Raw genomic sequence first — 57,671 nt, forward strand, 5'->3', positions numbered from 1 at the left:
CGCTGTGATCGACGGTAATCGGTGTGCTGATCGCCGCGACCACGGGGTACGCCGTCTCACGCTTGCGTTTTCCTGGCTATCGGATGTTAATGTGGGTGCTGCTCGCCGGCGGCACCACCGGCCATCTGGTGGGCCGCGGCTGGGACGCGGCCCGGCTGACCATGACCGTCCTCGGCGCGGTCGTGCTGCTCGCCGCCGGGGCCGTCGCCCTGGTCGTGGCCCGCGCGCGCCCGGCCGTCAGCCCGACCGTGGCGATCGCCGAGGAGTCCGCGCCCGATCTGTACCGCATGGTCCGCGACCTCGCCGACCGGCTGGACGTCCCGGCGCCCTCCGCGATAGCGCTCACCCCGGACTGCGACAGCTGGCTGGAGGACCGCACCCACCCGGCCCACGGCCCACCCCCGCAGGAGGGCCGCTACGACGAGATCGCGGGCGTACGCGGCTCCCACCGCCGGGTGCCCGCCGCGCCGGTGCTGGTGATTGGCTCGCCCTTCCTGTGGTGGATGCGCGTCGGAGAGCTGCGCGCGGTGCTGGCCCCGGTCGTCGCCGGTACGGGACCGTCGGCGCACCCGGACATAGCCGCGGCCCGGCGTTTCGTGCGCGGGCTGGACGCTGCGGTGGCCGTGGGCTCGACCTCGGGCCGCTGCCCGGGCTCCCGGCTGGTGTGCCGGGGGCTGGCCGCGGTGGCCAGGGTGCTGCTGCGCAGCTGCAGGGTGCACGCGGAGCAGATGGAGCGCGGGGTGGCCGCCGCGGCCGCCGAGCGTGCACAGGCTGTGGACTACGGCCTGCGGATCGTCGCCCAGGAGCAGGTCGGCCTCGCGTACGCGGGCTGGGACCGGCTGCTGACCCGGGTCGCGCTGCCCGCGTGGCGGATGGGCCGCTGGCCTTCTCGCCTGGACGCGGGCGTGGTGGCCGCCCTCACCGAACTGTCCCGCCGGGACCGGCTGGCCGAGGGCTTCGCCTCCCGGCTGGGCGAGCGCCCGGCGTGCGACCTCCTGGAGGAGCCCGGCGCGGTCGACGAGGCCGCGTCCCTCCTCGCCGCCCGCCTCTTCCACGGCGGCCCCGCGGAGTCCGGTCCCGACTGGGCGCCGGTGGACTGGCAGGAGTACCCGGAGGAGGTCGTCGACCGGAAGTGGCGCGTCGAGGCGGCCCGCCTGCACCGCGTCCTCACGGCCCACGAGACCGACCACACCACGAACGCGACACCCCCGGACCCGGACACCCCCACCCTCTCCCGAATCCTCGACCACCTGACAACGACGGACCCCTGGCGGGCGACAGCGGAATACGCGGAGGAGCCGACAGCGAGCGACCAGCCCGCAGGCGTCGACGGAGGCAGCGGCGGACCCGCAGTGGTCTCTGGTGACGGCGACAGCCCTGCGGTCTTCGACGGGGGTGGCGGCGGACCCGCAGGCGTCGACGGAGGCAGCGGCGGCCCCGCAGTGGTCTCTGGTGACGGCGACAACCGCGCGGTCTTCGACGGAAGCAGCGGCGAATCCGCAGGCGTCGACGGAGGCAGCGGCGGCCCCGCAGTGGTCTCTGGTGACGGCGACGGCCCCGCAGTCTTCGACGGGCACAACGGCGGCCCCGCAGTCGCCGACGCAGAGGGCAACGAACCCGCCGTCGGCACCGGCACCGGCACCAGCCGCGGACCCGCAGTCGCCGACGGCGATGTCGCCCCACAGGGGCCACCCGCACTCGACTACGAAAGCCGCACGGGTGGTGCGGGTGGGAACAACAGGGTGGGCGAAGGCGCAGCCGAGCAGTTGGCCGCCGCCCTCGCCGCCGAGCTGGCCCGCGAGGAAGCCGCGGCCCCTCGCCCCGGCGCCACCCCCTCCGGGACCGTCCCGTGGGACGACAGCACCCTCCCCCTCTTCCCGCTGCAACCCCCGCGCACCACCCGGGAGTTGCTCACGGACCACGTCACCGCGATGGTCTGCTGCGCGGCGATCGACACGGCCGGTGCCACCCCGGGGCTCGACTGGCTCGACGGCCCCACACTCGTCGTCAACGGCGAACGCGCCACGGACCTGACCCCCCGCGTCCTCAGCCTCGTCGAGGACGGCGACCCCGCCCCCCTCCGCGCCTGGCTGATCAAGTCCGGCATACGCCCGGAGAAGCCGGTCCGCCTGTTCTGACGGCGCGCGACCACGCACCGCACCCGACCACGCACCGCACCCCCAGCCAACCGCCCTCCCACCACCCACCGTTGCGGAGCACACCGTTCCACTTTCGGCCAATTCGCAACGACCAGTGACAGTCCGCGTGCGGAATGTGATGTGCTGGGACCGATCGCGCACATGGCAAGGGCTTAAGCCACTGACAAACCACCGCGCACCACTCGCACCGCACCGCACCACCACGGGGCTCAAGGGAGGGGAGCGACCATGGGACGAGGACCGGAACAGATCCGCCGTTGGGAGTCGGGCGCCCTCGCGCACGCCGTGACGGACCCCTTCGGCCAGGGCCCCGTCCCCTGGCTGCGCGGCAGCGAGACCTACTTCGACGACACGGGCAGACTGGTCCCCTGGTACGTGGACCCGGACCCGCCCCACCCCCCGAAAGCGGGCACCCGCGTCCCCTCCCCCCGCTCGGCCCCCGGCACCATCCGCTCCGCCGACGACGTCCGCCGCCAGATCAAGGGCTTCGTCTCCACCGGCGCGGTCGCCCCCGGCGAGGCCGTCGACTTCCACATCACGGTCGACCCGCCCCAGGAGTTCGGCGTCGACATCTACCGCATCGGCCACTACGGCGGCGACGGCGCCAAGAAGATCACCACCAGCCCCCGCCTGTCCGGGATCGTCCAGCCCCCGCCGCTCGCCGCCGACCGCACGGTCTCCTGCCACCACTGGTGGCTCAGCTGGCGGCTCCAGATCCCGTCGTACTGGAGCATCGGCGCCTATGTCGCCGTCCTGACCACCGCCGACGGCTACCGTTCGCACATCCCCTTCACGGTCCGCGACAACCACCCCGCCGACCTGCTCCTGCTGCTGCCCGACGTCACCTGGCAGGCCTACAACCTCTACCCCGAGGACGGCCGCACCGGCGCCAGCCTCTACCACGCCTGGGACGAGGACGGCCGGCTGCTCGGCGAGTCCGACGCGGCGACCACGGTCTCCTTCGACCGGCCGTACGCGGGCGCGGGCCTGCCCCTGCACGTCGGCCATGCCTACGACTTCATCCGCTGGGCCGAGCGCTACGGCTACGACCTCGCCTACGCCGACGCCCGCGACCTGCACGGCGGCCGTCTCGACCCCACCCGCTACCGCGGCCTGGTCTTCCCGGGCCACGACGAGTACTGGTCGACCGCCATGCGCCGTACGGTCGAGCGGGCCAGGGACAGCGGCACCTCCCTCGTCTTCCTGTCCGCCAACACCATGTACTGGCAGGTCGAGTTGGGCCCGTCCCCGTCCGGCGTCCCGGACCGCCTGCTGACCTGCCGCAAACGTCGGGGGCCGGGCAGGCCGGTGCTGTGGCGGGAGATCGACCGGCCCGAGCAGCAGGTGGTCGGCATCCAGTACGCCGGCCGGGTGCCCGAGGCCCACCCCCTGATCGTCCGCAACGCCGGGCACTGGCTGTGGGAGGCGACCGGGGCCCATGACGGCGACGAGATCGGCGGTCTGGTCGCGGGCGAGGCGGACCGCTACTTCCCGCGCACCCCGCTGCCCGAGCACGACGACCGCATCCTGCTCGCGCACTCGCCGTACACCGACGCCGAGGGCGCCCCCCGCCACCAGGAGACCTCCCTCTACCGCGCCCCCTCCGGCGCCCTGGTCTTCGCGTCCGGCACCTTCGCCTGGTCCCCGGCGCTGGACCGCCCCGGCCATGTCGATCCCCGTGTCCAGCGCGCCACGGCCAACCTCCTGGACCGCATCTGTAAGCGTGACTGACCCGCACAACTCACCCGCAGTCCAAGGTCAGACCCTGATAAGGGACAATCGACCCGTTGGAGAGACCCACGGGGAGGAACCGTGTCCGGATTCGTAGAAAAGCCCGAGCCGATCCAGGTTCCGGGTCTGGTGCACCTGCACACCGGAAAGGTGCGCGAGCTGTACCAGAACGAGGCGGGCGACCTCGTGATGGTCGCCAGCGACCGCCTGTCCGCGTACGACTGGGTGCTGCCGTCGGAGATCCCCGACAAGGGCCGCGTCCTCACCCAGTTGTCCCTGTGGTGGTTCGACCAGCTCGCCGACCTGATGCCGAACCACGTGATCAGCACCGACGTGCCCGAGGGCGCCCCCGCCGACTGGGCCGGCCGCACCCTGGTCTGCAAGTCGCTCCAGATGGTCCCGGTGGAGGCGGTCGCCCGCGGCTATCTCACCGGCTCGGGACTCGTCGAGTACGAGGCCTCCCGTACGGTGTGCGGCCTCGCGCTCCCCGAGGGCCTCACCGACGGCAGCGAACTGCCCGCCCCGATCTTCACCCCCGCCACCAAGGCGGCCGTCGGCGAGCACGACGAGAACGTCTCCTACGAGGAGGTCGCCCGCCAGGTCGGCGCGGAGACCGCCGCCCAGCTGCGCCAGGCGACCCTCGCCGTCTACAGCCGGGGCCGGGACATCGCCCGGGACCGCGGGATCATCCTCGCGGACACGAAGTTCGAGTTCGGTTTCGACGAGGAGACCCTCGTCATCGCCGACGAGGTCCTCACCCCGGACTCCTCCCGCTTCTGGCCGGCCGAGCAGTGGGAGCCGGGGCGCGCGCAGCCGTCGTACGACAAGCAGTTCGTGCGCGACTGGCTGACCTCGTCGGCCTCCGGCTGGGACCGCAGGAGCGAGCAGCCCCCGCCGCCGCTGCCGCAGGACGTCGTCGACCGCACCCGCGCCAAGTACATCGAGGCGTACGAGCGGCTGACGGGCACGAGCTGGTCGTAGCACAAGAAGAAGCCCCCGGTGAGCACCGGGGGCTTCCTGCTGTGGAGCGAACGACGAGGTTCGAACTCGCGACCTCAACCTTGGCAAGGTTGCGCTCTACCAACTGAGCTACGTTCGCACTGCGCCGAAGCGCGATGCCCACTATACCCAACCTCGCTCGCGGGCGAGACGGACGGCCGCGTGACGGTTCTCGGCGCCGAGCTTGGAGACGGCCGAGGAGAGGTAGTTCCGTACGGTCCCCTGGGAGAGCGCGGCCCGTTCGGCGATCTCCGCGACCGGCGCCCCGTCGGCGGCCAGCTCCAGCACCTCGGCCTCCCGCGCGGTCAGCGGCGAGTCCCCGGCGGAGATCGCGTCGGCGGCCAACTCGGGGTCGACGTAACGGTTTCCGGCGTGCACCGTGCGGATGATCTCCGCGAGCTTCCGGGCGCTGACGGTCTTGGGCACGAACCCGCGCACCCCGGCGGCGAGGGCCCGCTTGAGGTGTCCGGGCCGCCCGTGACTGGTCACGATCAGCACCTGGCACTCGGGCAGCTCGGCGCGCAGGGATGTGGCGACCTTCACACCGTCCGCGCCGGGCATCTGAAGATCGAGTACGGCGACGTCGGGGCCGTGGGCCCGGGCCATCGCCAGCGCCTCGGGCCCGGTCGCCGCCTCCGCGACGATCACGAGATCGTCCTCCAGCGAGAGCAGCGCGGCGAGCGCACCCCGGATGAGGTGCTCGTCATCGGCGAGCAGCACGCGCACGGTCACGAGACCCCGCTCTCCGACACCTTGAGGGGAACCCGGGCCACCAGCCGGAACACCCCTTCGCCGGCGGGTCCCGCCTCCAGCGTCCCGCCGACGGCCGCGAGCCGCTCCCGCAGCCCGGTGAGCCCGGAACCGCCGGTGCCGGGCGAGTTCAGCGCCTCGTCGTTCTCCACGGTCAGCACCACGCGTTCCTCCTCCGTGAGCACGGCCACGGTGCACCGTTTGGCGTCCCCGTGCCGCAACACGTTCGTCGTGGCCTCCCGCACCACCCACCCCAGCGCCGACTGCACCTCGGCGGGCAGTCCGTCCGGCTCCCCGGTGACCTCGCAGTCGATGCCTGCCGCGGTCAACACCCCGCGCGCTCCGGCGAGTTCGGCCCCGAGGTCGGCCTCGCGATATCCCCGTACGACCTCCCGCACCTCGCGCTGCGTGTCGTGCGCGATCCGCTGCACCTCGGTCATCTGGGCCACCGCCTCCGGCCGCCCGCGCCGCGCCAACTGCACCGCCAGCTCGCTCTTGAGCGCGATCACGGCGAGGTTGCGGCCCACGACGTCGTGCAGATCCCGCCCGAACCGCAGCCGTTCCTCGGCGACGGCGAGCCGGGCCCGGGTCTCGCGGGCCGCGTCGAGTTCGTAGACGGTGTCGAGGAGCCAGAGGGAGATGACGGAGGTGAAGGCGAGCAGCGCGGAGCCCAGCAGGACAGCCATGCCGGCGAGCAGCGCGACGTGCGCGGCCGAACCCAGCAGAAGGGACACGGCCACGGAGCCGACCGTGAAGGACGCGACGAGCGTGAGCAGCTTGCGCGGCCCGCGCACCCCGAGCGCGAGGGTGCCGACGCCGAAGATGAGGACGACCCCGTAGAACCCGCCGACCACACGGTCGACGGCGTCACCGCCCGGCCCGTACTCCGCGACAGCGAGCGCCCCGAGGGCCACCGCGGCGGTGACCGCGCCGAGCACCCACAGCAACCGCCGCGGCCGGGCCCGCCGCCCCCGCGTCCAGTCCAGCGTCCGCGACGCGGTCACGGCACACAACGCGGCATGCGCACACGTCGTGACCATCACGAGAACACCGAGCCCGATCCCCCCGTCGGCGAACCCCGGCAGCCCGACCGACACGACCTCCATCCCCGCGAAGAAGTGATACGACCACCGCGTATAGGTCTCAACCTTCGCAGGCGTACTCTTCCGCCCCCACCAACCGTCGCGCATCCACTCACCCCTGTCCCCATACCCCGGCCCCGAGGCAGCGAGGACGAAGTCCGTAGCTGCCAAGGGGCGCGGGGAACTGCGCGACCAGCCACGACGGCGCCGCACCCAGCCACCGACCGCCACCGCGCCCCACCGCACCCGGCCAAAGCCCAGCGCTCAGCGGCGCGGCTCCCACCGAAACCACCGCCGTACAGCAAACACGGCCACCACGCTCCAGGCCAACGCCGTAAGAACCGGCCCCACCGTCTCGTACACCGACAACTCCCCGCTCCACCCACCTCGAACGAGCGTGATCACAGGGGACATCGGAAGAAGTTCGAGGAAGGAAGCCACCCGATCCGGCAACAACTCCAGCGGAACGGTGATCCCGGAGCCCACGAACGAGATCAACATCAACGGCATCCCAGTGACCTGCGCACTCTCCACGGTCCGAGTGAAGCCCGCCGTCACCGCGCCCAGCGCCGCACACATGAACAGCCCCAACCCCAGCCCGATCACCGCGAGTTGGGGCGCCTTCGGAGCCGGCATGTCGAGCAGAACCGCACACCCCACCGCCAGCAGCACCGACTGCACGAGCCCGGTGACGACGGCCGGCAGCGCGGACCCCGCGAGGATCTCCCGGTCCCGCAGCTCCCCGGTCCGCAGCCGCTTGAGCACCAACTCCTCCCGCCGCCCGACGAAGACGCCGATCAGCGACGCGTACACGGCGAACAGCAGCGAGAACCCGACGGCACCCGGCAGCAGCACCAGCCCGGCGTTCAGCCCGCTGCCCGCGAGGTCCATGTCCTCGACCGCGGCCCGCACGCTGAACGGCAGCACCAGCGGCACGAACACCGCCGATACGATCATGCCCTTGCTCCGCCCGAACAACGTCAGCTCGGCCCGCGCGAGCGCACCGACCCGCCCCGCGGGGGTGGTGCTCACCACGCTCACAACGCCCTCGGCACTCATCCCGCAAACTCCGTTTCCTGAGAACTCTCCCGGGAAGCGGCAGCGTCCCGCGCGATCCCCAGAAACGCCTCCTCCAGCGAAGCCGACCGCACGTCCAGCCGCCGCAGCTCCACCCCGGCCCGCTCGGCCCAGGTCAGCAGCCCGGTCGCCGCCCGCTGCAGCTCATGGGTGCGCAGCCGTACGACCCTCCCGTCCACCTCGTGCCCGCCGACCCCCAGCTCACCGAGGGGCGGAAGGTCGCCCAGGAAGTACCCGTCGGGCAGCTCGAAGGAGATCCGGGACGGCTGCGCCGCGGTCACCTCGGCCGGCGTGCCGGTGGCCGCGATCCGCCCCCGGTGCAGGATCGCGAGCCGGTCGGCGAGATCCTCGGCCTCCTCCAGGTAGTGCGTGGTCAGCAGCACGGTCGTACCGCCGTCCCGCAGCGCCCGCACCAACTCCCAGGTCTCGCGCCGCCCTTCGGCGTCCAGCCCGGTCGTCGGCTCGTCGAGGAACAGCACCTCGGGCCGCCCGAGCAGCGCGAGCGCCAGATCGAGCCGCCGCCGTTCCCCACCGGACAACTGCTTCACCCGTACGTCGGCCCGGTGCTCGAGGCCGACGAGCGCCAGCGCCTCCCGCGGCGGCCGCGCCCCGCTGACGCATCCCGCCCACATCCGCGCGGTCTCCGTCACGGTCAGCTCGGACGGAAAGCCGCCCTCCTGCAACATCACCCCGGTCCGCGGGCGTACGGCGGCCCGCTCGGTGTGCGGATCGTGGCCGAGGACGCGCACCCGGCCGCCGGAGGGCGGGGCGAGCCCCTCAAGGAGTTCGACCGTGGAGGTCTTGCCCGCCCCGTTGGTGCCCAGGAGTGCGAAGACCTCGCCGCGGGCCACCGAGAAGGTGATTCCGCACACGGCCTCGAACCCGCCCCCGTAGACGCGCCGCAGGTCGGTGACCTCGATCACGTGCTCGTGTTCGTCGGTGTTCATGAGGTCAGCGTCCCGGCGGTCCGGACCGGTCGGCAGTGCGCGCTGTCACCACTCCGTATGACAAATGTCAGACGCGGAGGAGTCGTGACGACAGAAAACCCCGGTCCACTGGACCGGGGTCTTGAAGAGAGCGGACGACGAGGCTCGAACTCGCGACCTCAACCTTGGCAAGGTTGCGCTCTACCAACTGAGCTACGTCCGCATTGCCTCCGACCAGCTCTCACTGATCGGCGCGAGCACCAGCCTACCTGATCGACAAGAGCGATCCGGCCGGCGGTGCAGAGCGGGTGACAGGAATTGCACACTGCGCCTACCCTCTGGAAGAGGGTTGTTCTACTACTGAACTACACCCGCACAACTCCGTGAGCTGGGCCTCTCGGCCTCGCCCCTCGGCGTGCTCCAGACTCTAGCCGACCGCATGGGGTGCAGCGCAAGTCGGTTGTCCCGAGGGGCCGATGACCGGGCGTCGACCGTGGCTCACTGCGCCTCGGCGAACGCCTCGTAGACCTTCTTGGGGATGCGCCCGCGGGCCGGGACGTCCATCTTGTTGGCCTGTGCCCAGGCCCGGACGGCCGCCGGGTCGGGTGCGACCTCCGTCTGCTTGTAGGCCTTACCGGAGCGCGAGCGCTTGCGGCCGGCCTCCACGTACGGCGCGAGCGCCTTACGCAGTTGCTTGGCATTGGCTTGATTCAGGTCGATCTCGTACGACTTGCCGTCGAGTCCGAAGGCGATCGTTTCCGCCGCTTCCGAGCCGTCGATGTCGTCAAAGAGAGTGACCACGACCTTCTGCGCCACGAATATCGGTCCCTTCGTACGGCACGGTGACAATTCATTTGTACAGTGCCCGACAATGCAATGTGAAGCCCGACTAAATCCTTCCGCGTGTCCGAGCGCAATAGGTATCGGGTGTTCGACTGCGGATCTTTCCCGGAAATTTTCGTGAACGCGGTCGTCGATGCCGGATCGTGACAGGGCTCACGTAGTTTCCTACAAGTCGACGCGCGTAGAAATTTTGTGCGGGTAGTCTGAAACCCAACTGCAGGGACCTGCTCAGCACCACACCACCGGGAGTGCCAGTGGCACGCGTCGTAGTCGACGTCATGCTCAAGCCGGAGATCCTCGACCCCCAGGGCCAGGCGGTGCAGCGCGCACTGCCGCGACTGGGTTTCGACGGCATCTCCGACGTACGTCAGGGAAAGCGATTCGAGCTGGAAGTCGAGGGTCCGGTCGACGAGGCCGCGCTCGCCCGCATCCATGATCTTGCGGAATCCTTCCTCGCCAACACCGTGATCGAGGACTTCACCGTTCGCGTGGACGAAGTCGCGGAGGCCGCGAAGTGACCGCTCGTATTGGCGTCGTCACTTTCCCCGGCAGCCTCGACGACCGGGACACCCAGCGCGCGATCCGCCTCGCTGGCGCCGAACCGGTCGCCCTCTGGCACAAGGACAAGGACCTCCACCAGGTCGACGCGGTCGTGCTCCCCGGTGGTTTCTCCTACGGCGACTATCTGCGGGCCGGCGCCATCTCCCGCTTCTCGCCCGTGATGGAGACGGTCATCGAGCAGGCCAAGGCGGGCCTCCCGGTCCTCGGCATCTGCAACGGCTTCCAGATCCTCACCGAGGCCCACCTCCTCCCGGGCGGGATGCTCGGCAACGACCACCTCCACTTCATCTGCCGCGACCAGAAGCTGCGGGTGGAGAACGCGGACACCGCCTGGACCGTCGACTACGCGTCCGGCCAGGAGATCCACATCCCGCTGAAGAACATGGACGGCCGGTACGTCGCCGACGAGTACACGCTGGACAAGCTGGAGGCCGAGGGGCGGGTCGTCTTCCGGTACCTCGACTTCAACCCCAACGGCTCGCTCCGGGACATCGCCGGCATCACCAACGAGGCCGGGAACGTCGTAGGCCTCATGCCGCACCCGGAGCACGCCGTCGAGCCGCTCATCGGCTCCGGCCGCACCGACGGCCTCCCCTTCTTCACCTCGATCCTCAAGAAGCTGGTCAACGCATGAGCCGGACGCCTCTGGACACGGTCGAGCACGCGGCCGCGACCCCCGACGTCGAGCTGCCCTGGGCCGAACTCGGCCTGAAGAAGGACGAGTACGAGCGGGTCGTCGAGATCCTCGGCCGCCGGCCCACCGGCGCCGAGCTCGCCATGTACTCCGTCATGTGGTCCGAGCACTGCTCGTACAAGTCGTCGAAGGTGCACCTGCGCCAGTTCGGCGAGAAGGCCCCGCAGAGCGATGCCCTCCTCGTCGGCATCGGCGAGAACGCCGGTGTCGTGGACGTCGGCCAGGGTTACGCGGTCACCTTCAAGGTCGAGTCGCACAACCACCCCTCCTACGTCGAGCCCTACCAGGGCGCGGCCACCGGCGTGGGCGGCATCGTGCGCGACATCATCGCGATGGGCGCGCGGCCGGTCGCCGTGGTCGACCCCCTGCGCTTCGGCGCGGCCGACCACCCGGACACCAAGCGCGTCCTGCCGGGTGTCGTCGCCGGCATCGGCGGCTACGGCAACTGCCTGGGCCTGCCCAACATCGGCGGCGAGGTCGTCTTCGACGCCTGCTACCAGGGCAACCCGCTGGTCAACGCGGGCGCCATCGGCGTCATGCGGCACGAGGACATCCACCTCGCGAAGGCGTCCGGCGCGGGCAACAAGGTCATCCTGTACGGGGCCCGGACCGGCGGCGACGGCATCGGCGGCGCCTCGATCCTGGCCTCCGAGACCTTCGACGACGCTAAGCCATCGAAGCGTCCCGCCGTCCAGGTCGGCGACCCCTTCCAGGAGAAGCTCCTCATCGAGTGCACCCTGGAGGCGTTCAAGGAGAAGCTGGTCGTCGGCATCCAGGACCTGGGTGCGGCCGGACTCTCCTGCGCCACCAGTGAGTTGGCGTCCAACGGCTCCGGCGGCATGCGCGTGACGCTGGACGACGTACCCCTGCGTGACTCGACCCTCTCGCCCGAGGAAATCCTCATGAGCGAGTCGCAGGAACGCATGTGCGCGGTCGTGGAGCCGGAGAAGGTCGACCGGTTCCTGGAGATCTGCGACAAGTGGGACGTCATCGCGACCGTCATCGGTGAGGTCACCGACGGCGACCGGCTGGAGATCTTCTGGCACGGCGGCAAGATCGTCGACGTCGACCCGCGCACGGTCGCGCACGACGGTCCGGTCTACGAGCGCCCGTACGCCCGCCCGTCCTGGCAGGACGAGCTGCAGGCGGACGACGCGAACAGGCTGCCGCGCCCTTCGTCCAGCGAAGAGCTGAAGGACCAGGTCCTCAAGCTGGTCGGCTCTCCCAACCAGGCCTCCAAGAAGTGGATCACCTCGCAGTACGACCACTTCGTGCAGGGCAACACCGTGCTGGCGCAGCCCGAGGACTCGGGCATGATCCGCATCGACGAGGAGACCGGTCTCGGCGTCGCCATCGCGACGGACGGCAACGGCCGGTACGCGAAGCTGGACCCGTACCACGGTGCCCAGTTGGCGCTGTCGGAGGCGTACCGCAATGTCGCCACGACGGGTGCCAAGCCCCTCGCGGTGTCGGACTGCCTGAACTTCGGCTCGCCCGAAGACCCCGCTGTCATGTGGCAGTTCGCGGAGGCCATCCGTGGACTGGCCGACGCCTGCCAGCAGTTGGGCACGCCGGTGACGGGCGGCAACGTCTCCCTGTACAACCAGACGGGCGAGGCGGCCATCCACCCGACCCCGGTCGTGGCCGTCCTCGGCGTCATCGACGACGTGGCCCGCCGTACGCCGGTCGCCTTCCAGGAGGAGGGGCAGCTGCTCTACCTCCTCGGCGACACGCGTGAGGAGTTCGGCGGCTCGGCCTGGTCCCAGGTCGTCCACGACCACCTCGGCGGCCTGCCGCCCAAGGTCGACCTGGAGCGCGAGCGGCTGCTGGCGGAGATCCTGATCTCGGCCTCCCGCGACGGCATGATCGACTCCGCGCACGACCTCTCCGACGGCGGTCTGATCCAGGCGGTCGTGGAGTCGGCGCTGCTCGGCGGCAAGGGCGCGCGTCTGGTCGTACCGGACGGGCTCGACGCGTTCACGTTCCTCTTCTCCGAGTCGGCGGGCCGCGCGGTCGTGGCGGTGCCCCGCTCCGAGGAGGTCCGCTTCAACGACATGTGCGGCGCGCGGGGCCTGCCCGTCACCCGCATCGGTGTCGTGGACGGCGAATCCGTAGACCTCCAGGGCGAGTTCGACCTCTCCCTGGCCGAACTCCGCGAGGCCCACGAGGGCACGATCGAGGCGCTGCTCGCCTGAGCGCTTCGCTGGACATGCGGCGCCGGGCCGTCGGTCGGCTGCGGCGCCGTCGTGGCCGGTCGCGCCCCGCGGCGGAGCCGCACATGGATGCAGCCCCGCGCCCCTTGAGGGCGTTGCCGAACCGCGGTGGAGTTCACCAGGCCCACTCGGTCGCCGTACGCATACGAAGGCCCCGCCCGTCACCCACGGGTGGGGCCTTCGCGTCGGGGGCTCGGTGTGTGTGTCAGTGGGTCGCTCTAGGCTGATCTCATGCCACCGGCCAAGAAGCGCGCCCGCACCTACGATCCCGGCAAAATCCGCACCGCCGTACAGGCCCAGTTCGGGAACATCAGGGCGGCCGTGCGCACGCTCACCCCGGAGCAACTCGCGCTCGGCACGCGGCTCGGGGAGTGGACCGTGCGGGAGTTGGTCGCACACATCGGGATGGCGGTCACCGCGGTGCACCGGGCCCTGGACCGGCCGGAGCCCGCGCGACAGGACGCCGTGCTCCTCGACTGGCCCTTCGCCACCGCCACCAACTCCGCGGCCATCGACGACTTCACCCGCGGCCTCGCCGCAAACCACCCCGACCTCGACACCTACCTCGCCGACATCGACCGGACCTTCACCGAACTGCTCGACGCGCACCCCGGCACCCGCCTCCTGGAGACCAACGCCGGCGCGCTGCCCCTCGCCGACTACCTGGTCACCCGTACCGTCGAACTCGTCGTCCACACCGACGACCTCGCCGCCGCCGTCCCGGGCCTCGAGATCCCGTACGACCGCCAGGCGCTCGCCGCCTGCACCCGGCTGCTCGCCGACGCGCTCGCCGTGAAGGCGCCCGGCGGCTCCACCGAGGTGCGGATCCCGCCGTACGCCGTCGTGCAGTGCGTCGAGGGGCCGAAGCACACCCGCGGCACCCCGCCGAACGTCGTCGAGACCGACCCGCTGACCTGGATCCGGCTCGCCACCGGCCGCCAGACCTGGTCGCAGGCGCTGGACAAGGCGCAGGTCAGCGCGAGCGGCGAGCGGGCGGACCTGGCCGGACTGCTCCCCCTGATGGGCTGAATCCCGGCGGCGCGGGGCCGAACCCTTCACGCCCCTCGCGCGTCCAAGTGTCATGAAGCGGACGACACGTGTGAAATGCGCCGCCACCCTGGCCGCCGTGGGCACCACGCTGCTGGCCGCCTGCGGCGCGGAATCCGGCGCCGGAAGCGACTCGATCAGGAGTGCCGCCGACATCACGGGCATCGACTGGCTGCCGCAGAAGGTGACCGTGGACGGCAAGGAGTACGTCCTGCCGAAGGACGTCGAGACCTTCAACGACGCCCACATCACCTTCAAGCCCGACCCCGACGCCTCCCGCGAGGACGGCGGCGAGTCCGGCGGCTCGGTCGGCTGCAACAGCTTCGGCGCCGACGCGGCGATCGACGGCGACACCGTGCGGATCACCGACCTGGTCCAGACACTGATCGGCTGCCCCGACCCGCTCGGGGAGTTCGAGGAGAAGTTCGTCGGCGTCTTCCAGAACACCCTCAGGGCGACGGTCGAGGAGCGCGACGGCGCCCGGATCCTCACCCTGGCCACCCGCGACGGCGACAGCATCACCCTCCGCGAGAAGACCGCCCCGGCGCTGAAAGGCACCCGCTGGGTGATGGACAAGAAGGCGTACCTCACCCTGGGCAGGGACGACACCGTCACCGGCAGCCTCGGCTGCAACACCTTCCGTGGCGAGGCCGTCGTCAAGGACGGCACCATCGAGTTCGGCCCCCTCGCGACCACGCGCATGACCTGCGCGCCCGCCGTCATGAAGACCGAACGCGAACTCGCCGGTATTCTCTCCGGAAAGGTCTCCTACCAGCAGAAACGCGATTCTCTGATCCTCCGGGGGGCCTCCGGCGACAGCGTTACGGCCCGCGCGGAGTAAGAAAGGCCACTCTCCGCGAATTCGGACCAGTGGTCGATCTCGCCTACACTCGGAGCCGTGCCACGTGGTGACGGTCGACTCAATCATGATCTGCTCCCCGGTGAGAAAGGCCCCCAGGACGCCTGCGGCGTCTTCGGAGTCTGGGCTCCCGGTGAAGAGGTCGCCAAGCTCACTTACTTCGGGCTCTACGCCCTCCAGCATCGGGGCCAGGAATCCGCGGGTATCGCGGTCAGCAACGGCTCCCAGATCCTCGTCTTCAAGGACATGGGCCTCGTCTCCCAGGTCTTCGACGAGACCTCGCTCGGTTCGCTCCAGGGTCACATCGCGGTCGGTCACGCCCGCTACTCGACCACCGGCGCCTCCGTGTGGGAGAACGCCCAGCCGACGTTCCGCGCCACCGCGCACGGCTCGATCGCGCTCGGCCACAACGGCAACCTGGTCAACACGGCGCAGCTCGCCGAGATGGTCGCCGACCTCCCGAAGGACACCACCGGCCGCTCGACCCGGGTCGCCGCCACCAACGACACCGACCTGCTGACCGCGCTCCTCGCGGCCCAGGTCGACGAGGACGGCAAGCCGCTGACCATCGAGGAGGCGGCCCACACCGTCCTGCCCAAGGTGCGCGGCGCGTTCTCCCTCGTCTTCATGGACGAGCACACCCTCTACGCCGCCCGCGACCCGCAGGGCATCCGCCCGCTGGTCCTCGGCCGCCTGGAGCGCGGCTGGGTGGTCGCTTCCGAGTCCGCCGCCCTCGACATCTGCGGCGCCAGCTACGTCCGCGAGATCGAGCCGGGCGAGTTCGTCGCCATCGACGAGAACGGCCTGCGCACCTCCCGATTCGCGGAAGCGAAGCCCAAGGGCTGTGTCTTCGAATACGTCTATCTGGCGCGCCCCGACACCGACATCGCCGGCCGGAACGTCTACCTCTCCCGCGTGGAGATGGGCCGCAAGCTCGCCAAGGAAGCCCCGGTCGAGGCCGACCTGGTGATAGCGACCCCGGAGTCCGGCACCCCGGCCGCCGTCGGCTACGCGGAGGCCTCCGGCATCCCCTTCGGCAACGGCCTGGTCAAGAACGCCTACGTCGGCCGGACCTTCATCCAGCCCTCCCAGACCATCCGGCAGCTCGGTATCCGCCTCAAGCTGAACCCGCTGAAGGAAGTCATCAAGGGCAAGCGCCTGGTCGTCGTCGACGACTCCATCGTGCGCGGCAACACCCAGCGCGCCCTGGTCCGCATGCTCCGCGAGGCGGGCGCCGCCGAGGTCCACATCCGGATCTCCTCGCCGCCGGTCAAGTGGCCCTGCTTCTTCGGCATCGACTTCGCCACCCGCGCGGAGCTCATCGCCAACGGCATGACCATCGACGAGATCGGCACCTCGCTGGGCGCCGACTCGCTGGCGTACATCTCCATCGACGGCATGATCGAGGCGACCACCATCGCCAAGCCGAACCTCTGCCGCGCCTGCTTCGACGGCGAGTACCCGATGGAGCTCCCGGACCCCGAGCTGCTCGGCAAGCAGCTCCTGGAGACGGAGCTGGCCGCAGGGCCCGCCGCCACGGCCGCGGCCGACGCGATCCGTCGCCCGTAAGCCTCGTAGAAACCAACCCGAAAGATCCCAGGCAATGTCTGAGAGTTCCTCTACCGGTGCTTCCTACGCGGCTGCCGGCGTCGACATCGAAGCGGGCGACCGCGCCGTAGAGCTGATGAAGGAGTGGGTGAAGAAGACGCGGCGCCCCGAGGTCCTCGGCGGCCTCGGCGGTTTCGCCGGCCTCTTCGACGCCTCCGCCCTCAAGGGGTACGACCGTCCCCTGCTCGCCTCCGCGACCGACGGCGTCGGCACCAAGGTCGACATCGCGCGTCAGCTGGGCGTCTACGACACCATCGGGCACGACCTGGTCGCGATGGTCATGGACGACATCGTGGTGTGCGGCGCGGAGCCGCTGTTCATGACCGACTACATCTGCGTCGGCAAGGTCCACCCCGAGCGGGTCGCCGCGATCGTCAAGGGCATCGCCGAGGGCTGTGTGCTCGCCGGGTGCGCCCTGGTCGGCGGCGAGACGGCCGAGCACCCCGGTCTCCTCGGCCCGGACGACTTCGACGTGGCCGGCGCCGGTACCGGTGTCGTGGAGGCCGACCGGCTGCTCGGCGCGGATCGCATCCGTAAGGGTGACGCGGTCATCGCCATGGCGTCCTCGGGTCTTCACTCGAACGGGTACTCGCTCGTGCGGCATGTGCTCCTCAACGAGGCGGGCCTCGCCCTGGACGCCCGCATCGGGGAACTCGGCCGCACCCTCGGCGAGGAGCTCCTGGAGCCCACCAAGATCTACTCCCTGGACTGCCTGGCGCTCATCCGCACGGCCGAGGTGCACGCCTTCTCGCACGTCACCGGGGGCGGTCTCGCCGCCAACCTGGCGCGTGTGATCCCCGACGGACTGCACGCGATCGTCGACCGCGCCACCTGGACCCCGGACCCGATCTTCGACCTCGTCGGAAAGACGGGTCGGGTCGAGCGCCTGGAGCTGGAGAAGACCCTCAACATGGGCGTCGGCATGATCGCGATCGTCCCCGAGGAGTCGGCGGACGTGGCGCTGGCGACCCTGGCCGACCGCGGGGTCGAGGCGTGGGTCGCGGGCGAGATCACCGACCGCGGTGACCACACCACGGGTGCGGAACTGGTCGGCGACTACGCCGGCTGACGCTCACGAGGCAGCACAAAACCCGGTCCGGTGGTATGGACCACATCGGACCGGGTGAAGCGCTGCTGGAGCGTCAAGCGCCGCGGCGTTGCTGCGAAGAGGATGAGGGACCGGACTCGTCGTCCTCGTCCTCATCGTCGTCGTTGTAGAGATCCGCGTACTGGGCGTACGGGTCGTCTTCCTCGTCGTCGTCCTCGAACGGCTCGCCATTCGGCGGCTGGCTCGAAGTCGAAGCGCCCAGCTCATTGGCCAGACGCGACAGGTCTGTCCCGCCGCTGCTGTACTTCAGCTGGCGGGCGACCTTCGTCTGCTTGGCCTTTGCCCGGCCGCGCCCCATGGCTCGACCCCCTCGGATACGGGGCCCGGCGGCCCCAGAGTCTTGACACGCGTTCATGATCTGGAACGGGCTCTCCGTGGAGAGACCGGTCCGTAGGGCTTCCACGGTACCTGAGCCCGCGCCCATACGGTACGTCGCCCGCAGGACGTGCCCGGACCCAGAACCCTCGGGGAGCCCCGTCCCCGCTGGTCAACCGCGATTTTAACCACTTCTTCGCGGCCGACCCGCCGACGAACGTGAGAGTTCTCTCTAAGCGTGCGCCGACGGGTACCGGTCAAACCTCAGAGAGCCAGTTGTGTGGCCGCCTCATGCATCCGCTGCTCGGCGATCCGGTCGGCCGCGGCGGCCGGCGGAATCCCGTCCTCCTTCGCACGTGCGAAGATCGCGAGCGTGGTGTCGTAGATCCGCGCGGCCTTCGCCCGGCACCGCTCGAAGTCGAACCCGTGCAGTTCGTCGGCGACCTGGATGACCCCGCCGGCGTTCACCACGTAGTCCGGCGCGTAGAGGATCCCGCGGTCGGCGAGGTCCTTCTCGACGCCCGGGTGCGCCAGCTGGTTGTTGGCCGCCCCGCAGACGACCCGCGCGGTGAGCGCCGGCACGGAGTCGTCGTTCAGGGCGCCGCCGAGCGCGCAGGGGGCGTAGACGTCGAGGCCATCGGTGCGCACGAGTGCCTCCGTGTCGGCGACGGCGCCGACGGCCGGGTGCGCCGCGGTGATCCGCTCCACGGCCTCCTGCCGTACGTCCGTGATCAGCACCTCGGCGCCCTCGCGCAGGAGGTGCTCGACCAGGTGGTGGCCGACCTTGCCGACGCCCGCGACGCCGACCCGGCGGCCGCGCAGCGAGGGGTCGCCCCACAGGTGCCGGGCGCTCGCGCGCATGCCCTGGTAGACGCCGAAGGCGGTGAGGACGGAGGAGTCGCCGGCGCCGCCGTTCTCGGGGGAGCGGCCGGTCGTCCAGCGGCACTCGCGGGCGACGACGTCCATGTCGGCGACGTACGTGCCGACGTCGCAGGCGGTGACGTAGCGGCCGCCGAGCGAGGCCACGAACCGGCCGTAGGCCAGCAGCAGCTCCTCGCTCTTGTCCCGCTCGGGATCCCCGATGATCACGGCCTTGCCACCGCCGTGGTCGAGCCCGGCCATGGCGTTCTTGTACGACATCCCGCGGGCGAGGTTCAGCGCGTCGGCGACGGCCTCCTGCTCGCTCGCGTACGGGTAGAAGCGGGTCCCGCCGAGCGCGGGGCCCAGCGCGGTGGAATGCAGGGCGATGACGGCCTTCAGGCCGGTCTTGCGGTCCTGGCAGAGCACTACCTGCTCATGGCCGCCCTGGTCCGAGTGGAACAGGGTGTGCAGTACGTCTGCCGGGGCGCCGGTCACGTCGGTCACGGTGGTGACTCCTGGTTGTTCAGCGGCGGTTGGTGCGGGCTCCCGTACGGATGGCGGGGCCCGTGGGCATGAGATTAGAGCCTGGGGCGCCCGTCGGCCGCCCGGTGGCGTGGATCACGCACCGGGCCGACCCGCACGTGCGACGATTTCGCTTGGTTTTCCCGCTCGACGTGTGCGGGTTCCGCAGGTTTTCCCGGCAGGCGGCGGGGGAGAGAGCAGGCGTGCCCAAGGTGTCCTCGGTGATCGTTCCGTACGCGACCTATCTGCGCGTGTACGAGCCGCTGGCCGCCTTCCCCGAGCCCGAGCGCAGCCACTGGGCGCGCTACGCCCGCCGCGCCGACCGCCCCTCCTACCAGGACGAACTGCGCCGCTCCCTGGCCGACCTGCTGCCCACCCCGCCGGTGGCCGTGCCGGTGCACGAGAGCAGCGACGCCTTCGTGCTGGAGGCGGACGGCGTGGTCTGCGTCTGCCCCTGGCGGACCCGGCTGCGCGGCTGGCTGGCCCTGGAGGAGCTCGGCGACGAGCTGCCCGCGCCGGTCCTGGACGCGGTGCTGCCCGAGCTCGTAAGGCGCCAGGCCGCCCAGGACTACGAGCGCTGGCTCGCCCGCAACCCGGACGCGCGCCCCTGGATCCGCACGGCGACCTGGCAGGTGCCGCTGAACTGGTTCGTGCTCGTGGGCGACGAGGAGCGGCGCTTCGACAAGGGCTCCGGCGAGATCCCGCCCGCGCTGCGCTACCGCACGCCCATGGTGCAGGCCCGGCGCCGGGTGGCCCGGGCGCTCAGGACCCTCAAGGACGCCATCGACGAGGGGCCGCTCATCGACGGCCTGATCGACGTCGGGCGCTGGCTGGAGGAGTTCCACCCGCGCTCGCTGGTCGAGCTGGACTACGGCGGCCTGGTGCACGCGCTGCCGGCCGGCGAGCTGGAGGACGACCACTCCGCGGCGGACGTGGCCGCGGGCATCGAGGCGCTCAGGCACGGGGACGGGGCCGCGGCGGGCGAGGCCTACGGGCGGCTCGTGGAGCGCTGGCGGTCGGTCAGGGACCGGCGCTCGGCGAACTGACGTTTGACGTGACGCCCGTTTTGGGGTTTCGTCCTCGCTCAAGGTGTCACGAGGTTTCGCTGATGTCCCATCAACAAGGGGCAAGCGTGACGGACCGCACGTATCCGGCTCTTGCGCCTCTTGCCCCTCCTCATGCCAAAATAGGACAAGGGGCCCGGGGGAGGTTCCACTTTGGGGGGTCTGGTGACTCCTGATCGCCTCTGTGACTGATCGTCACAGAGGCGTGACTGTCCGCTATGGCATGGTCCATCGGCTTCCGTCGCCGATGAACGTCTGGGGGGCAAATCCATAGGTTTGGCCTACGCGGCTGGACAGATGGTGTAGTTGTAGTGCCGAGGACAAGCCGTTCGTCCTATAACCGACTCGACTCGCGTCCGCCATTTCGGGCAACGCGGGTCAAGGTGCAGAATTTAGAGGAAAGAACCGAGAACGATCGGTTCTCCCGAGGAGGCCGCTCATGACCGCTCGCACCCCTGATGCCGAGCCGCTGCTGACCCCGGCTGAGGTCGCCACGATGTTCCGCGTGGACCCGAAGACGGTCACGCGGTGGGCGAAGGCCGGAAAGCTCACGTCCATCCGTACGCTCGGCGGTCACCGCCGTTACCGCGAGGCCGAGGTCCGCGCACTGCTCGCGGGTATCCCGCAGCAGCGCAGCGAGGCCTGAACCCTTGCATAACCGGGCATAACGGCTGGTCCCCCAACTGGTCGAGACGCCCGACCCCTTGCTCCAAGCGACGCGGGTTCTGCCCCAACAGGGCCCACTCTCCACCTCGTCGTCGATCGCGCCGGACTCCGCCGAGTCCGGCGCGATCTTATTTGTGCGCGGAGTGCGTGAAGTGTGCGGTGGTCAGCGGGTCTGTGAGTGGGCTTGTCGGAGTCTGGGGAGGGGTGTCGGATCTCCTGTGAGACCGGCCGTCGTGACTGCCCGTGGCGCCCTGCGGGTACTCCCTGACGAGTCGCTGCCGAGGGTGCAATTGCACATATTAAATTGACCAGTTGTAGGAGACCGGTAAGTTCCACGGTTTCAAAAACTCATGCGGTGACTCCCGTCACATGCCAGAGTCCTTGTTGTGACTGCTCTGTGTGCGCTAGGGGAGGCGCCGGAGATCACGCGGGGGAGGGGGTCTCGTCCTCCACGGCATCGTCCTGGGCCGTGGTCGCGCGGGGTGCGGTGCGGGGTGCGGAATCCATCGCCAGCCGCAGCAGGTGATGGCAGATCGGGCAGTGCCGGGTCAGGTGCCGGTACGACGACGCGGCCGCCAGGTGCGCGCGGAGCAGGGCCCGCGTCTCATGCCTGACCGAAGCCGCCATACGCCACCTCCGGCTGCGCCGCTTGAACGAGGGCCTGGTTTCTGGGTACCGGGGGTTGGAGGTGCCGTCAAGATGGCGTGGGCGCGCTCAAGCCGCCGCCGGCGCTGCAGTGACCCCCTGGGGGCTGCCGCCCCCAGCCCCCCGCTTCGGCCCCGAAAGGGCCTCGTCCTCAAACGCCGGACGGGCTGAGAGATGTGAGCCGGCACATGAAGAAGGCCCGCTTCCCTTGCCGGGATGCGGGCCTTGCTGCTCTATGCGGTCCTGACGGGATTTGCTGTGTCTGATTGCGGCTCCGCCGCGGGCGCGGCCTCCACCTTGGCAGGGTGGCGAGCAGGGGTAAGGGAGAGCCGAAGAAGGCCCGCACCCTTGTCGGATGCGGGCCTTACTCCTTGATGCGGTCCTGACGGGATTTGAACCCGCGGCCTCCACCTTGACAGGGTGGCGAGCACTCCAAACTGCTCCACAGGACCAGGTTTCGCGGCGCTTACTGGTGCGTTGCGCTGCGAGAAGGACTGTACAGGAGCGGGCGGGTCCTGGTCGAACTCACCGTGGGTGAGGGGGCCGTCACGGCGCCAGCGTGTCGATCGTCTTCACGATCCGCTTGTCCGAGATCGGGTACGCCGTGCCGAGCGCGTGCGCGAAGTAGCTGACCCGCAGCTCCTCGATCATCCAGCGGACGTCCAGGACCTGCTGGAGGACGGGACGCCCCTGAGGGAGCTGCTCCAGCAGCCAGGCGTACTCGTCCTGCATCTCGTGGACCTTCTCCATACGGGTCGTGTCCCGCTGGACGTTCGTCGCCATCTGCTGCAGGCGCCGGTCCGCGGCCACCAAGTAGCGCATCAGGTCCGGGAGTCGGCGCAGCCCCGTCGCCGTCACGAACCCCGGCTTCACCAGCGCGTCCAACTGCGCCCGTACGTCAGCCAGGTTCGCCAGCAGTGCCGGACTCCGTACGCCCTTCAGACGCCGCTCACAGGCCTGCCAGGCGGCCAGCACCTGCTGCACCTGCCCGACCGTCCGCACCGTCGTGTCGACGATCTCCGCCCGCACCTTCTCGTACAGCTTCCGGTACGACTCCTCGTCCCACGCCGGCCCCCCGAAGTCCCCGATCAGCTTGTCCGCCGCGGCGACCGCGCAGTCGTCGAACAGGGCCTGGATGGAGCCGTGCGGGTTGGCCGAGAGCGCCAGCTTCTGCGGGTTCGTCAGGTGCTCGCTCGCGAACTTCGCCGGATTCACCGGGATGTTGCGCACGATCAGCCGCCGCGTGCCCTTCCACATCGCCTCGGCCTGCTCGGCCTCCGTGTCGAAGAGCCGGACGGAGACGGTGTCCCCGTCGTCGACCAGCGCCGGGTACGCCTTCACCGGCTGACCGGCCCGCCGCGTCTCGAAGACCCGGGTGAGCGAACCGATCGTCCAGTCCGTCAGCCCCTTGCGCTCCAGGGACTGCCCGCCCTCCCGGGACGCGGTCGCCGCGGCCGCCTGCGAGAGCGCCTGGCGCGCCTTCGGCTTCAACTGGAGCCGCAGCGCCTCCAGATCCTTGTCCTCGGCCAGCTTGCGCCGCCGTTCGTCCACGATCCGGAAGGTGATCCGCAGATGCTCGGGCACCCGGGACCAGTCGAAGTCCTCGGCGTCGAAGGGGACTCCGACCATGCGCTTCAGCTCGCGGGCCATCGTGACCGTCAAGGGCTCCTGAAGGGGGACGGCCGCGGACAGGAACCGCTTCGCGAAGTTCGGTGCCGGCACGTAGTTGCGGCGGATCGGCTTCGGGAGCGACCGGATCAGCTCCGTCACCAACTCCTCGCGCAGACCCGGGATCTGCCAGTCGAAGCCCTCGTCCGTCACCTGGTTCAGCACCTGGAGCGGGACGTGGACCGTCACACCGTCCGCGTCCGCGCCCGGTTCGAACTGGTACGTGACGCGGAACTTGAGCTGCCCCTGCCGCCAACTGTCCGGGTAGTCGGCCTTGGTGACCGCCTCCGCCGACTCCCGGATGAGCATCGCGCGCTCGAAGTCGAGGAAGTCCTCCTGCTCGTGCCGCTTCCGCTTCCACCAGGAGTCGAAGTGGGCGCCGGAGACGACGTGTTCGGGCACCCGCTGGTCGTAGAAGTCGAAGAGCGTCTCGTCGTCGACGACGATGTCCCGGCGCCGGGCCCGGTGTTCGAGCTCCTCGACCTCGCTGAGCAGCTTGCGGTTGTCGGCGAAGAACTTGTGGTGGGTGCGCCAGTCGCCCTCGACGAGCGCGTTGCGAATGAAAAGCTCCCGGGAGACCTCCGGATCGATCCGGCCGTAGTTCACCTTGCGGTCGGCGACGATCGGCACGCCGTACAGCGTGACCTTCTCGTACGCCATCACGGCCGCCTGGTCCTTCTCCCAGTGCGGTTCGGAGTACGTCCGCTTCAGCAGGTGCTCGGCGAGCGGCTCGACCCACTCCGGCTCGATCTTGGCGTTGACGCGGGCCCAGAGCCGTGAAGTCTCCACCAGTTCGGCCGACATGACGAACCGCGGCTGCTTCTTGAACAGCGACGAGCCCGGGAAGATCGCGAACTTGGCGCTGCGGGCGCCCAGATACTCGTTCTTGTTGCCGTCCTTCACGTCCTTCATGCCGATGTGCGAGAGCAGACCGGCGAGGAGGGAGACGTGGACGGACTGGTCAGGAGCATCGTCCTCATTCAGATGGATGCCCATCTGCTTGGCGACGGTCCTCAACTGCGTATAGATGTCCTGCCATTCGCGGATGCGCAGGAAGTTGAGGTACTCCTGCTTGCACATCCGGCGGAAGGACGACGAACCCCGCTCCTTCTGCTGCTCGCGGACGTACCGCCACAGGTTGAGGTAGGCGAGGAAGTCGCTGGTCTCGTCCTTGAAGCGGGCGTGCTGCTGGTCGGCCTGGGTCTGCTTGTCGGCCGGGCGTTCGCGCGGGTCCTGGATGGAGAGCGCGGCGGCTATGACCATGACCTCGCGGACACAGCCGTTCTTGTCGGCCTCCAGGACCATGCGCGCGAGGCGCGGGTCGACGGGCAGCTGGGCGAGCTTGCGGCCGGTCTGGGTCAGCCGCTTGCGTACGTCCTTCTCGGCGGGGTCCAACGCGCCCAGTTCCTGGAGGAGTTGGACGCCGTCGCGGATGTTGCGGTGGTCCGGCGGGTCGATGAAGGGGAACTTCTCGATGTCACCGAGGCCGGCCGCGGTCATCTGGAGGATGACGGAGGCGAGGTTCGTCCGCAGGATCTCCGCGTCCGTGAACTCCGGGCGGGCGTTGAAGTCGTCCTCGGAGTAGAGGCGGATGCAGATGCCGTCGGACGTACGGCCGCAGCGGCCCTTGCGCTGGTTGGCGCTGGCCTGCGAGACCGCCTCGATCGGCAGCCGCTGCACCTTGGTGCGGTGGCTGTAGCGGGAGATGCGGGCGAAGCCGGGGTCGATCACGTACTTGATGCCCGGCACGGTGAGGGAGGTCTCGGCGACGTTGGTCGCCAGAACGATCCTGCGCCCGGTGTGGGGCTGGAAGACGCGGTGCTGCTCGGCGTGCGAGAGGCGGGCGTAGAGGGGGAGGATCTCGGTGAAGCGATACGCCTTCTTCGTGAGCGCGTCCGCCGTGTCGCGGATCTCCCGCTCCCCGGAAAGGAAGACGAGGATGTCCCCCTTGCCCTCGCCCTGGAGCTCCTCGACGGCATCGCAGATCGCGGTGATCTGGTCGCGGTCGGAGTCGTCCGAGTCCTCCTCCAGCAGCGGGCGGTAGCGCACCTCCACCGGGTACGTCCGGCCGCTGACCTCGACGATCGGGGCGTCCCCGAAGTGCCGGGAGAACCGCTCGGGGTCGATGGTCGCGGAGGTGATGACGACCTTGAGGTCGGGACGGCGCGGCAGCAGCTGCGCGAGGTACCCGAGCAGGAAGTCGATGTTGAGGGACCGCTCGTGGGCCTCGTCGATGATGATCGTGTCGTAGGCGCGCAGCTCGCGGTCGGTCTGGATCTCGGCGAGCAGGATGCCGTCCGTCATCAGCTTCACGAAGGTCGCGTCCTGGTTCACCTGGTCGGTGAACCGCACCTTCCAGCCGACGGCCTCACCGAGCGGGGTGTCCAGCTCCTCGGCGACCCGCTCCGCGACCGTACGCGCGGCGATCCGGCGGGGCTGGGTGTGCCCGATCATGCCCTTGACGCCCCGGCCCAGCTCCAGACAGATCTTGGGGATCTGCGTGGTCTTGCCGGAGCCGGTCTCGCCGGCCACGATCACGACCTGGTGATCACGGATGGCGTCCGCGATCTCGTCCTTCTTCTGGCTGACCGGGAGCTGCTCGGGATAGGTGACGGCGGGCACGCGCGCACGCCGTACGCCGATCCGCTCCTCGCCCTTCCCGATCTCCGCCGCGATCTCGGCGAGCACGGCGGTCCGCGCCTCGGGTTTGCGGATCTTGCGCGCGCCTTCGAGCCTGCGCCCGAGCCGCTGCGCGTCACGCAGGGACAACTCGGTCAGGCGGGCGGCGAGCTCTCCGAAGGCCGGGGCGCCGGGGGCGGGGGCAGGGTGCGTAGACATACGCGATCCAGGATCTCATCCCCGGGAAATTGCTGGCGAACGATTTGTCTCCGGCGGCTGAGCGGCCGTTACGGGGTGCGCTGGGCCGGAGGTGAGGCCGGCGTCTCCGTGGGTTCCGGGGCGCGCGTGTCACGCAGAGCCATGGCCCTGGCGGTGTTGGAGACCGCCTTGATGCCCAGGTAGGCGGTGGTCATGCTGCTGACCGCGGTGAAGGCGGCGGTGAGGACACTGACGATCACCGCCTTGTCGCCGTCGAGCCGCCAGACCCCGAAGATCGCCACACCGGTGATCGCGAGATTGCTGAGGACCACCGCGAACAGGCCGTATCGCGCCCGCGCCAGTTCCAGACCGTCGTCCTGACCCATCGCACCCCCTGAGACCCCTGAGATACAACAAGACCCCGATCCGGAGACTCGTACCAACTGAGCTACCCAGCCGAGAGGTTCCAGAAGGAACCTCAGTGGTCCTGACGGGACTTGCTGCACCCGATTGAGGCTGCGCCGCGGGCGCGGCCTCCACCTTGACAGGGTAGCGAGCACTCCGAACTGCCCCACAGGACCAGGCTGCACTCTGTGAGTATGCTGATCCGTATGACAACACGTAAGCGCGTGACTGTGAGTCTGCCCATAGACGTCTTCGAGGCGGCGAACCACGAAGCTGAGGGGAACCTCTCGGCCTACGCGGCGAAGGCCCTTATGGCACAGGCTGTGCGGGACTCCGCCGCCCGGTTGTCCAAGTGGCAGGAGTCCCGCCTCGACACGTTCGAGGAGTTCGACCGGCTGCAGCTCGATGCTCTGGACGAACTGAACGGCGGGACCGCGACGTGAGCGACAGTCTTCCGCCGCTGCGGCGGGGCCAGGCGTGGGAGCTCCCGGGTCGGCGCACCGGGCATACGCTCCTCGTGGTCGAGGCGGATCCTGCCCTTTCGGTGTTCCCGCGCACCGCCGTGACAGTTCTGATCGATACCACCGGTACCGCTCCCGACACACTGTTGTCGGCCCGGATCACCGCCCCCGTGGCTGGTGATGTGATCGGGACCCAGATCATGACCCTCACCGTCTCGGCGATCACGGCGGGCAAGTACCTCGGGATCGTCCCCGATGAGGAGATGAGCGCAGTCTCCCGGACGCTCCGCATCGCCCTGGATCTCACCGATTAGGGCCTGTCCGGACCGGAGACGCGAGAACGCCCCGGGTGACGTGCTGCCCGGGGCGTTCTCTTGGCGGTGGCTGGGGCCGGGGTCGAACCGGCGACCTACCGCTTTTCAGGCGGTCGCTCGTACCAACTGAGCTACCCAGCCGAGGAACTTCTCGCAAAGTTCCAGCGGTCCTGACGGGATTTGAACCCGCGGCCTCCACCTTGACAGGGTGGCGAGCACTCCAAACTGCTCCACAGGACCAAGCGTTGTGTGCGAACAGTGTCGCACACGGTGTTGCGTGCCCCCAACGGGATTCGAACCCGTGCTACCGCCTTGAAAGGGCGGCGTCCTAGGCCGCTAGACGATGAGGGCTATCGGCCCGCCTGCGCGCTTCGCAGCGCGTCGGGGACGTGAGAAGCATATGGGATGCCGGGAGGTATCGCCAAAACGGTTTACGGGGAGCCGGTGGGGGACGGCGAGGGTGCGGGTGTCGCCCCCGGCTGGTTGTCCTCGGGCAGGTGGCGGCTGACCTCCGCCGTCGTCAGGCCGAGGCCGCCGAGCTTGATCTCGTCCCAGGCCTGGAGCCGCCGGGTGTCGCGGTCCAGATAGAGGATGGACGCCTCGATCGGGTCGGGGTACTTGCCCTCCACGGCACGCAGTCCGCTGCCGCCGGTGGAGCCCTCCACCCTCAGCCGCGTCCCCTTCTTCATGACCTCCATCTCCTGGTGGTGGAGGTGGCCGGACAGGATCATCGGCACCGTGCCGTCGACCTCGCGGGCCGCCGAGGGTTCGTGGGCGATCGCGATGTCCACCGGGGTGCCGGCCGTCGTCTGGGCGCGCAGGGCCGCGGCCAGCCGGGCGCCGGCCGCCTCCTGGGACTCGTCCGCCCCCGGGTTCGTCGAGCGGTCGGGGGTGAACTGGGGGTCGCCCATGCCGGCGAAGCGCAGCCCGGCGATGGTCTCGGCGTCGCCGTTGTCGAGGACGTGGACGCCCTTGAGGCCCTCCATGTAGCGCTGGGTGGTGAGGGAGTCGTGGTTGCCGCGCACCCAGACGTACGGCGCCCCGAGGTCCGGGATCGGGTCGAGGAAGCCGTTCTCCGCCGCCGTACCGTGATCCATCGTGTCGCCGGAGTCGACGATCACGTTGACCTTGTACTGGTCCACCAGCGAGGCGATGATCTTCCAGCTCGCCGGGTTGAGGTGGATGTCGGAGACGTGCAGGACCCGGATCGTGGTGGGGTCGGGCTGGTAGGCCGGGAGCGTGGACGTGACGTCGTAGAGCTTGGTCACATTGGTGACCAGGCGGGCCAGCTCCTTCTGGTAGACGTCGAACTCGGTGACGATGCTGCGCGCGTTGCCGACCAGGGACGGGGCCGAGGAGAGCAGGCCGGAGAACTTCGGCTCCAGGACCGATTCGGGGTTCCAGGTGGCGTACGCCGTGCCGCCCGAGGCGGCCAGGAGCGTGAGGGCGAGGCCGCCGGCGGCGAGGGCGCGGCGGGGGCGGCGGTAGACCGCGAGGCCGAGGGCGGTGGCTCCGGCGACGACGGCGACGCACGAGCGCAGGGCGAGATCGAGGGTGCCGTGCTCGACGTCGGTGGCGACCTCGTCCTGGAGGCCGGAGAGCCGCTCGGGGTGGTCGACGAGGGCCTGGGCGCGCTCCGGGTCGAGCTGGTCGACGTTGACGTCGAGGCGGACCGGGGCGTGGTGGCTGTCGAGGCTCAGCGCGCCGAGCGGCGAGACGTTGATCTTCGTGCCGCCGCTCAGGGAGGGGCGCAGGGTCATCGTCGTGTTCATCGGGCCGACGGGGACCCGGACGTTGCCGACGACGAGCAGCCCGAGCCAGGCGCCGAGCAGCACGACGGCGACCAGGCCGAGGGCGCGGCCCCAGGGGTGCGGGGTGTGCACGAGTTCGACCGAGGGGTGCGAGCGGCGGCGGCCGTAGTGGCGGGCGAGGGCGTTCGGGGGCTTGCGTGCGGCGGTCAGGAGCTTTCGGGCTGCGGCGGGGACGCGGACCATTGGTCGCGTATGCCCAAGTCCGCGCCCGGATATGCGGGCGCGCCCCTGACTCTCGTACGGGCGTTCTGTGCCGGAGAATGGGTCTGTGCTGGAGATGACGCGCGAGGAGTTCGAGGAACTGGTCGCCGAGGCGCTGGACCGGATTCCGCCGGAGTTGACGCGGCTGATGGACAACGTCGCGGTGTTCGTCGAGGACGAACCGCCGGCGGACGACCCCGAGCTGCTCGGGCTCTACGAGGGGACTCCGCTGACGGACCGGGGTGAGTGGTACGCGGGGGTGCTGCCGGACCGGATCACGATCTACCGGGGGCCGACGCTCAGGATGTGCGATTCCCGGGACGACGTGGTGGCGGAGACCGAGGTGACGGTGGTGCACGAGATCGCCCACCACTTCGGGATCGACGACGCGCGGCTGCACGCACTCGGGTACGGCTGAGCGGTTCGCGTGTCCTCTTGTGGGGGGCGGGAGTTGAGCAGGTTGACTCTTTGACGACCGCCCTCGGAGGTGGCTGCTCGTGCGCCCCATGTACGTACCCGTCCGTCTGGCCGCCACGGTCATGGTCGTCGCCGCGGCCGCGGGCTGCATGAGTGTGGGTGGGGACGACGGCGGCGGCCACGCCAAGCCGTCGCACTCCGCGGGGGAGAAGGGCGGGGCGGCGCCGGACGGGGGTGTCGTGGGGTCCGGTGGGGGTTCCGGGTTCGGGGCGGCGGGGCGGGACGGCAAGCGGGGGAAGGGGGAGGCGTCGGGTTCGGCGTCGCCTTCGGCTTCCGCGTCCGCCTCCGCGCGGGCGACCGCGTCGGCTCGGCCGGGTCAAACGGTGAGGCCGGTGCCTTCGGTGACCAAGGGAGAGCCGACGCCCACACCGGTTGATCCGGAGCCGCCGGTGGTGAGTGAGCCGCCGGCGTCGCCCACGCCTCCGCCGCCGTCTGCTGAGCCTTCGCCCACTTCTCAGCCGGATCCCGGGGTGCCGGGCGCCTGAGGAGGGTGCCGCAGGTGACGTCCGTTACAGCGGCATCGGTCAGTTTGCCTACCGGGGGTGGGGGTGCGTATGGTGGTAGATCGTTTGATCCCATTGCCCGGCGCCACTGCAGAGCGCGCCGTGTGGCGCGTTCTCTCCCTTGCCGTGGCTGACCGCATAGAGGCGGTCGTATTGCGAAATCACGGAGTTGACGGGCGCGTGCCGACGAGACTCCGGAAGGTTTCGCATACGCATGTCCATTTCCAGTTCTGATCACGCCGTCATGCCCGAGAACGGCTCCGTGGACGAGGCGGTCGAGGAGACCGCCACGGTCACCTTCGCCGACCTCGGTCTCCCCGAAGGCGTTGTGCGCAAGCTCGCGCAGAACGGCGTGACCACCCCCTTCCCGATCCAGGCCGCGACCATCCCGGACGCCCTGGCCGGCAAGGACATCCTCGGCCGTGGCCGCACCGGCTCCGGCAAGACCCTCTCCTTCGGCCTGCCGACCCTGGCGCGTCTCGCCGGCGGCCGCACCGAGAAGCACAAGCCCCGCGCGGTCATCCTCACCCCGACCCGTGAGCTCGCGATGCAGGTCGCGGACGCCCTCCAGCCCTACGGCGACGTCGTCGGCCTGAAGATGAAGGTCGTCTGCGGCGGTACGTCGATGGGCAACCAGATCTACGCCCTGGAGCGCGGCGTCGACATCCTCGTCGCCACCCCGGGCCGGCTGCGCGACATCATCAACCGCGGCGCCTGCTCCCTGGAGAACGTCGAGGTCGCCGTCCTCGACGAGGCCGACCAGATGTCCGACCTGGGCTTCCTGCCCGAGGTCACCGAGCTGCTCGACCAGGTCCCGGCCGGCGGTCAGCGCATGCTCTTCTCCGCGACCATGGAGAACGAGATCTCCACGCTGGTCAAGCGCTACCTGGTCGACCCGATCTCGCACGAGGTCGACGCCGCCCAGGGTGCCGTGACGACCATGTCGCACCACATCCTGATCGTGAAGCCCAAGGACAAGGCGCCGGTCACCGCGGCCATCGCCTCCCGCAAGGGCCGCACCATCATCTTCGTCCGCACCCAGCTGGGCGCCGACCGCATCGCCGAGCAGCTGCGCGAGTCCGGTGTGAAGGCCGACGCGCTGCACGGCGGCATGACCCAGGGCGCCCGCACCCGGACGCTGGCCGACTTCAAGGACGGTTACGTCAACGCGCTCGTCGCCACCGACGTCGCCGCCCGCGGTATCCACGTCGACGGCATCGACCTGGTCCTGAACGTGGACCCGGCCGGCGACCACAAGGACTACCTGCACCGCTCCGGCCGTACCGCCCGCGCGGGCCGCTCCGGCACCGTCGTGTCGCTGTCGCTCCCGCACCAGCGCCGCCAGATCTTCCGGCTGATGGAGGACGCGGGCGTCGACGCCTCGCGGCACATCATCAACTCCGGTACGGCCTTCGAGCCCGAGGTCGCCGACATCACCGGCGCCCGTTCGATGACCGAGGTCCAGTCCGAGTCCGCGGCCAACGCGGCTCAGCAGGCCGAGCGTGAGGTCGCCCAGCTCGCCAAGGAGCTGGAGCGGGCGCAGCGGCGCGCGACCGAGCTGCGCGAGGAGGCCGACCGCCTGGTGGCGCGGGTCGCCCGTGAGCGCGGGGAGGACCCCGAGGCGGCTGTCGCCGCGGCCGCCGAGGCAGTCGTGGCCCAGGAGACCGCGGCCGAGGCCGTGGTCGCCGAGCAGCCCGCGTACGAGCAGCCGCGTCAGCGCCGTGACGAGCGGGGCAACTACGAGCGTCGCGACGACCGTGGTGGCCGTTCGTTCGAGCGTCGTGACGACCGCGAGGGCTTCCGTCGGGACGACCGTGGTGGCCGTTCCTTCGAGCGTCGGGACGACCGCGGTGGTCGCTCCTTCGACCGTCGTGACGACCGTGGCGGCCGTTCGTTCGAGCGCCGTGACGACCGTCGGGACGGCGACCGTGGCGGCTTCCGCCGCGACGACCGTCCGGCCGGCCGTTCCTTCGACCGTCGTGACGACCGCGGTGGCCGTTCGTTCGAGCGTCGTGACGACCGCGAGGGCTTCCGCCGGGACGACCGCCGCGACAACGACCGTGGCGGCTTCCGCCGGGACGACCGTCCGGCCGGGTCCGGCCGCTCCTTCGAGCGCCGTGACGACCGTGGCGGTCACCGCGGCAGCGACCGTCCGTTCAACCGGGACCGTCAGGGCGACCGCCCGGGCTTCCGCTCCGGCGGCCACGACCGCCCGAGCCACGACCGCCCCTACGGCCGCCGCGACGACCACCGCGGCACCGGCACCGGCTCCTTCGGCCGCCGCGACGACAAGCCGCGCTGGAAGCGCAACGGCTGAGTCCGTCCCTGAGCACTGAACGCCGTGGCCCTCACCGAATCCGGTGGGGGCCACGGCGCTTTGTCGTGCACACGGTCCGACGATTCGGAAAACACTCTCCGTCGGATGGTAAAGAGGCGGTAAGATCAGCAGACTTGTGGGACGGATGTGACGGCCGGGGGGCCAGGGCATCGCCGGGCGGTGCGCGGTCCGTCCCCTCTTACGGGGAGGGTCTTCGTTGGCTCGTCATGCCTTCGTACGTCTGCGGATCGCCGCCGCTTCGGCCGTACTGGCGGCCGGGCTGAGCCCGCTGCTACCGTCCACCGCCGCCGTGGCGGAGACGGCACAGGAGACGGTGGTGCCGGCGACGCTGCGGAGTTCCAACCTGACGGGTTCGCTCGTTGGGTACAACAGCGCGGACTACGGCACCGAGGGGGCCGGAGCCCAGGGCTTCTTCCACCGGATCGAGGGTCGTTCGGGGATCGTCTGGACGCGGTACGCGGACGGTGAGACCGTCGCCGCGCCTGCCTCCGCGGGGGCTTACCTTGTGTTCGGCACAGGTAGTGATGTCCTCGACTACCGCTACAACGACGGCCGGAGCGTGTTGTTCGACGCCGTCAGCGGCACGACCCGCACCGTCCGGATGACCGAGGGACGGACACTGTTCCGGTTCTACGGCAGCACGGCCGTCACCTATCGGGGTGTGCCCAACGAGGACGGTACGACCAGCGCTCGGGACTTCCGCCTGTCGACCGTGGGCGACGACGGAGCCATGGTCGACACGGAGATCGGTGGTGTGCCCGAGGGAATGACGCTGGGCACTTCGCGAGGTGCGGACGCGACCGGAGTCTTCTTCCTCGCCAGGCTGGACGGCACCTTGCGGATGGTGGAGGTCGACCGGGAGACCGCCCGGGTCCGCGGCTGGACCCAGCCCTTGCCCTCGGGTTACACCAGCGTCCGCTTCTCGCGGGATCACGTCGCGCTGTACGGCAAGGTGAGTGACGCCAAGGTCCTCGTGGTGCCGCGCTCCGACCTGTCGGCCACCCCGGCCGAGGTGACCCTCGGCGACGGCACAGGAGTGGGACCGGCCTCCAACGTGGCCCTCGTCGGTGACTGGCTGGTCCACCGGCCCAGCGATGGCACGGCTGTCAAGGCGGTGCCGATCAAGGGCGGTGCGTCTGTCACCCTGCTCACTTCCTCCAACCTGGGCGTCTCCGCCGCGCCCGACGACACGGCCCTGTATCTCGGGCGCACCGCCGCCGACGACTGGGGGTTCCAGCGCCTCGTCCCCGGCGCGGACGGCGGGCCGCCGGTCGTCACCCAGGCCAAGGCGCTGCCGAAGCCGCCGTACCGGATCCAGGGGCTGGCCCTGCATCAGGGGCGGCTGCTGGTGGCGGACGAGAGCAGGAGCGGATACCGGGACACCTACCTCCGGACGGTCGCCGCCACCGGAACGCCCACCTACGGGGCGCGTTCCAACTACGACGGCACCGAGATGATGCTCTACTCCTGCCCGGAGGCGGAGGGCGGCTGCGCGGTGTTCGGTACGGCCGACAACCGGGCGGTCTGGCTGACACCGGACGGCTCCCACGACCGGATCAGGGCCAGCGGGCCCGGGGCGTTCGACTTCACGGAGAACTACGTCCCGTCCGGTGGGCGGATCACCGACGTCTCCGGCCAGTACGTGATCCACACGACCGCGACCCAGCAGCTCGTCCTCAGGCTCGGCGACAGCTCCGGCCCCAAGGTCACCCGCGCCCCCGGCGCCGCCGCCCTCGACGGCGACATCCTCTGGACGGCCGGGGGGAATGCCGGTGAGGTCACGGCGTACAACCTGACGACGAAGAAGACCGTCGAGACGCTGACGACGGAGGCCGGCTGCTCCCCCACCGAACTCCAGGCGCTCGGTCGCTACCTGTACTGGACCTGCGGGGACAAGGCCGGGGTCTACGACCGTACGGCGAAGAAGTCCGTGTCCGTCCCGGCGGACGAGGCGAAGCTCGGGGATGGCTACGTCGTCACGCACGACAAGGCGGCCGGGCGTCTGACGCTGACCACGGTTGCCGACGGGACCGCGTCCAGCCGGGTCATCGGCGACCTGCCCGACACCGGGACCTCGCAGCGGGACGTGCGCTGGACCGTCGACGAGGCGGGGGCCAACGCGGCCTACGTGGACGACAAGGAGCAGGTGCATCTCGTACCGTCCGGGGTGATGCAGCAGCCGCTGCGCCTCCTGGGACCGGCCGTGAACTCGACGTGGCTCAACGCGCGCTACACGGACCCCACGTATTACGCCCTCACCTCCCTGCCGCTGTCGAAGCCCGCGAACTGGCGGATGACCGTGCGCAGCAGGACGACCGGGAAGGTCGTCGACACGGTGGACGGCAGCGAGTCCCGCGGTGACCTCAGGGCCGGGTGGGACGCGGTGACCGCGAGCGGGCTCGCGCCCAACGGCACGTACGACTGGACCCTGTCGGCCACGCCCGTGGACGGCGTCGGCGCGCCGGTGGCGGCGAGTGGCAGCTTCCGGCTGGTGGACGCGGCCCCGGTGCACAGGGACCACGTGGGCCCGGACGGCAATCCTGACGGCGTCGGCGACCTGCTCGTCCTCAACTCCTCGGGTCGGCTGAATTTCCGGACGGGCACCGGTAAGGGCACGTTCTCCGGGCAGTCCAGCGGAAGTGCCTGGCCCACCGGCATCAAGGCGGTGCCGTTCGGGGACCTGAGCGGCGACCGGTGCAACGACGTGTTGGTGCGGTACAGCAGCGGGGCTCTGCGGCTCTACAAGCTGGATTGCGGTGCGTATCTGGAACCGTCGACCCCCTACACCGTTCTGGGTATCAGCGGGTGGAACCAGTACGACGTGCTGACCGCGCCCGGTGACGTGACCAAGGACGGGCGTCCGGATCTGATCGCGCGCAACAGCTCGACCGGTGCGGTGTACCTGTACAAGGGGACGTCGGCGGGGAAGCTGTCGGCGCGGGTGAAGCTGTACGACAACTGGAAGACGTACAAGAAGGTCGTGGGCGTCGGGGATCTGAACGGTGACGGTGTCGGGGATCTGGTCGCGCAGGACAAGGCGAACAACCTGTACCGGTACTTCGGCAAGGGCAACGGGACGTTCGGGGCGCGGGTGAAGGTGTTCGGTGCGTGGGGTGGGTCGTACAACGTGATCGTCGGTGTCGGGGACATCACCGGGGACGGCCGGGCGGACCTCGTGTCGCGGGACAGTGCGGGTGTTCTCTGGCGCAACGGCGGTGACGGCAAGGGCTCGTTCGGCGGCCGGGTGAAGATCGCCACCGGGTGGCAGAGCTACAAGGGCCTTTTCTAGAGGGGCACTTCTCGGCCAAGTTGTGACGTGTGTCACGCCCCCAGGATGGGAATCGCTGGGGGCATGACAGATGACGCCATAGCGAGTGGGCAGTCGGGGGTCTCCAAGGAGCTCTCCGACGAGGAACGGCTTGCCCAGCTCGGCTACACGCAGGTCCTGGCCCGCCGCATGTCGGCGTTCTCCAACTACGCGGTCTCCTTCACCATCATCTCGGTGCTGTCGGGCTGCCTCACGCTGTACCTGTTCGGCATGAACACGGGCGGCCCGGCGGTGATCACCTGGGGCTGGGTCGCCGTAGGCCTGATGACGCTGTTCGTCGGCCTGTCGATGGCCGAGATCTGTTCGGCGTACCCGACCTCGGCGGGCCTGTACTTCTGGGCGCACCGGCTGGCTCCGCCCAGATCGGCCGCGGCGTGGGCCTGGTTCACGGGCTGGTTCAACGTGCTGGGCCAGGTCGCGGTGACGGCGGGCATCGACTTCGGCGCCGCGTCCTTCCTCGGGGCGTACCTGAACCTTCAGTTCGACTTCAAGGTGACGCCGGGCCGGACGATCCTGCTGTTCGCGGCGATTCTCGTCCTGCACGGTCTGCTGAACACCTTCGGCGTCCGCATCGTCGCCCTGCTCAACAGCGTGAGCGTGTGGTGGCACGTGGTGGGTGTGGCGGTGATCGTCGGCGCGCTGGCCTTCGTGCCGGACCACCACCAGTCGGCGTCCTTCGTGTTCACGGAATTCGTGAACAACACCGGCTGGGGCAGCGGGCTGTACGTCGTCCTGCTGGGCCTGCTGATGGCGCAGTACACCTTCACCGGCTACGACGCGTCCGCGCACATGACCGAGGAGACGCACGACGCGTCCACGGCGGGGCCGAAAGGCATCGTCCAGTCGATCTGGACGTCGTGGATCGCCGGCTTCGTCCTGCTCCTCGGCTTCACCTTCGCGATCCAGTCCTACGACGGGGCGCTCTCGTCGCCCACGGGGGCGCCGCCGGCGCAGATCCTGTTGGACGCGCTCGGCGCCACCGCCGGCAAGCTCCTGCTCCTCGTCGTGATCGGGGCGCAGCTGTTCTGCGGGATGGCGTCGGTGACGGCCAACAGCCGCATGATCTACGCCTTCTCCCGCGACGGCGCGCTGCCGTTCTCGCGGGTGTGGCACACGGTGAGCCCGCGCACCCGCACCCCCGTGGCGGCGGTGTGGCTGGCCGCGGGCGGGGCGCTGCTGCTGGGCCTGCCGTACCTGATCAACTACACGGCCTACGCGGCGGTGACGTCCGTCGCCGTGATCGGCCTCTACATCGCGTACGTCATCCCGACGCTGCTGCGGGTGCGCAAGGGGGAGGCGTTCCAGCGGGGGCCGTGGCATCTGGGCCGGTGGTCGGGTGTGGTGGGGGTGGTGTCGGTGGTGTGGGTCGCCATCATCACCGTCCTCTTCATGCTCCCGCAGGTCTCCCCGGTCACCTGGGAGACCTTCAACTACGCGCCGATCGCCGTCCTGGCGGTGCTGGGCTTCGCGGCGACCTGGTGGTTCGCCTCGGCCCGCCACTGGTTCCTCAACCCCGATCACGACCGTACTCGCGCCCGCGAGGCGTCCCGAGCGAACGCCCCCGAACCGGTCGATCCGTGACCTTTCCCCACCCTCCACCCGCCCGACGTGGCCGTCTCCCCGATACCCGATCGGAGACACGGCCACGTCCGGCTATGCTCGTGGGGGCAACATCGCCTGGGCCCTTAGCTCAATTGGCAGAGCAGTGGACTTTTAATCCATTGGTTGTGGGTTCGAGTCCCACAGGGCCTACAACGAAGCCCCAGTTCAGATCGCGTCTGGACTGGGGCTCGGTGCGTTTTCGGGGGTCTGGGGGGGGCGTTCGTCGGCTCCCTGCTGGCCCGAAGTGCCGGCACCCTGCAGGTCGCGCTATGGCGTGGCCCTGCCGAGAGTCTCCCAGTGGTCGCACAGGGCGTTGAGGGTGCGGGCGAGACGGCGGGCGTGGCTGGGGCCGCCGCCGAATCTCGGAGTTGGCTCGGTACGGAGGCGCTCGCGGGCCTCGCCGACGCAGGCCAGTGCGCAGTACCTGGGGATGCTCTGTTGAGGAAGTCTCTTGGCGATCTTCTCGACCTCGGGCAGGAGGAGTTCGAGGTGTCCGCGGAGTTGGAGGGTGAGTGTCTCCAGTTCGCCGGGTGTCGGCGGGAGCGCCACAGGTACGGCGTCCGGGTCGAGGAGTCGGTCCACGATCTCGCGCATTGTGGTGATGTCCACGGGCGTTTCGTCGAGGTCTGGTGTGGCCGCCTCAGGGGCGGGACGGTGCGGCACGTCGACTCCAGTCACTCGGCCATCCCCGGCGCCGATTGCGCGGCCGTCGGGATTCCTGACCTGACCAGGTTCTTGTGACGGACGGTGTCGGCTCGATCCCCCGCCGGTAATCTCACTGTGGGATGGCTTTCCATCTCGTTCGTGGATATCGGGGGCCGCACCGTGGGGACCGCGCTGGAGCCGATCGAACTGCCCGATTGGGCATGGGAGCGCGCCGAGGTCAGGCAGGCGCTGAGAGCGCGGGACATGGGTGCCGTTTTCCGTCACGTGCAGCGGTACGCCGGCGCGAGCCAGGCTCGGATCGCCGCCGCTGCCGGGATGACGCAGGCCCGCGTCAACGAGATCATCAACGGGCGGCGTGAAGTCTCCCGCCTGGAGGTGTACGAGCGGATCGCAGACGGGCTCCACATGCCCGACGACGCGAGGCATCTGCTCGGCCTTGCCGCCAGTCGCGAGAAGCGCTCCGGTGGAGCCGCTTTCGACCTGACCGCGTTCCCCGAAGTGGTCCGTGTCTACGCCGCGCAGAACTCCGCGGCCGAGGAGATCCAGCAGCAGGCCCGCGAGGCCGAGGAGTTGGATGTGCTCGCTGTGCGTGGCTTCGGTCTGATCGGTCTCAACGACAGCCTGCTGCGCGCCTGCCTGCCGCGAGACCAGGGCGGCAAGGGGCTGCGCATCCGGGTCGCCCTCCTCGACCCCGACAGCGGCGCCCTTGAGCGTCGGGCCGCCGAGATCGGCGAGTCCCCGGAGGCCCTCGCGTCCGGGGTCCTGCTCACCGAGGCGCGGTTGCGAGAGTTGGCCGACACCTGCGACATCGGTGTGTGGCGATACGCGATGCTGCCCACTTGGCGGCTGATCCGGACGGACTCCACGATGTTCGTCGGCGCCTTCGACTCAGGGTGGGAGGGGCACGAGTCGGCGACGTACAAGGTGATGGCGACCCCGCACGGCCCCTTGTACAGGGGGTTTCGCAGGATGTTCGAGGCGGTCGTCGACGGGGCTGTGCGCACCGTTTGAGAGAGAGGAAAGGGCCGTGATCGAGGCCGAGTTGAAGGCCCGGGTCCACTCGCCGGAAGCCGTGACGCGGCAGCTGGACGAACGGGCGGCGGCGCGGGTCGAGGTCTACCAGGACACCTACTACGACCGCGGCGACGGCTCGTTGGAGAAGGCGGACCAAGAGTTGCGTGTACGTACCGTGCACGGCACGGACGGGCGACGTACCGTGCTCACGTACAAGGACGCGGCGGTCGACGAGGCGTCCGGCTCCAAGCCCGAGCACGAGACGCTGGTCGACGACTCGGAAGCCGCGCACGCCATCCTGCAGGGCCTCGGCTACGTGCCGGTCATCGCCTTCCAGAAGCGGTGCAGGAACTACGAGTTCGAGGTCGGCGGGCGTCGCATGCTGGCGACGCTGGTGCAGGTGCCGGAGATCGAGGGCACGTTCCTGGAGGTCGAGACGCTGGTCGACGAGGACCAGGTGGAAGCGGCTTTGGACGATATCCGAGCGGTGCTCGCCGAACTGGGCATCGGGCCAGATGATTTGACTCGCGAGACGTACACGGGGGCGGTGGCAGCGCGGCGCCGCTGAACGTCAGCTGACAAATTGCGTTTCCAGATCGGCGTCGAGGGGCGCCGGGGAAACACGGGCCTGACCTGAGCCACCTCGCATCTCCTTGCGGACTATGCGGTACTGCTCCGCTCGACCGAGCGGTTTGGCAGGTCGGTTACGCCTTGGGGACCGTCCACTCCCTCGGCTCGTCCAAGCCGTCAGGCTTGTACAGCACGGACGCCGGGCGCTTGTTCCCAGGAACCGCGAACGCCAACTTTCCCCGAGCGCATTTACCTGCGGTCAGCGTGACCTCGACCGGGTATTCGGGCTTCGGGAAGTCGCCGTACGTACTGCCGGAGCGCTCGATGCGGCTGCCATCGCTGTAGTAGAGCGTCCAGTTGTAAGAGCTTTCGATGTACGAGCCTTTCACCGCGCACAGTTTGAGGTCCGTGTACGCCCACACGTATCCGGGAGCGCCGACCTCCTCGCTGGCCTTGCCGACCGAGGTGAAGCCCTGCTTGTAGGCGAGCACGGTCAGAGTGCCTTGGAAGGGTTTGGCCGGGTCGCTGTTCTTGAACTTCCAGGTGTCTCCGAAGGAGAGGGGGGTGGGTGAGGAGGATGAAACAGACGGCTCCTCTCCTTCGGGTGCAGCAGTGACGGTCTGCGTGGTTGTCGAGGCCGCGGTGACCGTGGCTGAAGGCATGGCCTTGCCAGAATTGGGGCCACCGATAACTCCGATCAGCACACCCACGGAGACGCCGGCGAGGGCTGCACCGGCGTGGGTCAGGATGCTCCGACGCGAGGGCCCGGGGCGTGACGACGGCGAGGCCGTACGACCGCCGTCAGTGCCCTTCAACGGCCCGTCCGGAGGGCCTGGTGGGGTCCGGCTGTTCATAACTTCAGCGTGCGTCGGCCAGTCGGTGTCCGCACCCCGAGCGATGTGCACCGGCCTCCGGCCCCCGGTACACACAGCAGAGAGCCCGGGGGCCCGGACTTTTAGGTCATTTGTTATGCATTGAATTCCCGCAGGGCGCACAACGAAGCCTCAGTCCAGATCACCTCTGGACTGAGGCTTCGTTGGTTTGGGGGAGTCAGACGCCCACCAGCGAGTCCGCCCGCTCCGTCTCCTCCGCCCGCCCCGTCAGCTTCTCGCCCTCCACGTCGATGTTCGGCAGCGCCCGGTCCAGCCAGCGCGGCAGGTACCAGGCCTTGTGGCCGAGCAAGGCCAGGATCGCCGGGACCACCGCCATGCGGACGACGAACGCGTCGAAGAGGACCGCTACCGCCAAGCCGAAGCCGATCATCTTGATCATTGATTCGCCCGCCCCGATGAATCCCGAGAACACGGCCATCATGATCAGCGCCGCCGCCACCACGACCCGCGCGCTGTGGCGGAATCCGGAGACGATCGCGGTCTTCGGGGCGTCGCCGTGGACGTAGGCCTCGCGCATGCGAGAGACCAGGAAGACCTCGTAGTCCATCGCCAGGCCGAACACGATGCCCACCAGGAAGATCGGCATCATCGACATGATCGGGCCCGTGGTCTCGACGCCCAACAGGTCCGCGCCGTGGCCCTGTTGGAAGACCGCGACCACGGCGCCGAGCGCGGCGAGGACGGACAGCAAGAAGCCGAAGGCCGCCTTCAGGGGGACCAGGAGGGAGCGGAAGACCAGCAGGAGAAGGACGATCGCCAGGCCTACGACCACCGCGAGGTACGGGATCAGCGAGTCCTGCACCTTCTGCGCCACGTCGATGTCCACCGCCGTCTTGCCGGTCACCTCGAAGCTCGCGCCGTCCGCCGCGGCCTCGATGCCGGGCCGCTCGGCGCGGATGGTGTGGACGAGGTCCTTGGTCCTCTCGTCGGTCGGCGCCGTCGAGGGCGTGACGGTCAGGATCGCCGTGTCCCCCGCCTTGTTGAAGGTGGCCGGTGAGACGGAGACGACCCCAGCCGTGGCGGCGATCTCCTTCGAGACCGTCGAGACGGCCGACGCCGCGTCGGCGGAGCCCTTCGCGTCCACCACCACCGTCAGCGGACCGTTGAAGCCCGGGCCGAAGCCCTCCGCCAGCGCGTCGTACGCCCGCCGCTCCGTCGTGGACGTCGACTTCGCCTCGTCACCCGGCATACCGAGTTGGAGGTCGAGGACGGGCGTGGCCATGGCGCCCAGGCCGACCACGCCCAGCAACAGCACCGGCAGCGGGTGCCGTACGACGATCCGCGCCCAGCGCGAGCCGCCGTTCTCCGTCCTGCGCAGACTCCGCTGGTGGCGCCGGGAGTTGCGCCGTGCGCCGCGAGAGAGCACCGCGTTCGGCCAGAAGCCGAGCAGCGCCGGGACCAGGGTGAGACAGATCAGGACGGAGACGCCGACCGCTCCGGCCGCGGCCAGGCCCATCTTGGTGAGCATCGGGACGCCCACCACCCACAGGCCGGCGAGCGCGATGACGACGGTGAGTCCGGCGAAGACGACCGCGGAACCGGCGGTGCCGGTGGCGAGTCCGGCGGCCTCCCGCGGATCGCGGCCCTTCGCGCGTTCCTCGCGGTAGCGGGAGACGACGAACAGGGCGTAGTCGATTCCGCAGGCCAGGCCCAGCATGGTGGCGAGGGTGCCGGTGTTGCTGGAGAGGCCGAAGGCCTCGGACAGGGCCAGGATCGACGTCATGCTGACCCCGACGCCGATGACCGCGGTCAGCAGCGGCAGCCCGGCCGCGGCCATCGAGCCGAAGGTGATCAGGAGGACTACGGCGGCCACCGCGATGCCGACCACCTCGGCCGCGCCGCCCGCCGAGGGCTGCGTGGCGAGCGCGTCCCCGCCGACCTCGACCGTCAGACCCGCCTTGCGGGCCACGCCGATCGCCGACTCCAGGTGCGTCTTGCTCGCGTCGGTGAGCTGGTCGGCCTTGGCCGCGAAGGAGACGGTGGCGTACGCCGTCGTCCCGTCCTCGCTCACGGCCTTCGCCGTGAACGGGTCGACCGCGGAGGCGACCTGCGAGCCGTCCGCGGCGGACTCCACGAGCCGTTCGACCACGGCCCGGTTCCCGGTGGCCGTGACCTTCTCGCCGCTCGGGGCGATGAACACGATCCGGGCGCTCGCGCCGTCGGCGGCCGCCCCCGGGAAGCGCTCCTCCAGCAGGTCGAAGGCCTTCTGGGACTCGACGCCTGGCATCGTGAAGCCCTCGTCCGCAGGAGTGGGCGCCTTGGTGGCGGCGAAGCCGACGGCGCCGAGCACCGCCACCCACAGCAGGACGACGAGCCAGCGCAGTCGGAAGGACACACGGCCCAGGTGATAAAGGAGAGTTGCCATGCCTACGACGATCCCGTCGCCGGCTCTCCGTCACGAGGGAGCGCTCTCCCGAACCGGGGGTGGAGCCACCTACACCCTCAGCCGACGCTGAGCTCCGTCAACTCGCCCAGCGGCAGCGTGTGCTGGGTCTGCAGGACCTTCGCGCGCAGATAGCGGAGGTTGTCGGGCGTGGCGTGGACGCCGGTGGGGACGCGGTCCCGGACGTCGATGCCGAGATTCCTCAACTGCCCCGCCTTGTCGGGGTTGTTGGAGAGCAGGTCGAGCCGCCCGATGCCCAGCGCGGTCAGCATCTGCGCGGCCGCCGTGTAGTCGCGGGCGTCCTCGGGCAGGCCCAGCGCGGTGTTCGCCGCGTAGGTGTCGAGGCCCTGGTCCTGAAGGGCGTACGCGTCGAGCTTGTTGTAGAGGCCGATGCCGCGGCCCTCCTGGCGGAGGTACAGCAGGACGCCGCCGCGCTCGGCTATACGCTCGACCGCCTCGCGCAGCTGGGGTCCGCAGTCGCAGCGGGCGGAGCCGAAGACGTCGCCGGTCAGGCACTCGGAGTGCAGCCGCACCAGCGGCACGGGGCCCGGGTCGCCGAGGACGACGGCGAGGTGTTCCTGCCCGTCGGCCAGACCGTGGAAGGTGACGAGCTCGGCGTCGACGCGGTAGCCGTCCCCGAAGCGGAGGGGGACGCGGACGCGGGAGCGCGGAGTGGCGGCCGGAGTGGCGGCCGGAGCGTCGGCCGGGGTGGCGGCGGGGTTGTCGGGCATGCGGGTTCTCCGGTCCATAGGCACCGTGGACGTGTCTGCCTCAGATTCTGTTTCAGATTTGAAGCAGGTCCACGAATCGAGACCCTACCCCATGCTTTAAATTTGAAGCAACAGGTTTGTGGTCCGGGTCACGAGCAGGACGACGGGTTCGACCGCCGTCGCCACGGCACGCTCTCGGGATCGGTGTCCTCGCCCTGGAGCCCCTCGCCGACCTGCTTGAAGATCTCCTCCAGCTGCCCCACCTGCTCCGGGGTGAGCCGGTCGAAGAGCGCCGTGCGGACCGTCTCCACATGGCCGGGCGCGGCCCGCTCCAGCACCTCCATGCCCGCGTCCGTCAGGGCCGCGACACTCCCGCGCTTGTCCCACTTGCAGCTCTCGCGCCCCACCAGCCCGTCCTTCTCCAGCCGGGCCACGGCGTACGTCAGCCGGGGCCGGGTGATCTTCAGCCCCTCGGCGAGATCGGTCATCCGCAGCCGTCGCTCGGGCGCCTCGGAGAGGGTGGAGAGGATGGAGTAGTACAGGTGGGGCATGCCGGCCTCCTGCTGGAGCTGCCGGTCGATGGTGTCCTCGAGGAGGAGCGCGGCGGCGATGTACGCGCGCCAGGCGCGTTGCTCGTCGGGGCTGAGCCAGCGGGTCGTCATGCTCCCAGTGTAGGTTTGCTTCAAACTTGAACCAAGCCCCGCCTCAACCTGCCCCAAGCCCTGCCCCCAGACCTGCCCCCCAGACCCGCCTTCGAGAGGGACCGCGCCCGATGCCCCACCCGTACGTCCTCCTCTCCGCCGCCGTCTCCCTCGACGGGTATCTCGACGACACCGGCCCCGACCGCCTCCTGCTCTCCGGCCCCGCCGACTTCGACCGCGTGGACGAGGTCCGGGCGTCCGTGGACGCGATCCTCGTCGGCGCCGGCACGATCCGCGCCGACAACCCCCGGCTGCTGGTCAACTCCGAGGCCAGGCGCGCCGCCCGGGTGGCCGCCGGGAAGCCGCCGTACCCCCTGAAGGTCACGGTCAGCGGCTCGGGCGACCTCGACCCGGCCGCGAACTTCTGGCACACGGGCGGCGAGAAGGTCGTCTATACGACGGACAAGGGCGCGGAGCGGGCCCGCTCCCTGGGTCTCGCCGCCGACGTGGTCCCCCTCGGCCCCGACCTGGACTGGCGCCGGCTCCTGAGCCACCTGCGCGAAGTGCGGGGCGTGGAGCGGCTGATGGTGGAGGGCGGCGGCACGATCCACACCCAGCTCCTCCAGCAGGGCCTCGCGGACGAACTCCAGCTGGTCCTCGCCCCCCTCTTCGTCGGCTCCCCGGACGCCCCGCGGCTCTTCGGCCCGGGCGGCTACCAGGGCGGCCGCCTCCGGCTGGTCGAGACCCGCCGTATCGAGGACGTCGTCCTCATGCGCTACGAGCCCACCGCACCCGGCACCGGCCCGCTGCCGTCCGCCGCCGACCACCGCTGGCTGGCGCTGGCCTGCGAGCTGGCGGCCCAGTGCCCGCCGTCCCGCACGGCGTTCAGCGTCGGCGCGGTGGTGGTCGCGGCCGACGGTACGGAGCTGGCGCGCGGCCACAGCCGGGAGGGCGCGGACCCCGTGGTGCACGCGGAGGAGGCGGCCCTGGCGAAGATCCCTGCGACGGACCCCCGCCTGCCCTCCGCGACCGTCTACACCAGCCTGGAACCCTGCACCCACCGCGCCTCCCGCCCGGCCCCCTGCGCCCGGCTGATCCTGGACGCGGGGGTACGACGGGTGGTGACGGCGTGGCGGGAGCCGGACACGTTCGTGACGGCGGCCGACGGGACGGGCCTGCTGACGGCCAAGGGCGTGGACGTCGTCGTACTGGACGCGTACGAGGAGCGGGCGAAGGCCCCCAACGGGCACTTGCTGTGAGCGGGGCGGGGCGCGCCCCAAAGGGGCGCGGGGCTGTATCTGATATGCGGCTCCGCCGCGTGGGCGCGACAAGCCACGGCGCCGGCGCAGACGCCCGACGACGCACTGCGGCAGCCCCGATCGCGGCCCTAGGACTCCTTGTGCCCCAGTGAGATGTCCACCCCGTCCCGGCTCCCATCCACCGTGACCGGCGTCGCGACAGCCGGATACCCGCTGGCGATCACCGTGTACTGCCGGCCGGACAGATCGGTGAACGCGTAGTTCCCGTCCACGTCAGTGGTCCGCGTGCCGACCACGTTGCCGGCGCCGTCGACCAGGGTGACCAGGGCGTCGTCCAGGGGACGGCCGTCCTGGGTGTGGACCCGGCCCCGCAGGGTCGCCGCGGCCGTGAGGTGTACGTCGCACCGGGCGCTCTCCGCCGAGACGGCGGCCGGTACCGCGGTCGGCCGGTGGCCGGTCGCGCTGACGCTGAGCGTGTACGCGCCCGGCAGCAGCTCGCCGATCCGGTAGCCGCCGTCGCCCGCGGTGGTCGTGGAGCCCACGACGTCACCCCGCTCGTCGGTGGCCACCACCAGCGCCCCGGACAGGATGCCGTCGTCCGTTCCGCGCACCGTACCGGTCAGGGCGACCGTGCCCGGGAGGATCACCAGGTCGTGGGAGACCGGTGCGCCGTTCACGGTCAGGGTGGCGACCTGCGGCTGGTAGCCGGGGGCCGAGCCGATCAGGACCAGGGTGCCGGGCTCGCGGGCGTCCACCTCGTACGAGCCGTCCTCACGGGAGGTGGCCCGGCCGATCTGACGGCCTCCGGTGTCCAGCAGGGTGATCGCGGTACGGGGGACGGGGACGCCGGCGCCGTCGCGAACCTGGCCGCGGACGACAGCGGCGGCTGTCGGCAGGGCGACCGTGGGCTCGGGCGTCTCCTGGACCGCCGCCGGCTCGGGCTCGTCCGCCGCGGAGCGCTTCGCGCGGAACAGCAGCGCCGTCACGATCACCGCGAAGGCGAAGAACCCGGCCGACCACCAGTAGGCGACCTCGTAGCTGTGCAGCGCCGCGTTCGCCTTGACCAGGGGGTCGGACAGGTGGTCCTTGGCGTAGTTGGTGGCGGCGGTCGCGGCCAGGGTGTTCAGCAGCGCCGTACTGATCGAACCGCCCACCTGCTGGGTGGTGTTGAGGGCCGCCGAGGCCACCCCCTGGTCGTCGGCCCGTACCCCCAGCGTGGCGTAGCTCATCGCGGCCGGCATCGACATGCCGAGCCCGGCGCCGAGCAGCAGCAGCGGACCCAGAACGTGCGCGGCGTAACCGCTGTGCAGGTCCAGGCGGGTCAGCCAGACCATCCCGCCCACGGCCAGCAGCATGCCGACGGGTACGACGATCTTCGGGCCGATCCTCGGCACCAGCCAGTTGGTGGACAGCTGCGCCATCACCATCAGCGCGCCCACCATCGGCAGGAAGGCCACGCCGTTCTTGACCGGCGAGTAGCCGAGCGTCCCCTGGAGGTAGTAGGTCAGGAAGAGGAAGACGCCGAACATCCCGGCGGACGAGATGAGGATGGTCGACAGCGCGGCGGCGCGGTCCCGGTCGGCGAGGACCCGCAGCGGCAGCACGGGGTGGGTCGCCCGGGTCTGCCAGAGGAAGAACGCCACCAGCAGGACGGCGCCCGCGGCGAGGAAGCCCCAGGTCATCCAGTTGTCCCAGTCGTGCGTCTCCGCGTTGGCGAAGCCGTAGACCACGCCGAACAGTCCGCCGGAGACCAGGACGACACCGAGGACGTCCAGCTTCGGCCGTTCGGCCGGGACGGAGCGGCCGAGGAAGACGACCGCGCCGATCAGCGCGGGGATCGCGATGACGTCGTTGACGTAGAGCGTCCAGCGCCAGTCCAGGTACTCGGTGAGCAGACCGCCGAGGACCAGGCCGACGGCCGCGCCGGAGCCGGCGATGGCGCCGAAGATGCCGAACGCCCTGGCGCGTTCCTTCACGTCCGTGAACGTGGTGGTCAGCAGCGAGAGCGCCGCCGGTGCGAGCAGCGCGCCGAACAGGCCCTGCACCGCGCGGGCCACCACCAGCATGGTGAAGCCGTTGGCGGCGCCGCCGACCGCGGAGGCCGCGGCGAAGCCGACGATGCCGACGACGAAGGTGGTCTTGCGGCCGAAGAGGTCGGCGAGCCGGCCGCCGAGCAGCAGCAGGCTGCCGAAGGCCAGCGAGTAGGCGGTGACGATCCACTGCCGGCCGTTGTTGTCGAAGCCCAGGTCCTGTTGGGCGGAGGGCAGGGCGATGTTCACGATCGTCGCGTCGAGCACCACCATGAGCTGGGCGAGGCCGATCACGGCCAGCGCCCACCATCGGTGCTTCGTCTGCGGTTGGTGCCGGCCGTGCTGCCCGGCCTGGACGGTGGCGACCGGGATGGCTTCCACGATGGGACTCCCCTCGGGGGGCGGGTGATTCAGACCCCATCAGTCCGAAACGGTTTCGTACAGTAATGTAGACCGACCGCAAATCGAAACGCAAACGTTTCGCTTGGTCTTTGCCCGTTATTGGGAGGGGTACTTGCGTTCGGCCGCGATCGGAGGAGGCTGACGGGAGGACGTCGGGAGAGGCTGATCGCATGACCGTGGTCGTCTGGATCGTCGAGGGCACCTGGCGGGCGTGCGTGGACGGCGCCCGGCTCCACGCACCGGCGGACGCCGGCATCGTGCTGCTCCATGTCACCCCGGCCGACGTGCCGGGAGTGGCGCACGGCGCCTTCGCCGGACTGCTCGGCCGGGGGCGCCCGGACCGGGACCCGGGGACGCGCATGGAGGAGCAGGCCGCCCTCTCCGCCGAGCGCCTGCTCCGGGCCGCGGCCGACCGCCTGGGCCGCCCCTGCACCCGCGTGGAACGCACCGGCCGTATCGAGCGCGAGGTCGTCGCCGCGGTGGCCGACGCCGACCTCCTCGTCCTGGCCCGCGACGGCGACCGCACCCACCTCGGCCCCCACAGCCTCGGCCCCGCGGCCCGCTTCGTCGTGGACCACGCGCCGTGCCCGGTGCTGCTGGTGTGGCCGGAGACGGCGCCGGACCTTACGACACTGCCGCCTCAGCCGTAGTACCCCTCCAGGTCGGCCACGACGTCCACCGAGCCGAACGCGTTGTGGATCCGGATGGAGCCGTCGGAGCCGACCGGCACCACGGCCAGGACCGGCCGGGTCTGACCCGTGGTCAGGTTGACGTTCGACACGTTCGGGAGGGTGCCGTCGCCATATGCGGTCAGGTGGGTGGTGGCGGTCGGGGAGACGCCCGTGAGGTTGACCAGTACGGCGGTGGCTCCCGCGGGGACCTTGGCGAGCTTCACCGTGAGGGTGCCGCCCGCGCCGAGCGGTTTCGCGGCGGCGCCGAGGCCTGAGCGGGTGTCGAGGACGCGGGTGGGGGCGGTCGACACGAACGGTGTGCCGACGGGGGCGTCCGGGTCGTCGGCCGTGGACGCCTGCTGGTTGGTGTACAGCCCCTGGAGGTCGGCGATCAGCTGGACGTGCCCGGCGCTGTTGTAGAGGTACACCTTGCCGGATTCCGCACAGGGGACGGTGAGGTTGGAGGCGGTCTGTCCGGCCCGGTAGTTGAGGGTGGACGTGGCCGGTGTCCCGGGGGCGGTGCCGCAGTACACGGTGATGTAGCCGTTGCTGGTGCCGCCGGTCACGGTGACGTCGAGGACGGCGCCGTTGGTCCCCCAGCCGCGGGCGTACTTCGGCAGGATGAGGGTCGTGGTGCTGCGCGGACCGACCGCGCCCTTGGCGGCGCCGGTGCCGTTGCGGGTGTCCAGGACCCGGGTCGGGGGCATCGTGGCCAGGTTCGACACGGACAGCTCGCCGTCGCTGGTCTTGGTGGTGTAGTAACCCTCCAGGTCCGCGACGAGGTTCACCTTGCCGTGTGCGTTGTAGAGGTCGACATAGCCGTCGGCGCCCACCCGGACGGTGACCAGGTTCGGATTGACCTGTCCGGCACGGAAGTTGAGGTTCGAGGCGCTGGGGCGGGCGGTGCCGTCCGGGTAGACCGAGACGTAACTGGACGCCGTGGCGCCCGCGTCGGTGACGTTCAGGGTCACCGCGGTCACCCCGGACGCCGGGACGTAGCCCACGCCGAGGACCTTCAGCCGGACCACCCCGCCGGCACCGACGGCCCGCTCGGGTGCGCCCGTCCCGTTCCGGGTGTCCAGCACCCGCACGGGACCGGCGGCCACGAAGGCCGCGCCGACCGCGACCCGGGTGGTCGTGGTGGTGGTCCGCCCGCCGGAGTCGGTGAGCTTCTGCGTGACGGTGTAGGTGCCGGGGGCCGGGTAGGTGTGCTGCACGGTGCCGCCCGCGCCGGTGGCGGAGACGGCCGACGAGCTGTCGCCGAAGGTGATCCGGTCACTGGTGATCGCGTAGGGGTCGAAGGCGATCTCGTACTGGCAACTGGCGGTGTCCGGTGCCGACGGGGTGGTCCCGCAGTAGAGGGTCGAGGCGAGATCCGGTACCGGAACGACCTTTCGGGTGATCTCGGTGGTACCGATCCGCGTCCCGTCGGGCCTGTCCACCACCAGGGAGACCTCAAGGGCGTCGTCTCCGGTGAGCTGGGTGTAGGTGTGCGTGGCCGAACCGGTGGTGGAGGTGGCGGTCGTGCCGTCTCCGAAGTCGAAGGAGTACGTGAACCCGTCCAGCGAGTCCGACCACGGGTTGTTCATCGTCGCGGTGGCGGTCACCGGAACACCGACGTAGCTTCCGCCCATGTCGATCCCGCTCACCGCCAGCGGATCCTGGAACTCCGTGGCGCCCCGGTCGACGTCGCCCGTGCCGGTGTTCGGCACCAGCGGGTCGTCCACCTGGGGGTGACCGTTCAGGTCCGTGGTGGGTTCACCGGGGGCGTCGGCGTCGCCCGAGTCGATGAGCGGGGAGTGCTCCGTGGGCAGTCCGCCCGCGGGGATCGTCAGATCCGTCTGGTCCAGGTCGTGGGCGCCCTGGCCGGTGGCCTCGTGGAACGCCGACGTGGTGGGGTACGCGGTGCCGGCCCAGTCGTAGTCGGTGCCGGTCGCCAGCGGGTTGACGGCGTTGTAGTCCGCCGTGACCTGGGGCGCGGAGGCGGCGTCCACGGTGATCTCGGTGCCCGGGGTACCGGTGCAGGTCGTCGTGCCGGAGGCCAGCGCGACGGTGTTCTCCAGCGATCCGGAACTGCCGTCGGTCAGACCGACCGCCTCGCCGCAGGTCGTCAGGACGGTGTCGCCGGCGAGGTCGATGCCCGTGGTGCCCGCGGCCAGGACGCCGCCGCCCTGGAAGGTGTCGTCGGCGAGGGTGACGTTCCGCGCGCCGGCCGAACTGCTGAAGCCCTGCCCGGAGAGTACGGAGACCTTGAGGCGGGTCAGCGAGATGTCGCTCGACGACCCGTCGACCGTGATCGCTCCCGTGGTGGGGCGGGTGCCGCGGACGACGCCGACGCGGTAGGTGACATGCTGCGAGTCGACGACGGCCAGCACCGCCGTCCCGGCCGCGCTGGTCGTGAACCCGGCCATGTCGACGTACTGGGCACCGGAGAACGTGACCCCGCCCGCGACGCCGACGCCCGATCCGTCGCCGAGCCCGGAGAGGAACCGGACGGGCGCGTCCGCGGTCCCGGTGGACCCGATGGTCACCGGAGCGTAGGACGTGCTGTTGCCCGCGACGTGCACCGTGTCCCCGGCCCCCGCCGCGTCCGCCGCCGGCTGGATCTGGCAGAACGGCTCCGCCGCCGAGCCGGGACCGGTGTCGCTGCAGGCGGCGGACTCGTCGTCGACGTACAGGTCCGCACCCGTACCGGTGTCCGCGTGCGCGGCCCCCGACCCCAGGCACCCCGCCAACAGCACCGCGAGACCCACCGACGCGACCAACGGCCGTCTTCGCCCCATGAACGTGCCCCCTCCGGACCCGCTCGAACTTCGCTCGAACTGGGGGGAGATTAGGCCACGTCCGGAGGCATGCCTCGAAAGTTTGCGCGATCTTGGGCGCCTGCAGGAACCACCGTGGGCGCTACTTGGGCGTGTGCGCAAGATAGGCCAGGACAGCGAGTACGCGCCGGTGGCCGCTGTCGCTCGGCGGCAGGCCCAGTTTCAGGAAGACGTTGCCGATGTGCTTGCTGACCGCCCGTTCGGTGACGACCAGGGTGGAGGCGATGGTCATGTTGTCGTGGCCCTCGGCCATCAGCTTCAGGACCTCGCGCTCGCGTGGGGTGAGGGAGTCGAGCGGGGTGTCGCGGCGGCGGGTGAGGAGTTCCGTGACGACCTCGGGGTCCAGCGCGGTGCCGCCGGCCACGACCCGCTCCAGCGCGTCCAGGAACTCGTCGACCCGGCCCACCCGGTCCTTGAGCAGGTAGCCGACCCCGCTGGTGCCACCGCCGAGCAGCTCGGCGGCGTACGACTCCTCGACGTACTGGGAGAGGACGAGGACCGGCAATCCGGGGATCTTCTCGCGGGCCTCAAGGGCAGCCCTGAGGCCCTCGTCGCGGAAGTGCGGCGGCATCCGCACGTCGAGCACGGCCACGTCCGGCCGGTGCTCCATGAGCGCGGGCAGGATCTCGGGGCCCGTGCCGACGACGCCCACCACCTCGTGCCCGGCGGACGTCAGCAGCAGGACGAGGCCCTCGCGCAGCAGCGCGTTGTCCTCGGCGATCACCACACGCACGGCAGCTCCACATCGATCACGGTCGGGCCCCCGACGGGGCTGGTCACTTCGAACGTCCCGTCCAGCGCGGCGACCCGGCGCCGCATCCCGAGCAGCCCCGAGCCCTGTGACTCGTCGGCACCGCCCCGGCCCTCGTCCCGCACCCGTACGGTCAACCCGCGCCGGGTGCGGGCCATTTCGACCTCGGCCCGCTCCGCGCCACTGTATTTGGCGACGTTGGTGAGCGATTCGGCGACCACGAAGTAGGCGGCCGCCTCCACGGCCGCCGGCGCCCGGGTGCCCTCCGCGAGACCGCCGTCCTCCACGGTCACCGCGAGGCCGCTGCTCGCGGCGAGCGCGCGTACGGCGCCGACCAGGCCGCGGTCGGTGAGGATCGGCGGGTGGATGCCGCGCACCACGTGCCGCAGTTCCGTCAGCGCCTGCTCGGCCTGGGCCTGGGCGTCGTCCAGCAGCTTGCGGGCGCCGACGGGGTCGCGGTCGTAGGCCCGCTTGGCGAGCCCGATCCGCATCGACAGCGCGACCAGGTTGGCCTGGGCGCCGTCGTGCAGATCCCGCTCGATGCGGCGCAGTTCGGCCTCGTGCGCGGCGATCGCGTCGGCGCGGGTGAGCTTCAGCTCCTGCACCCGGGCGGTCAGCCGGGCCTGCGGGGAGGGCATCAGCAGCACGCTCGACCAGTGGGCCTCCAGATCGGCGAGGCGCACGACGAGCGGCAGTACGAGGGGCGTGCGGCGCAGCAGGCCGGCCCACACGCCGTCCACGACCAGGCCGAGGGGCCAGAGCGGCAGGGCGAGGAAGAACAGGGCGCCGTAGAGGTAGTACGCGAGCATCCAGCGGAAGTCGGTGAAGGTGCTCGGGTCCTTGATCGCGATCCGCAGCCGCTCGCGCAGGGTGCCGGTGATCGGCGTGTACGCCTCGGGGATCTCGCGGCCCGTCCACAGCGCGGTGAGGTTCCGCTTGGCGCCGGTGATCCGCCGGATCAGCAGCACCGTCTCGGGGAGCATCCAGCAGCCGACCACCGCGACCGTGCCGACGGCCGTGATCAGCAGGACCGTCACGAAGATGTACATCCCGAAGCAGACCGCCGCGGCCACGAACAGGTGCACCGTGGCCAGCCCGGCGCGCTGCACCGTTTTCCACATACGGCCACGCTAGATCACCGGCCCACGGAGCACGGTGTAGCGGGCTACACCTTCGGCCGGGATTCCCCGAGCACCGCGAAGGGCGCTCGGGGAACCGCCGCGGGGTGCGGGATCAGCGCACCACGTAGCCGAAGCGGGCGGCGCTCGTCGGAAGACCGCCCGTGCCGGGCTTGTACGTCGTGACCGGGGCGACGGCGCCACCGGCGGTCACGTTGGACAGCGGCAGGACGTGGACGGCGCCGGTCGAGGGGCCGTACGGCATGCCGACGTAGAGCGCGGTGCCGGTGAAGCGGATGCTGCGGCCGAGGTTCTGGTCGGCGCCGGGGGTGCCCGGGATGCCGTCGCCGTCGCCCGCCTCGATCCAGCGGTCGTTCGCGCCCGCCGCGCCGAGCAGCGAGAAGGTGTGGACCGCGCCGGCCTTGACGGTGGTGCCGACGGCCTCGCCGGGCGTGCCGACGGCGAGCCTCATCGTGGCCTCGGTGCTCACCGCACGCGGGGCGAGGTTGATCGCGGTGAGCTTCTCGCCCATCCGGTCGCCCGCCTCCGCGGTGCCGGCGACGTCGTCGTCGCTCGGGCCCTGCCACAGGTCGCGCAGCTCGCTCCAGGTGCCGTCCGCCTTGACGCGGACCAGGACCACCCGGCCGGCGTCGGCGTTGGCCGAGGTGCCGATGGTCATGGCCTCGCCCGGGGAGCCGACCGCGAGGATCGACTCGGTCGCCGCGGCGGCGCCGGAGGGGCGGTACGCGGTCAGGCTGACGGAGTACCCGAACTCGTCGCCGGCCTCGGCGGAGCCCGAGATGGTGTCGAGGTCCTGGTCGACACCGCTGCTGAGCGGGGTCGGCTTGTTCTCGGAGTTCAGCTTGTTGGGGTCGAACAGGACCAGGCCGCCCGCGTCCGCCTTGGTGCCGATGTTCTCGTTCGGGCTGCCGATGGCGAGGTGGTTGGCGTCGCCGGCGACGGCGGCGCCGAAGCGGTCGCCCGCCTCGGGGGTGCCGGGGACGCCGGTGCTGTCCTGGTGGATGCCGACACTGACACCGTTCCGGATGTAGACGGCCATACCCGCCTTGGTGACGGTGCCGAGGGCCTCGCCGGGGGCGCCGGCCAGGATGTACGGCTCACCGGCCCGGGTGGTGCCGGCCGCGACGGCGTGGCCGAAGCGGTCGTCGGTCTCCGGGGCCGAGGAGGCGAGGGTACCGGTGCCCTGCTCGAAGTGGGTGGCCTTGGCGGCACCGGTGCCGATGCCGTCCGCGGCGCCGTAGAGGATGTCGACGAAGCCGGCCGAGGTGGCGCTGCCGAGGTCCTCGGAGGGGGTGCCGACGACGAGGTCGGTGTAGCCGTCCTCGTTGTAGTCGACGGTGTCCAGGGCCTCGCCGAACCAGTCGGTGGCCTCGGCGTCGCCGGGCACCCAGGACAGGTCCTGGTTGATCTCGGCGGTGCCCTTGCCGCCGCCGTACACGATCCGCACCACGCCCGCCTCGGCGTCGGCGCCGACGGTGGCCTTCGGGTCGCTGATCGCGATGTCCTCGGTGCCGTCACCGTTGAAGTCGGTGATCCGGACGGCGCCGGCCTTGGCGTTCACCCAGGAGGCGAGGTCGTCCACGCGCGCGGTGGCGCCGTTGGTGCGGGTCTCCGCCGCGTCGGTCCCGAAGCAGCCCGCCTGGTACGACTGGGTGCTCAGGGCGACGAGGGCGGCGGTGGTGCCCGTCCCGCGGACCACCGGGCCGCCGGCGTCACCGGCGCACGCGGCGCCGGCCTTGCCGGTGACCAGGGCCGTGGTGGCGTCCGCGGAGTCCACGGTGTAGGTGCCGGAGTGCAGCTTCATCGGGGCCCACTCGGCCTTCGTCCGCCCGTACCCGGCGAACTTCAGCTCCTCGCCCGCGGTGGGGGCGGCACTCGCCAGGGCGAGCGGGGTGACGTTGGTGACCGGCCGGTTCAGCCGGGCGAGCACCACGTCGCGGTCGGTGCGCGGCACGAGTTCGACGACCGTGCGCACCGCGCCGCCGGTGCCGGCGAGGTCGGTGGGGCGGCCGATGGTCGCCGTGGTCCGCAGCTCCGGCACGCCGGGCTGGGCGGCGGCGCCGGTGGCGTCGGTGAAGCAACTGGCCGCCGTCAGCAGCCACTCGGTGTCGACGAGGGTGCCGGAGCAGCCGCGGTCGGTGTCGCCGATGATCAGGCGCGCGGTGTAGCCGTACGCGGAGTCGGTGGCGGCGGTGCCGCCGGTGACGGCCTGGGCCGAGGTGCCGGTGAGCGCACCTGACACGACGCCGGCGGCGAGCAGGGCGCTCGTCAGCGCGGTGCGTGGACGTATGTGAGACACGTGGATGTTCCTGGTGGGTGAAGTGGGTCGCGGTGCCGGTGCGGCGTGGGTCAGCCGGTGACGCGGATCTCGACGAGGACCGAGCGCAGGCCGGTGTCGCCGGACTCGCCGACCGGGGTGAGGTCGTTGGCGGGCGCGTTGACGACGGTGTCCGTGCCCTCGGCGGTCAACGTGGCCTTCACCGGGTGGTCCTGGGTCCAGATGCTGAAGGTGTCGGGCAGTTCCAGCGTCAGGAAGCCGGACTTGGCGTTGGTCTGGAAGCAGAAGACGCCCTTGCGGGACTCGATCGCGATGTGCGACGGGGCCGTGCACTCGTTGAGGGCGGTGACGTCGGTGAGCCAGACGTGCCCGTCACCGCGCTTGACGGTGATGCCGCGCTCCGCCAGGAGGTCGGCGGCATCGGGGTGGTTGAAGTCCTCGACCAGGTTCGGCATGCCCTCGACGGCGGCGCTCCGGACGGTGGTCGGGGCGCTCTGCGGGAGGGCGAGCGCGGTGGCGCCGAGGCCGACCACGAGGGCGGTGGTGAGACCGCCCAGAAGGGTCTTCCGGGCTGGGGTGGTCGCCATGGGTTCCTCTCATTCATCACACAAGCTTCTCGAAAGTAAATCACAGGTAAGATTCGTGTCCGCAAGTCGCAAAGCCGTTCATCGGCCGGGGGAACGGCACTACCTGGCAGCTCGTCAACTGCCTTTGGTGCGCCGGGACTTCGCTATCGCGCTCGCGTTTGCGTGATCTATCAGAAAACGGACAAACCTTGAGGGACCGTCAGGTGAAACGACCATCGCGCTCCATACGACCAGGGAGCCTCCGCACGGCCTGTGCGACTGTGCTGTCCGCCACACTGACGGCGACACTCCTGGGCGCCGGCTCCGCGGCCGCCGAGGACACCCAGCCGACCGCGAACCGCCCGCTGGCGGTCGGCTACTGGCTCACCGGCGGGTCCGGCATCCAGGAGGCGGCCGAGAAGGCGCTCCTGGGCTCGGACGACGACATCCGGGCGTTCCTCACGGACGCCCCCGCCGTGCAGGCGATCGACGACCGGGTGGACCTCTCCCGGGTGGTGAACGCCGGCGGACCGGCCGTGCGGGAGGCCGCGAAGACGGCTCTCGCGGGCACCCCGGCCGACGTCGAGGCGTTCCTGGACGAGGGCTGGAAGGCACCCCACGAGCAGGATCTGCGGGTGGAGGCCGCCAAGGTCGTGAACTTCGGCGGCCCCGGTGTGCAGGACGCGGGCAAGGCCGCGCTGCTGGGGACCTCCGCGGACGTCGAGCAGTTCCTGGAGGTCGACCAGTTCAAGGCGCTGGAGACCGACAACCGCGTCGAGGTCACCAAGCTCTACAACACCGGCGGCACCAACGTGAAGGCGGCCGCCCGGCTCGCCCTGCAGGGCACCCCCGACGACATCGTCGCGTTCCTGGAGGTCGGGCAGTTCGTCGCCCGCAACCGTGACCAGGAACACGCCACGATCGCGCAGCTGACCACGCAGGCCGAGAAGGCCGGCAAGCAGGCCGAGGACGCCACCGACAAGGCCGTCGAGGCCTCCGGCAAGGCCGTCGCGGCCGCCGCTCTCGCCCAGGAGGCCGCGGAGCGGGCGGCCAAGGAGACCGAGGCCGCCAAGGACGACGCGGCCCGTGCGTCGGCGAAGGCCAGACAGGCCGCCGACGCGGCCCGGGCGGCCGCCGAGGCCTCGCAGCGGGCGATCGGCGCGGCCAACGAGGCCTGCTGGGCACGCGTCCGTCGTACGAACTCATGCGGGACTGCGACAC

The 57,671-nt window shown here is 70.5% G+C and carries 44 protein-coding genes, 9 tRNA genes and 1 pseudogene; 24 read left to right on the plus strand and 30 right to left on the minus strand.

Going from position 1 to position 57,671, the window contains the following annotated elements; genetic code table 11:
• The first annotated feature begins 95 nt into the window (after positions 1-95).
• The 3 genes from ABZ896_RS23070 (at position 96) to ABZ896_RS23080 (ending at position 4,871) form a co-directional block, all read left to right on the plus strand.
• Positions 96-2,138 (plus strand): hypothetical protein, encoded by a 2,043-nt coding sequence (locus ABZ896_RS23070; RefSeq protein ID WP_360932077.1) that lies wholly within the window; start codon positions 96-98, stop codon positions 2,136-2,138.
• A 249-nt stretch (positions 2,139-2,387) separates the two neighbouring features.
• Entirely contained in the window at positions 2,388-3,890 is a 1,503-nt protein-coding gene (locus ABZ896_RS23075; RefSeq protein ID WP_360932080.1) for a N,N-dimethylformamidase beta subunit family domain-containing protein, read from the plus strand.
• 81 nt (positions 3,891-3,971) lie between these two features.
• Positions 3,972-4,871: a phosphoribosylaminoimidazolesuccinocarboxamide synthase gene (locus ABZ896_RS23080; protein ID WP_360932083.1), complete on the plus strand. Its 900-nt coding sequence runs from the start codon at positions 3,972-3,974 to the stop codon at positions 4,869-4,871.
• A 42-nt stretch (positions 4,872-4,913) separates the two neighbouring features.
• Here the strand turns inward: ABZ896_RS23080 and ABZ896_RS23085 are convergent.
• The 8 genes from ABZ896_RS23085 to ABZ896_RS23120 all read right to left on the minus strand — a co-directional run bounded on the left by ABZ896_RS23085 (position 4,914) and on the right by ABZ896_RS23120 (position 9,540).
• Positions 4,914-4,989 (minus strand) — tRNA-Gly (locus ABZ896_RS23085).
• Between the two features lie 23 nt (positions 4,990-5,012).
• On the minus strand, positions 5,013-5,621 hold the full coding sequence (locus tag ABZ896_RS23090) for a response regulator transcription factor (protein WP_360932086.1): 609 nt from the start codon (positions 5,619-5,621) through the stop codon (positions 5,013-5,015).
• A complete protein-coding gene (locus ABZ896_RS23095) occupies positions 5,618-6,829 on the minus strand; it encodes a histidine kinase (RefSeq protein WP_360932089.1) in 1,212 nt (403 codons plus the stop codon). The genes ABZ896_RS23090 and ABZ896_RS23095 overlap by 4 nt, the downstream gene beginning before the upstream one ends.
• Before the next feature lie 156 nt (positions 6,830-6,985).
• On the minus strand, positions 6,986-7,780 hold the full coding sequence (locus tag ABZ896_RS23100) for an ABC transporter permease (RefSeq protein ID WP_360932092.1): 795 nt from the start codon (positions 7,778-7,780) through the stop codon (positions 6,986-6,988).
• On the minus strand, positions 7,777-8,745 hold the full coding sequence (locus ABZ896_RS23105; protein WP_360932095.1) for an ABC transporter ATP-binding protein: 969 nt from the start codon (positions 8,743-8,745) through the stop codon (positions 7,777-7,779). The genes ABZ896_RS23100 and ABZ896_RS23105 overlap by 4 nt, the downstream gene beginning before the upstream one ends.
• Positions 8,746-8,874: 129 nt before the next feature.
• Positions 8,875-8,947 (minus strand) — tRNA-Gly (locus ABZ896_RS23110).
• 80 nt (positions 8,948-9,027) lie between these two features.
• Positions 9,028-9,099, minus strand: a tRNA-Gly gene (locus ABZ896_RS23115).
• A 123-nt stretch (positions 9,100-9,222) separates the two neighbouring features.
• Entirely contained in the window at positions 9,223-9,540 is a 318-nt protein-coding gene (locus ABZ896_RS23120; RefSeq protein WP_360932098.1) for an Lsr2 family protein, read from the minus strand.
• A gap of 281 nt (positions 9,541-9,821) precedes the next feature.
• On the opposite strand from ABZ896_RS23120, the gene purS reads away from it, so the two are divergent.
• From purS to purM, 7 genes are all read left to right on the plus strand, one after another.
• The gene (gene purS, locus ABZ896_RS23125; protein ID WP_360932101.1) at positions 9,822-10,085 is read left to right on the plus strand and encodes a phosphoribosylformylglycinamidine synthase subunit PurS; all 264 of its coding nucleotides are present in this window, start codon (positions 9,822-9,824) and stop codon (positions 10,083-10,085) included.
• Positions 10,082-10,762 (plus strand): phosphoribosylformylglycinamidine synthase subunit PurQ, encoded by a 681-nt coding sequence (gene purQ, locus ABZ896_RS23130; protein WP_360932104.1) that lies wholly within the window; start codon positions 10,082-10,084, stop codon positions 10,760-10,762. Before purS ends, purQ begins: the two co-directional genes overlap by 4 nt.
• Positions 10,759-13,017, plus strand: coding sequence for a phosphoribosylformylglycinamidine synthase subunit PurL (purL, locus tag ABZ896_RS23135; protein WP_360932107.1), 2,259 nt, complete (start codon positions 10,759-10,761; stop codon positions 13,015-13,017). Before purQ ends, purL begins: the two co-directional genes overlap by 4 nt.
• A gap of 249 nt (positions 13,018-13,266) precedes the next feature.
• Positions 13,267-14,064, plus strand: coding sequence for a sterol carrier family protein (locus tag ABZ896_RS23140; protein WP_360932110.1), 798 nt, complete (start codon positions 13,267-13,269; stop codon positions 14,062-14,064).
• Positions 14,065-14,161: 97 nt separating this feature from the next.
• Positions 14,162-14,923, plus strand: coding sequence for an META domain-containing protein (locus tag ABZ896_RS23145; RefSeq protein WP_360932114.1), 762 nt, complete (start codon positions 14,162-14,164; stop codon positions 14,921-14,923).
• A 57-nt stretch (positions 14,924-14,980) separates the two neighbouring features.
• Complete coding sequence (gene purF, locus ABZ896_RS23150; RefSeq protein WP_360932118.1) at positions 14,981-16,510, plus strand: amidophosphoribosyltransferase; 1,530 nt, start codon at positions 14,981-14,983, stop codon at positions 16,508-16,510.
• Positions 16,511-16,544: 34 nt separating this feature from the next.
• Entirely contained in the window at positions 16,545-17,618 is a 1,074-nt protein-coding gene (gene purM / locus ABZ896_RS23155; RefSeq protein WP_360932121.1) for a phosphoribosylformylglycinamidine cyclo-ligase, read from the plus strand.
• A gap of 73 nt (positions 17,619-17,691) precedes the next feature.
• Here purM and ABZ896_RS23160 read toward each other — a convergent pair whose 3' ends face one another.
• Together ABZ896_RS23160 and ABZ896_RS23165 are read right to left on the minus strand one after the other, a co-directional pair.
• Positions 17,692-17,955, minus strand: coding sequence for a DUF3073 domain-containing protein (locus ABZ896_RS23160; protein WP_360932124.1), 264 nt, complete (start codon positions 17,953-17,955; stop codon positions 17,692-17,694).
• Between the two features lie 281 nt (positions 17,956-18,236).
• Positions 18,237-19,337, minus strand: a complete 1,101-nt coding sequence (locus ABZ896_RS23165; protein ID WP_360932127.1) for a Glu/Leu/Phe/Val dehydrogenase dimerization domain-containing protein — start codon at positions 19,335-19,337, stop codon at positions 18,237-18,239.
• Positions 19,338-19,558: 221 nt separating this feature from the next.
• On the opposite strand from ABZ896_RS23165, the gene ABZ896_RS23170 reads away from it, so the two are divergent.
• Both ABZ896_RS23170 and bldC read left to right on the plus strand, forming a co-directional pair.
• Positions 19,559-20,401, plus strand: a complete 843-nt coding sequence (locus ABZ896_RS23170) for a hypothetical protein (RefSeq protein WP_360932130.1) — start codon at positions 19,559-19,561, stop codon at positions 20,399-20,401.
• A 457-nt stretch (positions 20,402-20,858) separates the two neighbouring features.
• Positions 20,859-21,065: a developmental transcriptional regulator BldC gene (bldC, locus tag ABZ896_RS23175; protein WP_003949541.1), complete on the plus strand. Its 207-nt coding sequence runs from the start codon at positions 20,859-20,861 to the stop codon at positions 21,063-21,065.
• A 443-nt stretch (positions 21,066-21,508) separates the two neighbouring features.
• Here the strand turns inward: bldC and ABZ896_RS23180 are convergent, their stop codons facing one another.
• The 5 genes from ABZ896_RS23180 to ABZ896_RS23200 form a co-directional block, all read right to left on the minus strand.
• Positions 21,509-21,712 (minus strand): DUF6274 family protein, encoded by a 204-nt coding sequence (locus ABZ896_RS23180; RefSeq protein WP_360932133.1) that lies wholly within the window; start codon positions 21,710-21,712, stop codon positions 21,509-21,511.
• Positions 21,713-22,107: 395 nt separating this feature from the next.
• Positions 22,108-22,182 (minus strand) — tRNA-Asp (locus tag ABZ896_RS23185).
• A gap of 94 nt (positions 22,183-22,276) precedes the next feature.
• The gene (gene hrpA, locus ABZ896_RS23190) at positions 22,277-26,236 is read right to left on the minus strand and encodes an ATP-dependent RNA helicase HrpA (RefSeq protein WP_360932136.1); all 3,960 of its coding nucleotides are present in this window, start codon (positions 26,234-26,236) and stop codon (positions 22,277-22,279) included.
• A gap of 68 nt (positions 26,237-26,304) precedes the next feature.
• Complete coding sequence (locus tag ABZ896_RS23195) at positions 26,305-26,601, minus strand: hypothetical protein (RefSeq protein ID WP_360932139.1); 297 nt, start codon at positions 26,599-26,601, stop codon at positions 26,305-26,307.
• 96 nt (positions 26,602-26,697) lie between these two features.
• Positions 26,698-26,796 (minus strand) — tRNA-Asp (locus tag ABZ896_RS23200).
• A 30-nt stretch (positions 26,797-26,826) separates the two neighbouring features.
• On the opposite strand from ABZ896_RS23200, the gene ABZ896_RS23205 reads away from it, so the two are divergent.
• Positions 26,827-27,063, plus strand: a complete 237-nt coding sequence (locus ABZ896_RS23205; protein ID WP_360932142.1) for a type II toxin-antitoxin system CcdA family antitoxin — start codon at positions 26,827-26,829, stop codon at positions 27,061-27,063.
• A gap of 74 nt (positions 27,064-27,137) precedes the next feature.
• Complete coding sequence (locus ABZ896_RS23210; RefSeq protein ID WP_360932145.1) at positions 27,138-27,395, plus strand: hypothetical protein; 258 nt, start codon at positions 27,138-27,140, stop codon at positions 27,393-27,395.
• A gap of 67 nt (positions 27,396-27,462) precedes the next feature.
• On the opposite strand, the gene ABZ896_RS23215 is transcribed toward ABZ896_RS23210, so the two are convergent.
• The 4 genes from ABZ896_RS23215 to ABZ896_RS23230 form a co-directional block, all read right to left on the minus strand.
• Positions 27,463-27,536 (minus strand) — tRNA-Phe (locus tag ABZ896_RS23215).
• A gap of 24 nt (positions 27,537-27,560) precedes the next feature.
• Positions 27,561-27,635: transfer RNA gene (locus ABZ896_RS23220), tRNA-Asp, on the minus strand.
• A gap of 38 nt (positions 27,636-27,673) precedes the next feature.
• Positions 27,674-27,746: transfer RNA gene (locus tag ABZ896_RS23225), tRNA-Glu, on the minus strand.
• 80 nt (positions 27,747-27,826) lie between these two features.
• The gene (locus ABZ896_RS23230) at positions 27,827-29,389 is read right to left on the minus strand and encodes a metallophosphoesterase (protein WP_360932148.1); all 1,563 of its coding nucleotides are present in this window, start codon (positions 29,387-29,389) and stop codon (positions 27,827-27,829) included.
• 85 nt (positions 29,390-29,474) lie between these two features.
• On the opposite strand from ABZ896_RS23230, the gene ABZ896_RS23235 reads away from it, so the two are divergent.
• The 5 genes from ABZ896_RS23235 to ABZ896_RS23255 all read left to right on the plus strand — a co-directional run bounded on the left by ABZ896_RS23235 (position 29,475) and on the right by ABZ896_RS23255 (position 37,805).
• Positions 29,475-29,825, plus strand: coding sequence for a metallopeptidase family protein (locus ABZ896_RS23235; protein WP_360932151.1), 351 nt, complete (start codon positions 29,475-29,477; stop codon positions 29,823-29,825).
• Between the two features lie 776 nt (positions 29,826-30,601).
• Complete coding sequence (locus ABZ896_RS23240; RefSeq protein ID WP_360932154.1) at positions 30,602-32,704, plus strand: DEAD/DEAH box helicase; 2,103 nt, start codon at positions 30,602-30,604, stop codon at positions 32,702-32,704.
• A gap of 217 nt (positions 32,705-32,921) precedes the next feature.
• A complete protein-coding gene (locus ABZ896_RS23245) occupies positions 32,922-36,014 on the plus strand; it encodes a VCBS repeat-containing protein (RefSeq protein ID WP_360932157.1) in 3,093 nt (1,030 codons plus the stop codon).
• Between the two features lie 63 nt (positions 36,015-36,077).
• Positions 36,078-37,634: an amino acid permease gene (locus ABZ896_RS23250; RefSeq protein ID WP_360932160.1), complete on the plus strand. Its 1,557-nt coding sequence runs from the start codon at positions 36,078-36,080 to the stop codon at positions 37,632-37,634.
• 98 nt (positions 37,635-37,732) lie between these two features.
• A tRNA-Lys gene (locus ABZ896_RS23255) sits at positions 37,733-37,805 on the plus strand.
• A 117-nt stretch (positions 37,806-37,922) separates the two neighbouring features.
• Here ABZ896_RS23255 and ABZ896_RS23260 read toward each other — a convergent pair.
• Positions 37,923-38,264: a DUF6415 family natural product biosynthesis protein gene (locus tag ABZ896_RS23260; protein WP_360932163.1), complete on the minus strand. Its 342-nt coding sequence runs from the start codon at positions 38,262-38,264 to the stop codon at positions 37,923-37,925.
• A gap of 195 nt (positions 38,265-38,459) precedes the next feature.
• Here ABZ896_RS23260 and ABZ896_RS23265 point away from each other — a divergent pair, with 195 nt between their 5' ends.
• Both ABZ896_RS23265 and cyaB read left to right on the plus strand, forming a co-directional pair.
• A complete protein-coding gene (locus ABZ896_RS23265; protein WP_360932166.1) occupies positions 38,460-39,332 on the plus strand; it encodes a helix-turn-helix domain-containing protein in 873 nt (290 codons plus the stop codon).
• Between the two features lie 16 nt (positions 39,333-39,348).
• Complete coding sequence (gene cyaB / locus ABZ896_RS23270) at positions 39,349-39,903, plus strand: class IV adenylate cyclase (RefSeq protein WP_360932169.1); 555 nt, start codon at positions 39,349-39,351, stop codon at positions 39,901-39,903.
• Between the two features lie 136 nt (positions 39,904-40,039).
• Here the strand turns inward: cyaB and ABZ896_RS23275 are convergent, their stop codons facing one another.
• The 4 genes from ABZ896_RS23275 to ABZ896_RS23290 form a co-directional block, all read right to left on the minus strand.
• A complete protein-coding gene (locus ABZ896_RS23275) occupies positions 40,040-40,615 on the minus strand; it encodes a hypothetical protein (RefSeq protein WP_360932172.1) in 576 nt (191 codons plus the stop codon).
• A gap of 340 nt (positions 40,616-40,955) precedes the next feature.
• Positions 40,956-43,163, minus strand: coding sequence for an MMPL family transporter (locus tag ABZ896_RS23280; protein ID WP_360932175.1), 2,208 nt, complete (start codon positions 43,161-43,163; stop codon positions 40,956-40,958).
• Positions 43,164-43,240: 77 nt separating this feature from the next.
• Entirely contained in the window at positions 43,241-43,912 is a 672-nt protein-coding gene (gene ribA / locus ABZ896_RS23285) for a GTP cyclohydrolase II (protein ID WP_360932178.1), read from the minus strand.
• A 128-nt stretch (positions 43,913-44,040) separates the two neighbouring features.
• On the minus strand, positions 44,041-44,553 hold the full coding sequence (locus tag ABZ896_RS23290) for a MarR family transcriptional regulator (RefSeq protein ID WP_360932181.1): 513 nt from the start codon (positions 44,551-44,553) through the stop codon (positions 44,041-44,043).
• A 110-nt stretch (positions 44,554-44,663) separates the two neighbouring features.
• Here ABZ896_RS23290 and ABZ896_RS23295 point away from each other — a divergent pair, with 110 nt between their 5' ends.
• The gene (locus ABZ896_RS23295; RefSeq protein WP_360932184.1) at positions 44,664-45,791 is read left to right on the plus strand and encodes a dihydrofolate reductase family protein; all 1,128 of its coding nucleotides are present in this window, start codon (positions 44,664-44,666) and stop codon (positions 45,789-45,791) included.
• 128 nt (positions 45,792-45,919) lie between these two features.
• Here the strand turns inward: ABZ896_RS23295 and ABZ896_RS23300 are convergent, their stop codons facing one another.
• On the minus strand, positions 45,920-48,193 hold the full coding sequence (locus ABZ896_RS23300) for an MFS transporter (protein WP_360932202.1): 2,274 nt from the start codon (positions 48,191-48,193) through the stop codon (positions 45,920-45,922).
• A 200-nt stretch (positions 48,194-48,393) separates the two neighbouring features.
• On the opposite strand from ABZ896_RS23300, the gene ABZ896_RS23305 reads away from it, so the two are divergent.
• Positions 48,394-48,873, plus strand: a complete 480-nt coding sequence (locus tag ABZ896_RS23305) for a universal stress protein (RefSeq protein WP_360932187.1) — start codon at positions 48,394-48,396, stop codon at positions 48,871-48,873.
• Here ABZ896_RS23305 and ABZ896_RS23310 read toward each other — a convergent pair.
• The 5 genes from ABZ896_RS23310 to ABZ896_RS23330 all read right to left on the minus strand — a co-directional run bounded on the left by ABZ896_RS23310 (position 48,864) and on the right by ABZ896_RS23330 (position 56,471).
• Complete coding sequence (locus ABZ896_RS23310; RefSeq protein WP_360932190.1) at positions 48,864-51,677, minus strand: PKD domain-containing protein; 2,814 nt, start codon at positions 51,675-51,677, stop codon at positions 48,864-48,866. The two genes, ABZ896_RS23305 and ABZ896_RS23310, sit on opposite strands and share 10 nt — an antisense overlap.
• A gap of 121 nt (positions 51,678-51,798) precedes the next feature.
• Complete coding sequence (locus tag ABZ896_RS23315) at positions 51,799-52,449, minus strand: response regulator transcription factor (protein WP_360932193.1); 651 nt, start codon at positions 52,447-52,449, stop codon at positions 51,799-51,801.
• The gene (locus tag ABZ896_RS23320; RefSeq protein WP_360932196.1) at positions 52,437-53,588 is read right to left on the minus strand and encodes a histidine kinase; all 1,152 of its coding nucleotides are present in this window, start codon (positions 53,586-53,588) and stop codon (positions 52,437-52,439) included. The genes ABZ896_RS23315 and ABZ896_RS23320 overlap by 13 nt, the downstream gene beginning before the upstream one ends.
• 112 nt (positions 53,589-53,700) lie before the next feature.
• Complete coding sequence (locus ABZ896_RS23325) at positions 53,701-55,896, minus strand: trypsin-like serine protease (RefSeq protein WP_360932205.1); 2,196 nt, start codon at positions 55,894-55,896, stop codon at positions 53,701-53,703.
• A 59-nt stretch (positions 55,897-55,955) separates the two neighbouring features.
• The gene (locus ABZ896_RS23330; RefSeq protein ID WP_360932199.1) at positions 55,956-56,471 is read right to left on the minus strand and encodes a hypothetical protein; all 516 of its coding nucleotides are present in this window, start codon (positions 56,469-56,471) and stop codon (positions 55,956-55,958) included.
• A 260-nt stretch (positions 56,472-56,731) separates the two neighbouring features.
• Here ABZ896_RS23330 and ABZ896_RS23335 point away from each other — a divergent pair.
• A pseudogene (locus ABZ896_RS23335) lies at positions 56,732-57,331 on the plus strand (ALF repeat-containing protein); the annotation flags it as partial.
• Between the last annotated feature and the right edge of the window lie 340 nt (positions 57,332-57,671).

The sequence above is a fragment of the Streptomyces sp. NPDC047072 genome (genome assembly GCF_040643855.1).
Lineage (GTDB): Bacteria > Actinomycetota > Actinomycetes > Streptomycetales > Streptomycetaceae > Streptomyces.

Bases quoted from the DNA above. Each gene is read 5' to 3' on its own strand.
- ABZ896_RS23330 (WP_360932199.1), bottom strand. From the start codon at position 56,471: ATGGCGACCACCCCAGCCCGGAAGACCCTTCTGGGCGGTCTCACCACC.
- ABZ896_RS23295 (WP_360932184.1), top strand. From the start codon at position 44,664: ATGCCCCACCCGTACGTCCTCCTCTCCGCCGCCGTCTCCCTCGACGGG.
- ABZ896_RS23230 (WP_360932148.1), bottom strand. From the start codon at position 29,389: ATGGTCCGCGTCCCCGCCGCAGCCCGAAAGCTCCTGACCGCCGCACGC.
- ABZ896_RS23290 (WP_360932181.1), bottom strand. From the start codon at position 44,553: ATGACGACCCGCTGGCTCAGCCCCGACGAGCAACGCGCCTGGCGCGCG.
- bldC (WP_003949541.1), top strand. From the start codon at position 20,859: ATGACCGCTCGCACCCCTGATGCCGAGCCGCTGCTGACCCCGGCTGAG.
- ABZ896_RS23250 (WP_360932160.1), top strand. From the start codon at position 36,078: ATGACAGATGACGCCATAGCGAGTGGGCAGTCGGGGGTCTCCAAGGAG.
- ABZ896_RS23240 (WP_360932154.1), top strand. From the start codon at position 30,602: ATGTCCATTTCCAGTTCTGATCACGCCGTCATGCCCGAGAACGGCTCC.
- hrpA (WP_360932136.1), bottom strand. From the start codon at position 26,236: ATGTCTACGCACCCTGCCCCCGCCCCCGGCGCCCCGGCCTTCGGAGAG.
- ribA (WP_360932178.1), bottom strand. From the start codon at position 43,912: ATGCCCGACAACCCCGCCGCCACCCCGGCCGACGCTCCGGCCGCCACT.
- ABZ896_RS23320 (WP_360932196.1), bottom strand. From the start codon at position 53,588: ATGTGGAAAACGGTGCAGCGCGCCGGGCTGGCCACGGTGCACCTGTTC.
- ABZ896_RS23075 (WP_360932080.1), top strand. From the start codon at position 2,388: ATGGGACGAGGACCGGAACAGATCCGCCGTTGGGAGTCGGGCGCCCTC.
- ABZ896_RS23205 (WP_360932142.1), top strand. From the start codon at position 26,827: ATGACAACACGTAAGCGCGTGACTGTGAGTCTGCCCATAGACGTCTTC.
- ABZ896_RS23140 (WP_360932110.1), top strand. From the start codon at position 13,267: ATGCCACCGGCCAAGAAGCGCGCCCGCACCTACGATCCCGGCAAAATC.
- ABZ896_RS23105 (WP_360932095.1), bottom strand. From the start codon at position 8,745: ATGAACACCGACGAACACGAGCACGTGATCGAGGTCACCGACCTGCGG.
- ABZ896_RS23310 (WP_360932190.1), bottom strand. From the start codon at position 51,677: ATGGGGCGAAGACGGCCGTTGGTCGCGTCGGTGGGTCTCGCGGTGCTG.
- ABZ896_RS23195 (WP_360932139.1), bottom strand. From the start codon at position 26,601: ATGGGTCAGGACGACGGTCTGGAACTGGCGCGGGCGCGATACGGCCTG.
- ABZ896_RS23180 (WP_360932133.1), bottom strand. From the start codon at position 21,712: ATGGCGGCTTCGGTCAGGCATGAGACGCGGGCCCTGCTCCGCGCGCAC.
- ABZ896_RS23095 (WP_360932089.1), bottom strand. From the start codon at position 6,829: ATGCGCGACGGTTGGTGGGGGCGGAAGAGTACGCCTGCGAAGGTTGAG.
- ABZ896_RS23100 (WP_360932092.1), bottom strand. From the start codon at position 7,780: ATGAGTGCCGAGGGCGTTGTGAGCGTGGTGAGCACCACCCCCGCGGGG.
- ABZ896_RS23160 (WP_360932124.1), bottom strand. From the start codon at position 17,955: ATGGGGCGCGGCCGGGCAAAGGCCAAGCAGACGAAGGTCGCCCGCCAG.
- ABZ896_RS23305 (WP_360932187.1), top strand. From the start codon at position 48,394: ATGACCGTGGTCGTCTGGATCGTCGAGGGCACCTGGCGGGCGTGCGTG.
- purM (WP_360932121.1), top strand. From the start codon at position 16,545: ATGTCTGAGAGTTCCTCTACCGGTGCTTCCTACGCGGCTGCCGGCGTC.
- ABZ896_RS23280 (WP_360932175.1), bottom strand. From the start codon at position 43,163: ATGGCAACTCTCCTTTATCACCTGGGCCGTGTGTCCTTCCGACTGCGC.
- purL (WP_360932107.1), top strand. From the start codon at position 10,759: ATGAGCCGGACGCCTCTGGACACGGTCGAGCACGCGGCCGCGACCCCC.